Below are 56,505 nucleotides of genomic sequence, written 5' to 3'. Positions count from 1 at the left end.
TGCTTACTTTTGCGCTTTTCAAAAGTGAGCCGCCGTCAGGGCGGAACCCTAAGTGGCCGTTACCGCAGAAACGGATATGTACTCGATCTGATCCAACATCCTGGTCGGCCCGGATGCCGCCATCGGGGGCAAGCCCCCTCCCACATTGGACCGGGATCGACACTGACATCCTGGTCGGCCCGGATGCCGCCATCGGGGGCAAGCCCCCTCCCACATTGGACCGGGATCGACACTGACATCCTGGTCGGCCCGGATGCCGCCATCGGGGGCAAGCCCCCTCCCACATTGGACCGGGATCGACACTAACATCCTGGTCGGCCCGGAGGCCGCCATCGGGCACTAGCTCCCTCGCCACATGCCGGTGTCATATCAAAGCTGCGTAGATACCTACGCCCCATACGCCCGCATAAACAACCCCACCACCTCCCGAACATGCTCTTCGGCCGCTTCTTCGCTCAGTTGCCCCCCGCAGCCATACAGCAAACGGAAATTCGCCGTGCCTTTGAGCAGGCAAAAAAAGTGCTCCGCAGCCTTGAAGGGTTTGTCGATGCTCAGGGCGCCGCCCTGGTCAATCTTGCCGAGCAGGCGCTCCATGCCCTGCAGCATGCGCATGGGACCGGCTTCAAAAAAGATCTGTGAGAGTTTCACGTCCTGATTGCCAGTGGTCATCATCAAGCGATGCAGGTTCACCGACTCCTCACTGTTGATCAACCGATGGAAGCCCCGCGCAATGTTCAGCAACACGGTCTCCACCGGCATGCCTGCAGGCAGCTCGAAGTACATCACCGGCAATTGCTCTTCACACTTGGCCACCACCGCCGCGGTGAACAGGTTCTCCTTGTCGGTGAAGTGGCTATAGACGGTGAGTTTCGATACCCCGGCCGCAAGGGCGACGGCGTCCATGCTGGTGCTTGCGTAACCCTTGCCCAGGAACAGCGATTTGGCCGCATCGAGGATCGCCTGGCGTTTTGCCATGTCCTTGGGACGCCCGGGGCTATTGGTGTTTGCAGGATTGTCGGACATTTTCACCTTTAATACTGGACTGGCGAGTTTGGTATTAATAACATACCGGCCAGTATAATTATTCCAAGCCTCATTTGCGAAAGGTCCCACAGCATGCGCAGCACTTTCCTGCCCTTTGCGTTGCCTGTCAGTCTGATCTTCCTGTTGGCCGCGTGCGGCCATGAAGAAGCGGCCCCCACTGCTCCTCGCCCGGCCATGGTGGTGCAACCCCAGCCCCTGGCGCAGTCGGTGGACAGCTATCCCGGTGAAGTGCGCGCCCGCTATGAGCCGGATCTGGCTTTTCGCATCGCCGGCAAAGTCAGCAATCGCCTGGTGGAGGAGGGCGAGCGGGTCAAGGCCAACCAGCCCCTGGCCGAGCTCGACCCACAGGATGTACGCCTGCAACTGGAAGCCACCCGTGCCCAGGTGGCTGGCGCCGAGGCCAACCTGAGCCTGGTGCGCGCCGAGCGTGACCGCTACAAGACCCTGATGGACCGTCAGATGGTCAGCCGATCCCAGTACGACAATTCCGAAAATCTCTATCGAGCCGGTGTGGCACGCCTCAAGCAGATCAAGGCTGAGTTCGACGTGTCCAGCAACCAGGCCGGGTATGCCGTGCTGCGTGCGCCTCAGGACGGTGTCGTCGCCAAGCGTGCGGTGGAAGTGGGCCAGGTCGTCGCCGCCGGCCAAACCGTGTTCACCCTGGCCACCGATGGCGAGCGTGAAGTAGTGATCAGCCTGCCGGAGCAAGGCTTCGGCCGCTTCAAGATCGGCCAGCCGGTCTCGGTTGAGCTGTGGAGCCAACCGGATCAACGCTTTGCCGGACGCATTCGCGAGCTGTCGCCCGCCGCCGATCCGAGGTCGCGCACCTTCGCCGCACGGGTGGCATTCACTGGCGGCAAAGTCCCTGCAGAACTCGGGCAGAGCGCTCGGGTATTCATACCGGTTGACGGGGTAATGCCGTTGTCGGTGCCGCTGTCTGCCCTGAGTGCGGAGAACGGCGCGTCTTATGTCTGGCGTGTGGCGCCGGACAACACCCTCAAGCGCACCCCCGTGCGCATCGGCGCGTTTGGCGAAAAGAGCGTGCCGGTACTGGAAGGCCTGGCGCCCACCGACTGGGTGGTTGCGGCGGGCGTGCATGTGCTCCATGAGGGCCAGCAGGTGCGCCCGGTGGATCGCGCCAACCGCGTGGTGAATCTGGCGGCCAAGGAGTAGTCCCCGATGGGTTTCAATCTTTCCGAGTGGGCGTTGCGTAATCGCCAGATTGTACTGTTCCTGATGATCCTGCTGGCGGTCGTCGGCACCTTGTCCTACACCAAACTGGGACAAAGCGAAGACCCTCCCTTCACCTTCAAGGCCATGGTGATCAAGACCAACTGGCCAGGGGCAACCGCCCAGGAAGTGTCACGCCAGGTCACCGAGCGCATCGAGAAAAAGCTCATGGAGACCGGCGAGTACGAGCGCATCGTCTCGTTCTCGCGCCCCGGCGAGTCCCAGGTGACCTTCATCGCGCGCGACGCCATGCACTCGGCGCAGATTCCCGAGCTGTGGTACCAGGTGCGCAAGAAGATCAGCGATATCCGTCAGACCTTGCCACCGGATATCCAGGGGCCGTTTTTCAACGATGAGTTCGGCACCACGTTCGGCAATATCTACGCCTTGACCGGTGACGGTTTCGACTACCCCGTGCTCAAGGACTACGCCGACCGCATCCAGATTCAGCTGCAACGGGTGCCGGATGTGGGCAAGGTCGAGCTGCTCGGCCTGCAGGATGAGAAGATCTGGATCGAGCTGTCCAACCTCAAGCTCGCCACCCTCGGCCTGCCATTGGCCGCCGTGCAGCAAGCGTTGCAGGAGCAGAACGCGGTGTCGACCGCCGGCTTCTTTGAAACCCCGAGTGAACGGGTGCAACTGCGGGTGTCGGGCAACTTCAAGAGCGTGGAAGAGATCCGTAACTTCCCTATTCGGGTGGCGGACCGAACCTTCCGGATCGGCGATGTGGCCGATATCCACCGTGGTTTCAACGACCCACCGGCACCGCGCATGCGTTACATGGGCGCGGACGCCATCGGCCTGGCGGTGGCCATGCGTGAAGGCGGCGATATTCTGGTGCTGGGCAAGGCACTGGAGCGTGAATTCGCACGCTTGCAGAAGAACCTTCCGGCGGGCATGGAATTGCGCAAGGTTTCGGATCAGCCCGCAGCGGTGAAGACCAGTGTCGGCGAATTCGTCCAGGTGCTGGCCGAAGCCTTGGCCATCGTGTTGCTGGTGAGCTTCTTTTCCCTGGGGGTACGCACCGGCATGGTAGTGGCACTGGCGATTCCGCTGGTGCTGGCCATGACCTTTGCCACCATGTACTACCTGGGTATCGGCCTGCACAAAATTTCCCTGGGCGCCCTGGTGTTGGCCCTGGGCTTGCTGGTGGATGACGCGATCATCGCGGTGGAGATGATGGCGATCAAAATGGAGCAGGGCTACGACCGGATCAAAGCCGCAAGCTTCGCCTGGACCAGCACCGCCTTCCCCATGCTGACCGGCACGTTGATCACCGCCGCAGGCTTTTTGCCGATTGCCACCGCGCAATCGAGTACCGGCGAGTACACCCGGTCGATCTTCCAGGTGGTGACCATTGCTTTATTGGCCTCATGGGTCGCTGCGGTGGTGTTTGTACCGTACCTGGGGGAAAAGCTGCTGCCGGACCTGGCGAAAATACATGCGGCCAAGCACGGCACCGACGGTCCGGATCCGTATGGCACGCCCTTCTACCAGCGTGTAAGACGTTTGGTGCAGTGGTGTGTCCGTCGGCGCAAGACGGTCATCGTTTTGACCCTGTTGCTGTTTATCGGCTCGGTTGGGCTATTTCGTTTCGTGCCGCAACAGTTCTTCCCGGCCTCGGGTCGCCTGGAGCTGATGGTCGACCTGAAACTGGCCGAAGGCGCTTCCCTGAGCAACACCGCCGACCAGGTCAAACGCCTCGAGACCTTGCTCAAGGCACACGCAGGCATCGACAACTACGTCGCCTACGTGGGCACCGGTTCGCCGCGCTTCTACCTGCCGCTCGACCAGCAACTGCCGGCTGCCAGCTTCGCGCAATTTGTGGTGTTGGCACACACCATCGAAGAACGCGAAAGCCTGCGCACCTGGCTGATTGAAACCCTTGACGAACAGTTTCCTGACCTGCGTTCACGCGTTACCCGCCTGGAGAATGGCCCACCCGTGGGCTATCCGGTGCAGTTTCGCGTGACCGGCGAGCACATCGAAGAAGTTCGCGCGTTGGCGCGCAAAGTTGCGGCCAGGGTTCGCGAGAATGCCCACGTGGTCAATGTGCACCTGGACTGGGAAGAGCCGAGCAAGATCGTTTATCTGAATATCGACCAGGACCGCGCCCGGGCGCTTGGCGTAAGCACCGCCAACCTGTCGAAATTCCTGCAAAGCTCCCTGACCGGCTCCACCGTCAGCCAGTACCGGGAGGACAACGAGTTGATCGAGATTCTCCTGCGCGGCACCGTCCATGAACGCACCGAGTTGTCGCGGCTGCCAAGCCTGGCGGTACCGACCGACAACAGCAGAAGTGTGGCCCTGGCACAGATTGCAACCCTCGAGTATGGCTTTGAAGAGGGCATCATCTGGCACCGTAACCGCTTGCCGACAGTGACCGTGCGCGCCGATATCTACGGCAAGGAACAACCTGCGACCCTGGTCCAGCAGATCCTGCCGACCCTGGAGGGCGTGCGCGCCGAGTTGCCGGACGGCTATTTGCTGGAAGTCGGCGGCACGGTTGAAGACTCTGCGCGCGGACAGAACTCGGTGAAGGCCGGCGTGCCATTGTTCATCGTGGTCGTGCTGACCTTGCTGATGCTGCAACTGCGCAGTTTCTCACGCACGGCGATGGTGTTTCTGACCGCGCCCCTGGGCTTGATCGGCGTCACGTTGTTCCTGCTGGTGTTTCGTCAGCCGTTTGGTTTCGTGGCCATGCTCGGCACGATTGCCCTGTCGGGGATGATCATGCGCAACTCGGTGATATTGGTGGACCAGATCGAACAGGACATCAAGGCGGGGCTGACGCCATGGCAGGCGATCATTGAAGCGACTGTTCGGCGTTTCCGCCCGATCGTTCTGACGGCACTCGCGGCGGTGCTGGCGATGATTCCACTGTCACGCAGCGTATTCTTCGGGCCGATGGCGGTTGCAATCATGGGCGGGCTGATTGTGGCGACGGCGCTGACGCTGCTGTTTCTACCGGCGCTTTACGCGGCGTGGTTCAGGGTCAAACAGGAATGACGGTGCTTATGGCGAGGAACGTTTCTTAACGTTTCGCCACTCATGGACTACCTGATGACAGGTATTCGGTCCGACGGTCTTCACGCCGTCTGGCCGGATCTCAAATCTGATGATTCAAGGAGTAACCCATGGGACTATTCATCGGTAAGTCGTTGAGCGTTTCGGTCAACAGCAGCTTTGGTGCCGGCAACTGCGCCAAACCCAAGCCACCGGCAGATGACTGCAACGACAAATGCAAACCCAAGCCCGATTGCAATGGCGTAGGCGGCGCAATCAAGTTCGGCGTAAGCGTGATGCCACTGGGCGCGGTGATCTTTGGCGGGCTGGGCGCCAAGCTGTTTTAAAGGTGTGGTAAGCGCTCCCGGGCAGGTGATCCTTCCCCACCTGCTCGGGTGCACAGAGGCGTTTACAGGGCGCCGAACACTTTCTTGGCGAGGCTGGTGGCGGCCGCTGCCGGATTTTTGCGAATCGTTTCTTCCTGCTGCGCGATCATCTTGAACAAGCCGTCCAGCGCCTGTTCGGTCACGTAGTTTTCAACGTTGGCGCTTTTGGCGTCCACTGCACCAAACGCCGCCGCCTTGCCGGCCAGGGCGTTGTACTGCTGGGCCACGCCGACCTTGTCGGTTGCAGCCTTGACGATGGGCAGGAACTTGGCGCGGATCTGTTCGCGACTGCTGGTGTTCAGGTATTGGGTGGCGGAATCCTGACCACCGCTGAGGATGCCCTTGGCATCGGTCACGCTCATGTTTTTCACGGCATTGACCAGGATCGGCTGAGCCTGGGTCACTGCGGTTTCCGCCGCTTTGTTCATACTGGTTTCCAGCTGGGTGACTTGATCGCCCATGCCGAACATCTTCAGCTTGTCAGCGATCTTGCCCAGCTTGCCCGGCAGGCCGATTTTGACCTCGGGGTTATTGCTGAAACCGCCTGGCGTGCCCAGTTGTTTCACGGCGATCTGGGCGCCCTGGGTCAAGGCATCCTTCAGCCCGCCACTGGCGTCGCCCTGGGACAGGCTGCCAAGGTCCAGCGCCATCGCGTTGGCACCCAGCAGCAGTCCGGTGAACAGGGCAGTGAGGCGAAGAGGGTTACGGAGCATGGGCGCTTCCTTATGATTGAATTCAGTGGGCTACCGCGTCGACACGCAAGCGCAGTGGCTGTGGGTCCTGGCCATTGAGCTGTACCGCATGGTGCTGCGTGGTGATGAACAGTAGCTTGCCATCCACCTCGATGCGAGCGCTCACCGAGTAGCTGTGGCCAGGCTTGACCTGCGCCGGGTCATAGCTCAGGTGAAACGGCAGCGGCACCTGGCCCTTGATCGGGCCTTTCTGTTCGGCGAGGGTCACGGCCGGGGCGTCCATCAAGGACACGTCTTGCAGGCTGACGCTCAAGGTGGCGGCAGGCGGCAACGCGATGCGTTGCAGGTAAAACACTTCGCCGTCGAGGCTGGCCTTTGGGGCGGGTGTCATGGATTGGCAGGCTCCGAGCAGGGCCGTGAGGCCCAGGAGGATGATCTTTTTCATGGTGCAACTCCTTTTCAACGGCGCCGCAAACTTCCCGGCGCCTTGTTCAATCTAGCGGGTTTGCGCGGGGTCCACCGCTTGCTCGGCCGCGCCATCGACGCGATGCAGCGCCACCTGGCGAATCGACAGGCGAATGTCCGCCGGCAGTACGCGTTTGGCCGCACCTTCTGCCAGTTCGCCGAGCAGGTCGCGATAGCTCAGCTTGCCGGCTTCGTCGCGGCGCAGCACATCTTGCTCCAGCAAGGTCTGGATGAAATGTCGGAAAAGGCTCTTGTCGAAGAATTCCGGGGCATTGAGGCCATGCAGGATCGACAGGCGCTGGGCCATGATTGTGCACAGGTCTTCCAGCTCTTCGGCGCTGATGCTGTTCTGACCGCTGTTGAGCAACAGCGAAATCGCCATGTAGAAGCGTTGCAAGGTCTGGGCGATGCTCTTGGACAGCAGCGTCAGCAGTACAAAATGCCGCGAACTCGGCGCCGCGCGCAGATACACGCCGTTTTCAAAACGCAGCAGGCCCTGTTCGACAAAAGCCTCCAGCCACTGGTCGACCACGCCATCGAGCTCTTCCAGTGACCAGCGGATAAACAGCTCCGATTGCAGGTACGGATAGAGCGCCTGGGTGTAGAGCAGGATCTGCTCGCGGCTCATCCGCGAACTGCTCTGGAAAAAGCTCGCCAGCAGCGCCGGCAGGGCGAAGATGTGCAGCACGTTGTTGCGGTAATAGGTCATCAGGACGGCATTTTGCTCATCCAGATAGACAATCTTGCCCAGGGCATCGCTTTGCTCCGACAGCAGGTCCATGTCCTTGACGTGCTTGATCAGCGCCAGGCCATCGCCTTCCGGCAGGGTGGTGTGGGGCGAATAGGGCACGCGGCGCAGCAGCGCCAGGTACAAGTCCAACTGGCGGGCCATGGCTTGTTCGTCCAGGGCCAGGCGGGTGGTCGACAGCAGCGCCAACGCCACCAGGTTCACCGGGTTCACCGCGGCGGCTTCGTTGAGGTGGCGGGCCACCTTTTCGCTGAGGCGGTGGGTGGTTTCATTCAGCCATGCCGGCTTGAAGTTCGGGCCCAGTTCCTGGGCGCGCCAGTCCGGTTGCTCGTGGTCGAGAAACTCCGCCAGCTTGATCGGCTCGCCGAAGTTGACCGCCACCTGGCCGAAGCGCTGCTTGAGCGCACCCACCACTTTGAAAATATCGAAGATCGACTCTTTCTTCTTGCTCGCTCCGCGCAGTTCGCCCAGATAGGTGCGGCCTTCGAGCACGCGTTCGTAACCGATGTACACCGGCACGAACACGATGGGCATGCGCGAAGAGCGCAGGAAACTGCGCAGGGTGATGGCCAGCATCCCGGTTTTCGGCTGCAGCATGCGACCGGTGCGCGAGCGTCCGCCTTCGACGAAGTACTCCACCGGGAAGCCCTTGGTAAACAGGGTGTGCAGGTATTCGTTGAACACCGAGGTGTAAAGCGGGTTGCCCTTGAAGGTACGGCGCATGAAAAACGCACCGCCACGGCGCAGCAGGCTGCCGATCACCGGCATGTTCAGGTTGATGCCGGCGGCAATGTGCGGCGGGGTCAGGCCGTTCTTGAACAGCAGGTAGGACAGCAACAGGTAGTCGATATGACTGCGGTGGCACGGCACGTAGATCACTTCGTAGCCTTGGGCAACCTGTTGCACGCCCTCGATGTTGTTGACCTTGATGCCGTCGTAGATCTTGTTCCAGAACCAGCTCAGCACCACTTCCAGAAAACGGATCGCCGTGTAGGTGTAGTCCGAGGCGATTTCGTTGCCATAGCGCAGGGCCAGGGCCTTGGCTTTTTCCGGCGAAATCTTTTCGCGCTCGGCTTCATCGGCAATCGCCTGGCGCACCAGGGGCATATTGACCAGACCCTTCACCAGGTTGCGCCGGTGCGACAGGTCCGGGCCGATCACGGCGGTCTTGAGGTTACGAAAGTGCACACGCAGGATGCGCTGGGCCATTCTTACGGTACGTTCGTGCCCTTTATTGTGCTCGATCAATTCACGCAAGTTGATGGGCGCGGAGAATTGCACGCGGGTCTTGCGACCGAGGATCAGGATGCTCAACAACCGGCGCAGACGCCCGGTGACCGCCCAACTGTCGGCGAACAACAGCTTCCAGGGGCTGGACTCGCTTTCGGGGGATTGGCCCCAGAACACGCTGACCGGAATGATTTGTGCATTCTCTTCGGCATGTTCGCTCAGGGTGTTGACCAGGCGCGTCAGGGTGGGCGGTGCGCCGCGCTTGTCCTGGCGGCCGAGCCAGTCCGGGTCGGGCGTGAGGTAGAAGAACGCCGCAGGCTCCATCAAGGGGCCCACCGAGACCGGCAGCACCGGGCGCGGCAGGCCGGCCTTGGTGCACTCGGCATCGACCACGGCCAATTCGGTCATTGAGGGCGATTGCAGGACGTAGAACACCGGCCGGCTGCGGTCCAGGTTAAGGGTTAGGGACGACTGGTTGATCGTCTCCGAGCGAACCCAGAGATACAACAGTCGGCGCAAGGTGCCAAACACCAGACGGCGGAACGGGGAGCGGGTCATAGGCGAACTGCTTCAAGTGGAAAAAACCGAGCAGGCGCTCGGGCGGGTAGTGTGCCGTATTCACCGAAAATCGGCAAAAAAGCAGCGATGTAAAGTTGAGTTGATGGTTTTTGAACCTGTCTTATACTCGGCAGTTCAACGCCAGCGACTCAATAATAAAAACCAGTGGGAGTGAACAGATGACAACGCGCGAAACCGGCAACGTGAAGTGGTTCAACGATGCAAAGGGCTACGGCTTTATACAGCGTGAAGATGGCAAGGATGTGTTCGTGCACTACCGCGCCATTCGTGGTGACGGGCACCGCTCGTTGGCCGAGGGCCAGCAGGTGGAGTATGCCGTGGTGACGGGCGAGAAAGGCTTGCAGGCCGAGGATGTAGTGGGCCTGTAAGTTCACCACTGAACCCCTGTGGGAGGGGGCTTGCCCCCGATTGCAGTGTGTCAGTCACCAGCTATATTGACTGATCCACTGCTATCGGGAGCAAACCCCCTCCCACATTTGATTGGGTTCGCAGCTCAGGTCAGGCGGTTTTCCAAGTGATCTCTTCTTCACCGTCGGCACTGATGCGCATCCAGCGGTCAGCACTTTCCTCACCCTCTTCCTCGACCCAGGTCCCCGGTGCGCAGCGCACTTCAACGTTCAGCGCGGCAAACGCGGCGCGGGCGCAGGCGATGTCGTCGTCCCATGGGGTCTGGTCGCTTTCCAGGTACAGGCTGTTCCACTTGCCCACGGCTTTCGGCAGCCAGGTCACTGGCACGTTGCCGGCCTTGCACTTGTAGGTCTGGCCCTTCTGGACCCAGTCGGTGCATGGGCCCAGGGCGGCGCCCAGCCAGGCGGCGATGGCCTTGTGGTCGACGTCGGCGTCCTTCAGGTAAATCTCGATATCGGGTTGGCGCATGGATGTTCCTCGTTGCGGGATTCGAAAATCCATTCGCGGATGCTGAAAAAAGGTTATTGAAGCACGAAATAATCGTAGCGCATCGACACGGTGACCTGCAGCGGCTGGGCGGCTTCGATGACCTCGCTGCGTCGCTCTGCACTGGCGCGCCAGCCGTGCGGGGTCATGGCCAGCAGGTTGGCGCGGTCCCCGGGTTCGGCCAGGCTCAGGCTGAACTCAAGGGTTTCACTGTGTGCCAGGTGCATGCCATCCGGCACCAGGGCCAGGTGTTTGTCGTCGGTGTACTCGCGCACTTCATCGTACAAGCGCTCGCGCAGCTCCATCAGATGGCCACGTGTCGGACCGACCTTCATCAGGCCGCCGCCCGGGGTGAGCAGGCGCTTGGCTTCCTGCCAGTCCAACGGGCTGAACACGCTGGCGAGAAACTGGCAACTGGCGTCGGCCAGCGGTACACGGGCCATGCTGGCGATCAACCAGGTCAGCGCCGGGTTGCGCTTGCACGCACGCTTGACCGCTTCCCTGGAAATATCCAGGGCGTAGCCGTCGGCGTGGGGCAGGGCATCGGCGATCTGCGCGGTGTAGTAACCCTCGCCACAGCCAATGTCCACCCAGCGTTGCGGTGCGCGTTCAGCGGCCAGTTCAGCCAGGCGCCTGGCCACCGGGGCGTAGTGGCCGGCGTTGAGGAAATCACGGCGTGCCTCGACCATGGCGAGGTTATCGCCTGGGTCGCGGCTGTTCTTGTGCTGCACCGGCAGCAGGTTGAGGTAACCCTGGCGTGCGCGGTCGAAACGGTGCCCGGCGGGGCAGGCCACGCCATTGTCCACCGCAGTGAGCGGGGCAGTGCAGAGGGGGCAGGCAAGCATCAGGCGAGCAACTTGATCAGGGTCTGGTAGTAGATTTCGGTCAACACATCGAGGTCGCTGGCAAGGATGCGCTCGTTGACCTGATGGATAGTCGCATTCACCGGGCCCAGCTCGACCACCTGGGTGCCCAGGGTCGCGATGAAACGGCCGTCGGACGTACCGCCACTGGTGGATGCCTTGGTCTCGCGCCCGGTGATCGCCTTGATGCTGGCCGATACCGCGTCGAGCAGTGCGCCCGGCTCGGTGAGAAAGGGCAGGCCCGACAGCGCCCAGTCCACATGCCAGTCCAGGCCGTGTTTATCCAGAATCGCGGCGACCCGCTGCTGCAAGCCTTCCACGGTGGACTCGGTGGAGAATCGGAAGTTGAACACCGCCGTCAGGTCGCCGGGAATCACGTTGGTGGCGCCGGTGCCGGAATTGAGGTTGGAGATCTGGAAACTGGTCGGCGGGAAGAAGGTGTTGCCGTCATCCCAATGCTCGGCGGCCAGTTCAGCCAGGGCCGGCGCGGCGAGATGGATCGGGTTCTTCGCCAGGTGCGGGTAGGCCACGTGGCCCTGTACACCGCGTACCGTCAAGGTGGCGCCGAGGGAGCCGCGACGGCCGTTCTTGACCACGTCGCCCACCAGGGTGGTGCTCGACGGTTCGCCGACGATGCACCAGTCCAGGCGCTCCTTGCGCGCGGCCAGGCGCTCGATCACAGCCTTGGTGCCATGGTGCGCCGGGCCTTCTTCATCGCTGGTGATCAAAAAAGCCACCGAACCCTTGTGGTCCGGGTAATCCCTGACGAAGCGCTCCGACGCCACCAGCATTGCCGCCAGGCTGCCTTTCATGTCCGCCGCGCCACGCCCGCACAGCATGCCGTGCTCGTCGATCAGCGCGTCGAACGGGTCGTTCTGCCAGGCCTGCACCGGGCCGGTGGGGACCACGTCGGTGTGGCCGGCGAAGCACAGCACCGGGCCGTCATGTTGGCCATGGGTGGCCCAGAAGTTATCCACGTCCTCGATGCGCATCGGCTCGAGCGCGAAACCGGCGTCGCCCAGGCGCTGCATCATCAGCTTCTGGCAATCGGCATCGATCGGCGTGACCGATGGGCGACGGATCAGGTCGATGGCGAGTTGAAGGGTCGGCGAAAGGTCGGCATGGGCCGTCATGGGGAAACTCCGGAAATCGAGACAGCGACGTTCTAATGGTAGGAGCGAGCTTGCTCGCGAAAAACGCAAGGGCACCGCGTGCATTCAGGGTGTCCGCTTCATCGTTAACGATTTTCGCGAGCAAGCTCGCTCCTACAGTGATGTGTGCAAGGCGTGTAAAACGGCCGTTATCTTATAGCAAAACGGCGGCCAGAGGCCGCCGTTTAGTGCATGACGCAAGTTTTTACACCGCAGTGACAGGCTCGGCCTTCGGTGCCGGTTTGGGCAGCGACGACAGGAACGCCATGATCAACGCGGCCACATATGGCAGCGACTGCACCAGCAGCATCACCACCCAGAAGCGTATGTCATTGCTCGGCAGGCCTTGCACCAGGTAGATGCCCAGGGCTGCGCCCCACAACAGCAGCATGATGAACATTTCTTCGCGGGCCTCGGAAATCGCCACCCAGAAGCCATGGTTGTCGGCGTTTTTCGGTGTACGAAAGAACGGAATGCTGGTGGTGAAGAAACCGTAAAGCACCGCCTTGGCGATGGTGTGCGACAACGCCAGGCCGGCCAGGGCCGCGCAGAATGCATCCTTGAGGTTCACCCCGACCGCACGGCGGTACAGGAAGATGATCTTGCCCACCTTGAACACGAACAGCGCCAGCGGCGGGATCGCGAAGATCAGCAACGGCGGATCGACGCGGGTCGGCACGATGATCATCGCCGCCGACCACAGCAGCGCGCCGACGGTGAAGAAGATGTTCATGCCGTCGGCCACCCACGGCAGCCAGCCCGCGAGGAAGTGATAGCGCTGGCCACGGGTCAGCTCGGTGCCTTTGCCGCGCAGCAGGCTGGCGGTGTGGCGCTTGATGATCTGGATCGCGCCGTAGGCCCAGCGGAAACGCTGTTTCTTGAAGTCGATAAAGGTATCCGGCATCAGGCCCTTGCCATAGCTGTCGTGGTAATACGCCGCCGACAGGCCTTTCTCGAACACGCGCAGGCCAAGTTCGGCGTCTTCACAGATGCACCAGTCGGCCCAGCCCAGTTCTTCGAGCACCGAGCGACGGGTCATGGTCATGGTGCCGTGCTGGATGATCGCGTCACGGTCGTTGCGGGTGACCATGCCGATATGGAAAAAGCCTTTGTATTCCGCGTAGCAGAGCTTCTTGAAGGTGCTTTCGTTCTGGTCGCGATAATCCTGCGGCGACTGCACCACGGCGATTTTCGGGTCGGCGAAGTGCGGCACCATGTGCTTGAGCCAATTGGGCGACACGCAGTAATCGGAGTCGATCACCGCAATCACTTCGGCGTCCTTGGCGGTGTGCGGGATCAGGTAGTTCAGCGCGCCACCCTTGAAACCGGCCAGGGGCGCGACGTGGAAGAACTTGAAGCGCGGGCCGAGGGTCTGGCAATAGTCGCGCACCGGCTCCCACACCGCCGGGTCCTTGGTGTTGTTGTCGATGATCAGGACTTCGTAGTCCGGGTAATCGAGCGCCGCGAGGGCGTCGAGGGTCTGTTTGACCATCTCCGGCGGCTCGTTGTAGCACGGCACATGGATCGACACTTTGGGTCGGTAGTCCGATTCCCCCTCGACCGGCAGGAATTCACGCCGGCGCTTGTGGGTCCACACCGCTTCGGCCAGTTCGTGGGCTTCGGTCAGCAGCACGATAAACACGCCCAGGGCGCCGAGGGCCAGGAGGATGCCGACGGTGACGCTGAACCAGGTGCTGTATTGCTGGCTGTAGTCGTAGCCGATCCACACCAGTACCGATCCGCACAGGAATGCGATAAACGTGAGAAAGGTGCGGCCACGCTGGCGCAGGGCCGAACCGTCGATCATCAACAGCGTCAGGGACAGCAGGGCCAGCACCACCGAGCCGATGGCCAGTACGCGCCATTGCGGGATGGCGACCACCGGGCCTTCAAAGTTGAATTTCTGCTGGCGCGCGGCGTTGAACACGCCCCAATAGGCGCCGGCCGAGCCTTCGTCGCTGACCTTCCAGGGCTGGTCGAAGGCTTCGATGACGAAGTAGTTGAACCCTTGCCGGTTCAGTTTGTTAACCAATGTGCGCAGGTAAACCGCCTGGTCCGCTGGCGACGTTTCATTGCCACCGCGCATGCGCCCGTTGCTCGGCCAGCCAACCTCCGACAGCAGCAGCGGCTTTTTCGGGAACAGTTTCTTCAGATCCCTGGCGCGGTCGAGTACGTACTGGCCGGCCTTGTCCATCGGAATGAATTCCCAGAACGGCAGGATGTGCGCGGCAATCAGGTCGACGTGCTTGGCCAGTTGCGGGTTCTTTTCCCAGATGTGCCATTGCTCGGAGGTGGTCACCGGCACTTTCACGGCGGCACGCACGCGGTCGAGCAGCACGATCAGGGCTTCGGGAGTGATTTCCTCGCGGAATAACGCTTCGTTGCCGACCACCACGCGCACGACGCTGCGCGACGTGTTGGCGATCTCGATGGCGCGCTGGATCTCGCGTTCATTGCGTTCCAGGTCCGGGCTGATCCAGATACCGAGGGTCACGCGCAGGCCGAACTCTTCCGCCAGCTTGGGGATGTCCCCCAGAGTGCCATCGACCGAGTAGGTACGGATGTTGTCCGTCAGCTTGCTCATGATCGCAAGGTCCTGACGCATCTGCTCGTCAGTGGGGTACTGGTCTTTCTGCGGGTATTGGCCTTGTTGAAACGGCGAATAGGAAAACCCCGAGATCTGCTCGGGCCAGTTGGGAGCGGTGACCGGGCGGTTGATCAGCGCCCAGAAACCGGTGAACAGCGCGGCAATTGCCAGCACCACCACCAGGTTGAGTCCAAATTTACGCGATGCCATGGTTATGTCGGGTTCCAAAGGGTGTGGAACGAAAAGAGGTGTCGGCCTACGCCAACCGGCGCGCATCCTACACTGGCCTTTCCCTGAGCGTACAGCAAGCCGAGAAAAACCGGACATTGGGCAGCGAAAGTGCATCTAAGTTCTTAACTTGTAGCTGATGGCTTAAAACTTGTCGCTGCGTAGCCCATAATGCGCGCCGGTTTTTAGGGTAATGGTCATGAGCACAGAAGATCCGCGGTTTGCAGGCGTCGCCCGCTTGTATGGCATTGAAGGCCTGGAACGCTTGAAAGCGGCCCATGTGGCGATCGTCGGTGTCGGCGGCGTGGGCTCGTGGGCGGCGGAAGCCATGGCCCGTTGCGGGGTGGGCGAGATTTCGCTGTTTGACCTGGACGACGTCTGCGTCAGCAACAGCAACCGCCAGTTGCATGCATTGGACAGCACCGTAGGCAAACCCAAGGTTGAAGTAATGGCCGAACGCCTGCGCAGCATCAACCCGGCGTGCACGGTGCATGCGGTGGCGGACGTCGTCACACGTGACACCATGGCCGAATACATCACGCCAGACATCGATTGCGTGATCGACTGCATCGACGCGGTCAACGCCAAGGCGGCACTGATTGCCTGGTGCAAGCGCCGCAAGATCCAGATCATCACCACCGGTGGCGCCGGCGGGCAGATCGATCCGACGCTGATCCAGGTGTGCGACCTCAACCGCACCTTCAACGACCCGCTGGCCTCGAAAGTGCGCTCCACCCTGCGCCGTGACTACGGTTTCTCACGCACGGTGACCCGCCATTACAGCGTGCCGTGCGTGTTTTCCACCGAGCAACTGCGCTATCCCAAGCCGGACGGCAGCATCTGTTTGCAGAAGAGTTTTGTCGGCGATGGGGTCAAGCTTGACTGCGCGGGAGGGTTTGGCGCTGTGATGATGGTCACCGCGACCTTCGGCATGGTGGCGGCGACCAAGGCGGTGGACAAGATTGTGGCCGGGGTGCGCAGGCCGTCGGAGCGGGTCAAGCCCACCTAGACCTCACTACCTTGCACACATCAAAATGTGGGAGGGGGCTTGCCCCCGATAGCAGTGGGTCAGCCAACTTATCCAGTGACTGGCACTCAGCTATCGGGGGCAAGCCTCCTCCCACATTTAGTATTGCGTACGGCTTAATTCGCGCATGCGCTGCAAGACCGCATTCAAGCCATTGCTGCGCGACGGCGATAACTGGCGCGACAAGCCCAGTTGATTGAACCAGTCAGGCAGGTCAACCGCTTGCAATTGATCAGTCGCCAAGCCATTGACCCGGGCCAGCAGCAACGCCACCAACCCACGAATCATCCGCGCATCGCTGCTGGCGGCAAACTGCCAATGGCCGTCCTGCAAGTGGCCCACCAGCCACACCAGGCTTTCGCAGCCGTGTACCAGGTTGGCGTCGACCTTGTCTGCGTCCGCCAGCGCCGGCAGTTGCTCGCCCCATTGCATCAACAGGCGCGCACGTTGCTCCCAGCCGCCTACGGCCTGGAACGCCTCCAGTGCTGCCGTTGCGTCGGTTGGCAAGCTCATCGCAGCATGTCCAGCGCCTGGTCCAGCGCTTCAAAGAAGCGCTCCAGGTCATCGGAATCGTTGTACAGCGCCAGGGACACACGAATCGCGCCCGATAGCTGCAATGTCTTGAGCAACGGCATCGCACAATGATGACCGGCACGCACGGCAATTCCTTGCTCGGTCAGGAGGTGGGCGAGGTCGGCGTTGTGCACGCCCTCGACCACAAAGCTGGCCAGTGCCACTTGCGGCGATCCGAGTATGCGTAAGCCATTGCGTGCTTTGAGCCCACGTAGCAGGTAGTCGTGCAGCGCTGCTTCATGGGCGATGACGACGAGCTGATCCAGCGAACTGAGGTAGTCCAGGCTCGCCCCCAGGCCGATCACGCCGGCAATTGGCGGCGTGCCGGCTTCAAAACCCAGCGGGGCAGGGCGGAAGCTGGCGCTGTGGTAGTCCGCCTGTTGCACCATCTCGCCGCCGAACTGCCAGTGGCGCAGGTGATGCAGGGCTTCGTGGCGACCGTATAGCACGCCGACACCGTCCGGGCCGTAGAGTTTGTGACTGGAAAATACATAGAAGTCGCAGCCCAGGGCCTGCACGTCGTGGCGACCATGGACGATGCCTTGCGCGCCATCTACCACAGTAAGGGCGCCGTGCGTCTTAGCCATTTTTGATAAGGCTTCCAGCGGCTGCCACGCGCCGAGCACGTTGGACAATTGGCTCACTGCCAGCAACCGCGTGCGCGGGCCGATCAAGGTGGCGGCGGCTTCAAGGTCAATCACGCCGTCATCGTCCAGGGGCAATACCACCAGCGTGAGCGCGCGACGTTTTGCCAGTTGCTGCCAGGGCAGCAGGTTGGCGTGGTGCTCCAGGGCGCTGATGGCAATCTCATCGCCCGCGTTGAATAAATGCTCCAGGCCATAGGCCAGGAGGTTCAGCGCAGAGGTTGCGCCATGGGAAAACACCACCTGCCCGCTGTCGCCCGCATTCAACCACTGCGCCACCTTGCTGCGACTGTCTTCAAACGCCTGGGTCGCATGAGCCCCCGGCAAATGCTGGGCACGGTGCACATTGGCGGCGCCATTGGCGTAGTAATGGCTGATCGCGTCCAACAGGGCTTGAGGTTTCTGCGTGGTAGCGGCGCTGTCCAGGTAGGTCTGGTCTTGCCGTTGCAGGGTGGCGATGGCTGGAAAGTCAGCGCGCCAGGGGGAGGGCACAAGCATGATGTTCAAAACTCGTATAAGCGAGCCGCAACCAAAGGTGCGACCCGCCAGGGGCATCGAGTGGCTGCTTAGTTGTGAGCGTGCAGCGCTTCGTTCAGTTCGATGGCCGATTTGTGGGTTTTGCACTCCACGGCACCGGTCTCGGAGTTGCGGCGGAACAGCAGGTCCGGCTGGCCGGCCAGTTCACGCGCCTTGACCACTTTGACCAGTTGGTTGTTCTCGTCCAGCAACGCCACTTTGGTCCCGGCGGTCACATACAGGCCGGACTCCACGGTGTTGCGGTCGCCCAACGGGATACCGATACCGGCATTGGCGCCGATCAGGCAGCCTTCGCCGACCTTGATCACGATGTTGCCGCCACCCGACAGGGTGCCCATGGTGGAGCAGCCGCCGCCCAGGTCGGAACCCTTGCCGACGAACACGCCCGCCGATACACGGCCTTCGATCATGCCCGGGCCTTCGGTGCCGGCGTTGAAGTTGACGAAACCTTCGTGCATCACGGTGGTGCCTTCGCCGACGTAGGCGCCCAGGCGCAGGCGGGCTGCGTCAGCGATACGCACACCGCTCGGTACCACGTAGTCGGTCATTTTCGGGAACTTGTCCACCGAGAACACTTCCAGCAGCTCGCCTCGCAGGCGCGCTTCCAGCTGGCGTTCGGCCAGTTCAGCGATATCGATGGCGCCCTGGCTGGTCCACGCCACGTTCGGCAGCTGCGGGAACACACCGGCCAGGCTCAAGCCGTGAGGCTTGACCAGGCGATGGGACAGCAGGTGCAACTTGAGGTAAGCCTCAGGCGTGGAGGTCAGTGCGGCGTCTTCGGCCAGCAGCGTCGCGACCAGCGGGGTGTGGCTTTCGGCGAGCCGATTGAGCAGCGCGGCTTGGGTAGCATCGACATTTTTGAGCGCATCAGCCAGTTGCAGCGCCTGGCTGATGGTGAATGTGATCGCTTGATTACCTTCGGTGTAACCCAGGATCGGCGCGATGGCGGCGACGATTTCAGCCGACGGATTGAGCAGCGGTTGTGCGTAAAACACTTCCAGCCAAGCACCTTGGCGGTTCTGAGTGCCGACGCCGAAGCCCAGGCTGAACAGGGAATGGGACATGCTGTTACCTCTACAAAAATGGAAGGCTGGCCTACTTGAGGGCCGCCGAATAACTATCTGGCTTGAAGCCAATCAGGGTTCTGTCACCGAGATCGAGCACCGGGCGCTTGATCATCGAGGGTTGTGCGAGCATCAACTCAATGGCTTTCGACTGATCGAGATCGGCTTTGCGTTCGTCTTCGAGTTTGCGAAAGGTGGTGCCTGCACGGTTCAACACCACCTGCCAACCGTGCTCGTTGCACCATTGAGTCAAGTGTTCGCGGTCGATACCGGCCGTTTTGTAGTCATGGAACTCATAGGTCACCGCATGCTCATCGAGCCAGGTGCGCGCCTTTTTCATGGTGTCGCAGGCTTTGATGCCGAAAAGGTGCAAGGTTTTGCTTGAAGCAGTCAAGGAATTGCCCTCCTCTGGACGAATGAAAAATGGAAGATCGCGGATTATGCCACGCCCGGCGCGTTTCGGCTCCGCTCGTCAGCAGGATGCGACGTTTGTGTAAGCGCCAGTGCGCGGTACAGGCGGGTAACATAGCGGAGTAATAAGGCACTTCAACGGCCAGTTGTTGCCTGATGTGTGTCATTGCAAGTCGATTGTCCGGGAACCCCGCGTTATGCAAACCGCCTACACCGTTCTTATCCTGCTGATGCTGGTCAGCGTTTCGCGCCTGGTCGGGCGCATTATCCCACTGCCGTTGCCGTTGCTGCAGATTGCCGCCGGAGCCCTGCTGGCCTGGCCTACGCTGGGCCTGCACGTGGCGCTGGACCCGGAGCTGTTTCTGTTCCTGTTCTTGCCGCCGTTGCTGTTTTCCGATGGCTGGCGCATGCCCAAGCGTGAATTGTGGCGCTTGCGCGGGCCGATCCTCACATTGGCGGTGGGGTTGGTGCTGTTCACCGTGGTCGGTGCCGGCTACTTCATCCATTGGCTGCTGCCCTCGATTCCCTTGCCCGTGGCCTTCGCCCTGGCAGCGGTGCTGTCGCCTACGGACGCGGTGGCGGTGTCAGCCATTTCCCAGAATCGTTTGCCCAAGCCGTTGATGCACATGCTTCAGGGCGAAGCCTTGATGAATGACGCATCGGGCCTGGTGACCTTCAAATTTGCCCTGGCGGCGGCGTTGACCGGTGTGTTTTCGCTGGCTGATGCCAGTTTGACTTTTGTACTGGTGGCGGTGGGCGGGCTGGCGATCGGGGTGGCGTTGAGCTGGCTGGTCGGCCGCCTGCGCGCCTGGATGATTGCGCGGGGCTGGGATGACCCGGCGACCCATGTGGTGTTCATGTTGTTGCTGCCCTTTGCTGCCTACGTACTGGCTGAGCGCCTGGGCGCGTCCGGCATTCTCTCGGCGGTGGCGGCGGGCATGATGCAAAGCTGGCTCGACCTGTTGCCGCGCCAGACCAGCACGCGCCTGCTCAACCGCAGCGTGTGGTCGTTGCTGGAATTTGCCTTCAACGGCTTGATCTTTTTGCTGCTCGGCCTGCAGCTGCCGGACATCATCAAGGCGGTGGTCAGCCATGAAACCACGCTGTGGCCCACCTTGATGTATCGCTGCCTGGAGGTGATGGCGATCTTCCTGGTGCTGGTGGTATTGCGCTTTATCTGGGTGCAGAGCATCTGGCGGCTGTCGGGTCTGCTGCGCAGGCTGCGCGGCAAAAGTGCGCTGACCCTGGTACCGACGGCCCGTTCCTGCTGGTTGTTGACCGTCGGCGGTGTCCGCGGTGCGGTGACGTTGGCGGGTGTCATGTCGGTGCCCTTGCTGCTGGCACCGGGCCAGAATTTCCCCGAGCGTGACCTGCTGATCTTTATCGCTGCCGGGGTCATCCTGTTATCCCTGGTCGCTGCCTGTATCGCCCTGCCATTGCTGCTGCGGGGTGTCGAGAAAGGTCCGGATGAGAAGCGCCATAACGAAGTGCGCGAGGCCTGGAAAAAGACCGCCGTGGCGGCGATCCATGCGCTGGAGGTCGAAGAACCCGCCGAAGCCGAAACGCCGGACGCCGCTCAAGCGGCATTGGCCACCGAGCTCAAGGCTCGACTGATGGCGGAGTATCGTCATCAGTTGGACGTATTCAATGACTCGGCCGAGGCTCAGGCACTGGCGCTGCAAATGGATCAGTTGGAGCGCAGGCTGAGGCTCAAGGCACTACGCGCGCAGCGCCTGGAGCTCTACCGTTTGAGTCGCCAGCACCAGATTGGCGACGATGTACTGCGCGAAGTATTGGCGGACCTGGACATGAGCGAAGCGAACTTGGGAAGTGTCAAGTAGTGGTGGGGCTGATCATTGCCAGGATGCTTGAATTGAGCAGTTTGCCCACGAAGGTTTTATCTTCTGGATAAAGCGACTGGATGAACGTTTTATCGTCTTCAGACAATTTGAAGTTACGCGGGATGGGGGGGGCACTGTTGAGTCTTGAAGCAGAAAAGCCATAGTGCATGATGGATTTGTCATCATAGTTTGCAGAGGCCTGTACCTGGTGACGTGAAAAAGTCCTGACGATATCGTTATCGGCCTCATAGCTGAATCGCCCCCGTTTTTCGTATTCGTCGTAGATGTTCTCCCTGTTTAAGTCCAATGTCCGGTCAGGGTGCTGATGCTCATGTTTGAGGCCCAGGGCATGGCCGAATTCATGCTGGATTGTGGCGGCAATACTAGCGTCAGACCGTGTGAAGCTGATGCCCATGGTGGGCCTGGACAATGGAACCTTCTTGGCGTCGGTACCCACTTTTGACCATCCAGGGCCGGTGTCATTGTCTACCGTGATGCGTATATCGCCGTCGGGACTGTCAATGAACTTGAAGTAGAGATTGGTGTGCGGGGCCCATTTGTTGATGTTGTGCTTTACCAGATCCTTTTGTTCCTGCGTCATGTTCAGTCGCGAGATGGTCAGCACCGAATGTTGAGGCCATAGTTTGTCCGGCATGGCGACGCCGCGTTTACTTCTACTCAGAGGTGCGCTCATGACGTGCGCAGGGGCGGGGTTGGCTGGAATCGTGAGGGGCATGTCGTTCACCTGAGTGTGTGTACCAGATGAGCGTGGGTGGAACATTTAAGAAGCTTTGTTCCCATTTATGGGTTGCAAGATACATCAGCCATGACCGCCCCACGTTGTGGGAGCGGCGACCCATGCGCTTAGATCAAGACGCGGCTGATGGATGAGTGAGGCGAACCTTGGGCTCAAGAAATAGCAGGCGTCGTTTTTGGGTAGGCCTTTTTGGCCCAGGCTATGTCTTCGTCGCTCAGCGTCCAGCTTTCGGATTGGCCCCAGCCTCCATGGGTGAGGGCGGGATTGATTTCATAGTGCATGACCGAGTTGTCATCGTAGGGCATGAAGTCGTATTTGCTGGACCGAGGCAAGGGAAGCAAGTTGCGTTCTACCTCTTGCGGGCTGAGCCCGGATAGACGATTGACCTTCTCCATATCCCATGGAATGTTGGCGTCGGGGTGTTGATGAGCGTGATGAGCGCCGAGCATATGGCCGAACTCGTGCCTTACTATGTAAGCGAATCTAGGATGCCTATGGTCCCGTGGCAGCGCCATCGTGGGGTGCGCTGGAGATCTATCGAGTGCGTCCGTGCCTATGGCTGAGCTGCCTTCGGAGTTGTTGTTCACATTTTGTGTGATACGAACATTGCCCTCTTCTCCAGCTACGAACTCGAACTTCAGATTGATATGGGGCAGCCATTCGCTGGCGGCTTTTTTGACGGCCAACACATATTCATCGTCCATGTCGTAGTCGTACATCGCGATTTTTATCGTGCTGTTTTGAGGCCAGTATTTGGCTGGCTCACCAATATTTCGCCGGCTTCTGGAAAGGGAGTGTGCGCTGCCCGTATCATCTTCGATGGACGGGGTGGTTTGGTGGTGTAGAAAAACGGGCTGGGAAGCGGGATTTATCATGTGATCTTTCCTGCGATGAGAATGGACGAATGTATTGGCTTATTCATCCACGTCGCAGGAACGTTCCTAACGTACTGTTAGAGTATGTAAGCCCGCGTTTATCTGAGGTAAACACGGGCTGGGTGTTCAGGAACGACGTTGAATGAAGTCCCTGACCCGTTCAGCCGCTTCCACACACTCCGCCAGCGGTGCAACCAGCGCCAGGGTTGAAACCGTCCACGTCACGCGACAGGTATGAGCCCGGTACCACAGTCAGGTGTTCTTCCACGAACAAATCGCGGCAAAAGGCGTCGTCGTCGCCATTCACACTCGGCCACTGATAGAAATCACCGTCCGGGCTTTGCTTCAAAATGGCTGCGTACCAGTGTCGAGAAGAGCCAGGTACGGATGATGTCTTGTTCGCCGACAAAACTATTCGGTTGACCACGTTGCTCTGGTAGATACCCTGGTGGCGTATCCAGATCTGATTACTACGGAATAAGAACGACGCAAATGAATGTGGTGGGCGAAGGCATGTATTGATTTTTTTATCATAGGGAGTGTCAGTTTAATAATCCGGTCAGGAAAGCTTGAACAACGGCGGCAGTCTTATTCGATGCGCTCAATTTTAGTATGGAGTTTTTGATATGAAAGTTAACGGTGTTTTCTGAAATTGCCAATAGGCAGGAGATTTCAAAAGAGGTTTTTCCACTGCCTGTCCATTTGAGAACCTCCTTTTCACGAGACGTGAGCTTCACTTCGTGGGGATTGGCGAGTCGGGTACATATGCGCCTCGAAAGTGTGATGTGAGCCACATTAACCAACCAACGCATTTTTATTTCATTGGCCTCCAGTTCCAGGCGAGTGATGGGTTGTGAAGAGCGACTGAGCGTTAACATGCTGGCAACACCCGCCGCGTCAGTGATCGATTGTGCCCACCCGACCTTCAGCCCTCCCGCACGGGCCTCCTCCCAAAAAGCCTTGGTGTTGCGAAAGAGTTCATCGCTCCATATCAACGGTTCCTGGCTCTGTCTCCCTTTAGCAACGCTCGGGTCGATAGCCAAATAGTTTTCGGACTCGTAGCGCCTTTGCCACTGCTGAGGATAGTTGTTGAACATGACGACTTTTTCCTCGGGAAAAATAAGCTGCAGCCCGTAAGCGCAATACTCGAACTCAAGCTTCACTGCAGTATCTTGAATGTGTTTGATTATCTGTGATTCGGACAACTTTGCGTCCGTTATCATCAGTAAATCTTCTTGCCAGTTGTTCATCAATGCACTCATCGTAGTTTTACCTTGCCACGCATCGGGGGACGCCAAGCAGCGCCGTAAATCTGATCAGTTTTACGATAGAAATCAAATGAATACACAAGCTGCTAAAGAGGCATAATCCTGGCGCCATAAAATTATTTTGAGTGGAAATGCTCTCTATTTGAACTCGACGGTCAACTTGGCTGACAGCGCTTTATTGGGTGAAGAATAATGATTTCGGATCATTAGTGTACCTACCAATAGTGGTAGTTACAGAAGGGATCCACTTTCTATAGATTGCCGATGAGTCGATGCACCGCGACGCCTGGAAGAGTCGAAAGTCCGGATGTGCGGCCAATGGAATATGAACGATTCAATGGAGGGACCTGCCCGTGCTTAAGAAAGTACTTGTCAATGTTGAGGCGACTCCATCGTGCCCTGCTGCCTGCAGTATGTGTCCCCGTTCGGTGATCAAGGACTATGGTTTTATCTCGCTGGAGACCATGGATAAGATCGTTTCTCAAGTAGATCCATCCTATGTATGGGAACTGGACCTGGCCGGCCGAGGTGAGCCGACCATACACCCCGAGTTTCATGAACTTCTGAGAATGATGCGGCGCTCGGGGGTATTAACTGATGTGACGACCACCGCCGTTACTTTCAATCAGCGCAATCTGGACGCGTGCGTACAGAATGTTGATGTCATACGATTGTCTGTCAGCTCCATTCAAAAAGAAGTGTTCGACAAGGTCCATATCGGCCTGAACCATGAAAAAATCTGGAGAAATATCGCAGCGTTGGCTGAGGCCGCTGCCGATAAAGTCATCGTCCACTTAACGGGCGGACCGTTGATCTACAGCACCTTGCCGCAAACCGTGGCACACCTGCGCGCCCTTGGTTTCAAGCGGATCTATTTGTTTCCTCTGTGGAATAGAGGAGGGGACATCAATGCAAAACTGGAAAGTGAATATCGGCAAAAGCTGGTGCATGAACTGGATTTGAATTTGTCTGAAAGCGAATACAAAACTGGTATGGGCAAGGTCAAGTTCATGCTGAATGCCGTATTGGGAACCTTGGAAAACAGGAACTTCTGTGCCATTGGCGACGGCAGTGTCAGCGTGAGCTATAAAGGCGACATCCTCGGCTGCTTCCAGGATTTTGGACACGTGTCCAATATCGGCCATATCGACAACGACAACCTGAAAAAAATAGTTAAAAGCAGAGTCAAACAGCTCGGCAATATGGCTATTTGCCAAGGATGTAATTCACGCAAGGCCGTGTTCAAGTTACCGATGTTTTTGACCAATTAGTCAGTGCATAGGCACCGGTAGACAAGGCGATACGCTGTGAAAAACCAGGAAATTGATTTTCTATTGTTAAACTGTTGCAACTTGCCTTGGCGGCCAATATATCCGTACGCCTTTGTACAGATCAGTGAAATCGCCAGACGATTTGACCTCAGTGTCAGACGCATTGATCTGTTATACGTTGAGCATTGGTATGAATACCTGAAAAACGTGATAAAGACCCAGCGCCCAAAAATGATTGGGATACACCTGCGACAAGGAGATTCGCTTGACCTCTCCAATTATGATGTGGTTGACGGAGCACCGGGCAGCTTCTTTAGAACCTACTTCCCGGTTGAAGACAGTAAAAGGCTGATTCGCTTGGTCAGGGAACTGACGGATGCACCTATTATCATGGGCGGTTTTGGTTTTACTACCCATGCCAGGAAGTTGGCTAATTACCTTGAGATTGATCTTGGGTTGCAGGGATGTCCGGACGGTTTTTTCCGTGCCTTTAATGACACGCTATCCGGTCGCAATCTTGGGACAATACCTGGGCTGATTCACAAGAACGGCGCCGAGTATATCTATAACGATGTGGGCTTCTATAAACCCGCTGAAACCACAGAGTATCGGCCTGAAATCGTCAGTGAGATCAAGGCGTTTTATGGCCCCGCTTTGCTGTCTAAAACGCCGCCGACAATCGCCGTGGAGGTATCACGTGGGTGTCCTTTTCAGTGCTATTTTTGTGTCGAGCCCGACGTCAAGGGCAAGCGAATTGATAAGCGCAATCTTGATGTCGTTGAGGCCGACTTAGAGTTTTTGTTAAAAAATGATCTGTATGATTTTTGGTTCATTTGCTCGGAGCTAAATATCGGCGGTGCCGGTTTTGCTTTGGAACTGGCTGAGCGCGTCATTAGACTCAATGAACGTTATAAAAAACGTCAGATCAAGTGGTCGGGGTATTCCCTACCCTCCTTGGGTTACGACGAACTGAAGACGATGATGCGTGCCGGTTACACCGGTGCAATGAACGATATTCTTTCTTTGGACGAGGCCAATCTAAGGCGCGCGACGGTGCCTTACAAAAGAGAACAGGCAGTAACGTTTCTTAAAAGCCTGTCTTCGATTCGTGCAGAAATTCATGAAGAAAAGAATCGTAAGGTAAACCAAGATACGAAATTCACCGCCAGCGCGCCGATAGAATATTCAAACCTCATATCCTTTTTTCTCGGGAATGCTCATGCTGATAAATATACGATAGCGCGCACGCTGTCATTCCTGGAGGAAAGTGGCTTAACCAATAAATACGAAGCCGGCTACGTCATTCCGAGCACGCGGGTATTTGGTATCGGCAGAACAACGGAATTTGTTCAAAGGGACACCACCTATTCATTTGACCGTGAAGGGGTTATTGCAACGGACTCGAAGTGGCCCACGTTCCATTTTCCAAGTTTTTTGGTGGACGCCTTGGGAAGCCGAGAAGAGATTTACAGCTTCTTTAGCTATGTCTCGAACACGTTGATGTGCCAGGCACACCGAAAAAACAAATCCTTCAGCGAGTTTTTGGTGTTGTACCTGGATCAGTATATCGATGACTGTTCAATGCATTGGAAAGCCCTGGGTCGATTGCTGGAGGAGGACACGCAAGTGGAGCTTACAGCCAGTGAGGTTAAGGCCAGACTGGTCGCGGTGGCTAAAGATGATAGAGCATCACAGGAGGGTATCTACCATGCCTGGCTGCTTGAATTGTTCTCTGAGCACCTTGATAGCCTGCAACCGATCATTTCGTTGTTTGGGCAGCAGCACTTCACCGGGGCCGGGCTTAAGTCCAGTGACTATAGGTTTACCCAACTGTTTTATGAAAAGTTTTCCAGTTCGGGGGATTGGCTGAGTGTCGCTGTGAAGACAGATCCACTAAAGCTTGGTTACGCACCTCTCTTTATGCGTTACATCGAATATGCAATAGGTCTTGTGTTTAGAAAAGAATACAGGAATTTATTATTTGAGCTTTGATATGGCTTGGCATGGAGCTTATGTGATGTTAGTGAATACTGTCTCGTCTCTGCGACTGATTGAGCAACTGAGCGAAAGAGTTCCAGCGTGGGCGTTGAACGGTCTGCAGGGGCGGTATCATTGGCAACTGGAAACGGGGCTCAGGCTGAGCACTGTTGATGTGACTGACACGCTTTGCTGGACGGCGCAGGGCGCGGATAGCCCCTCACGAGCTAGGATTATAGTGAGCGAAGATGCCTTTCATGCGTTGGCGAATAAGGTGGATGATCCCTTAACCCTGTTCAATACCGGTAAATTGAACATCGTGGGTAACATCGACGATCAGGATGTTGAAGTCGATGTGATGAAACTGTTGAATCTGATATTCAATAGCGGGGTTGTTGATCGTCAGCGTATTGCACAGTTAGAAACTCACAGCGTTCAAGGCAAAGATTTTTCAATGTGTCGTTCGATTACAGGCGAAGATGAGATTGAACCCTATCTGGCGCGTGGCGAACCCGTTATTGTAAAAAAGGCAGGCGTTACCTGGCCCATCTTCAATATGTCTGTCGCGCAACTGGTGGACACGGTGGGGATGCTGGATGTGAGTGTTCTTGTTGAAGAATATGATTTGGAAAAAGGCAATCCACCGAAGTACCTGAAAGCCACGTTTGCCGAATATATTAATAGCTTGTATACCTCCGCATGCGCGGCTGACGGCTACATGGCGGCCAATACCGTGCCGTCGGTACTCGAAGATACTTATTGTTTTCCAAGCGTTTTTGAACGCGAAGTATTTAATAGCCCACGGTGGTGGATTGGTCCAGCCAATACGGGGCTGAAGTTGCACAGGGATATGGTGGACAATTTTCTCGTACAACTTAAGGGCCGAAAAAGAATACGCTTATATTCACCCAGTGAAACGCGCTTTCTCTACCCTACGACCGTTGGCGGAAACCTGATGTATGAGCCTAGTCGAGTGGATCCTGATCATTATTCGACAGAGAAGTTTCCAGATTTCAAACAGGCTGTTTATACAGTATGCGAATTGGAACCAGGCGATATGCTGTATTTACCGGCGGGTTGGTGGCATCACGTATTGAATCTTGAAGTGTCCTGGTCACTTAACTTCTTCGCCGTGAATGGCGAGCCCAGAGTGCTGTCGGTTAATCGTGGTAACTATGAGAGTGTGCAGCTATGAAGAGCGTGAATAACGGCGACTTGATGGATTCGAAGGAGGTGGCACTGTCGACCCAGGCTGGATTTGATGTCGTGCCTGGCAGCCTGGACCGTTCTCCCGAGCTAAACGATCCGTCTTATATGCTGAAGGACCCCTTGGGGGTGACCACACTCGCCTTGGAAAAATATGGAAATATCGTTTACTTGCCGGGTATAGAGGGTTACCTCATTGCGGATGCCCCGTTTATCGAGGATATGTTGATCACCCATGAGCGCTTTTTTTCCAAAAGCGCTGAAACCATGGAAAAGATTAGCCCCGCCATTGGTAATGGTCTTTCAACGTTGATCGGTGACGAGTGGAAGCGCCAACGAAAAATTGCCAACCCCTCATTCAGCAAACGCAGTGTCGACGCATTCGGCGACGTCTTTCATGAGTGCATCGATGAAATGTTTGATGAATGGGACGCTCAAGGTGCCGCCGTACTCGATGCAACTCAAGAGATGAAAAAACTCACTCTGAGGATTGTCATCAAATGCCTTTTTTCCACCGATATCTCGCGTTTTACAAATGATGTAACAAACGCCCTTGAGGTTTTGCAGGAGTACTCTCTGTTAAAACTGTGGTCGCCAGCCAGCATTACCGCCTCTAATGAAGAGGCTTATGAAAGTGCCAAGGAAAAAATAGACTCGATTATTTACAAAATTATTCGCGATCGTCATCAACATAAAGATGTTCAGCACACCGACTTGTTGTCGATGTATATGTCTGCTGTCTATGAGGATACCGGGCAGGGGATGACGGATATCCAACTCAGGCACGAGGTCATGAACCTGTTTTTGGCCGGCCATGAAACAACAGCCAATGGCGTCGCATTTGCGCTATATCTGCTCTCAAAACATCCGCAAGAGCAACAGCGACTTTGGTCCGAGATCGAGGCGGCCCTGGGCAACGGTATTTGTACATTGGAAGATTTAAAGCGCCTGGACTACACGGACTGCGTGTTCAAGGAATCGCTAAGGCTTTATCCCTCTTCATGGGGCATGAGTCGGGTGGTGCTGGAAGATTATCAATACAAGAATTACCTTTTTCCTAAAGGCTCTGACTTTATCGTCGCTCAATGGGGCTTACATCGCAGTGCCGAATATTGGCATGAACCCTTGAAATTCGACCCGGAGCGTTTCACGCCGGAACGAATCAAGCGAGTGCATAAATATGCGTATTTACCCTTTGGCGCCGGGGCGCGAAAGTGTATTGGCGTTCATTTGGCAGAGGCAGAGGGTAAGACGATTCTGGTGCGGATTGCACAACGTTACGAGCTTCGTGCAGTGGCAGGGTCAGAGCCGGTCTTGAAAGCTCGGTTATTTATGACGTCCGAGCCGGGCGTGTCCCTTGAGTTTATAAAACGTACCTGAGGTAACTGTATGCAAACAATCGCTTTTGCCGTTCCCTTGTCCAGCGATAAAAAGGAGAGATTCCTGAATTTCGCCAAGTTGATCAGAGATGAACGCAATGCTGAATTTCGCGCTTTTCTGGGGCGCATGGAGACCACCGAGGAACACTGGTTTTTGCAACAGTTTGGCGAGATGCAGCTTTTTATTTGTTATTTGGCTTCACCCGACTTGAAGGCTGCTTTTGAAAAGTTGGCCGTCTCCCAGCATCCCTTCGATAAATGGATAAAGCAGGAGAATAAAGAAATCTTCGGTATGGACTTTGAGTCACCCAGCGAGGATCCGATGCCTGAAGTTTTACTTCAGTGTCGACTTAACCCCGTTCATTCATTCAGTTGGTAATAAACATGAGCCTGACAGTCATTCGAGAACGTTACCTGGCCGCTGTGCGCGCTAAAGATTATAAGTCTCTGGCGTCTTTATACGCTGCCGATGCGATTCGCAAATCGCCTGGGCAGCCGGATCGTATTGGTGTCTCACAGATTCTTGAACACTACGAGGACTGGCAGAATACCTTTGTGGATATGCAATTGGCTGATCAGATGCTGTTTCTGAAGGACAATGTGCTCATCGCGGTTTGGGGTTGGAAGGGTAAACACGTCCAAGCTTACATGGGGGTGGAGCCTGAGCAAAAAAAAGTTGGACTGATCGCGGCAAGTCTGTTCTGGTTTGATAGCGACCTCAGGATTACCAAAGAACACACTTATGAAGACCCTTACACCTTGCTTATTCAGCTGGGTGCTATTGACGACCAAGGGCGTGAGGTGCCTTCGTTAACCGAGCCGTGCCAGATATACGACTGCAAAACGCTGAAACCGCAGTTTGAGAACCTGGCAAAAATGCGTCATTACAACGAATTGTTACTGAGCAAGCAATTGGAGCCCTGGCTCGATTGCATGAGTGAAGACATTGAGTGGGATGACCAGATGGTTCCAGGTCTGGCTGTAGGCAGGGAGCATTCGCGCGATGATTTCGTGATGCTTGCCGAAGCTTTTCCCGATGCGTCCATTAACATGACCAATATGTGGTCGGTGGGGAGCTTCGTCATTCACCAAGGCATTTTCACCGCTACTCACAAGGGCCCGCTCAAAGGCATTCCCGCCTCACATCGTGTCGTCAACGTGGACAACATGGATATCGCTTATTTCGATGGCGAGGTGATCCGCAAGGGATGGACGTTCGGCAATACATTGGATATGGGTTCGCAAATGGGGTTGGGTAAATGATAAACACCACTATGAAGTTGATCGGTAACGAAAATAGCGCCTGTACGCGCAGTGTTCTTATGGTGCTGAAGGAAAAGAACATCCCGATTGAATTTATCAGCATCGACTTGAGCACGGGGGCGCATAAGTCGGATGAACATTTGGGCTTGAACCCGTTCGGTAAAGTCCCGGTACTGGTGCACGGTGACCTGACGCTTTACGAGTCGCAGGCCATTAATCGTTATCTGGCTGCCATATTGCCCGGCACTCCATTGGTACCTGAAGCGCAGGAAGATATTGCCAGGATGGATCAGTGGTTAAGTGTAGATTCCAGCTATTTCACACCGCAGGCTTTCGCGGTGGTATGGCAGAAAATCTTTTTACCCATGTATGGTGGAGAGACTGATTTAGCGGTGGTGAAAGAGGCGGAGGAAAAGCTCGACGCTATTTACGCCGCCATCGATCGTGCCATTGGTGAGGAGGGCACGTTTCTTGTGGGGCATTCGCTTTCGCTGGCAGACTTGGCGTTTGTTCAATACACGGATTACATCCTCAAGGCGCAAAGCGAAAGCATTGTATTTAAATATGAAAATGTTCGTCGCTGGTGGTACAACCTCACTCAGCGTGATTCGTACAAGGACCCCTTGTCGGTCATTCTCTGAACTGCCCTTGGTGCGCTTTCAGCGCACCATACTCATGATGAATCATTAAATATAAGCGCGGAGATTCTGCGATGAATACTTCAGTCAGCACTCGTCGTTCGGTCATCCTGTGGATGTATGAAAATGATAACGGCCATGTTCCCAAGCGAGTGCTGTGTCAGTTGCTTGAGGACAAAGGGTTTGTCGTTTTTTCCGAGTTTGATATGCGCGAGTGTTATGTGATCTCAGGCAAGGTTTATTCAGCCTGTGGGCGTTGCCTTAGTGATTTTGATGCACTGTTTCATATGAATGCCGATGAACAATCTGCCTACCAGGCGGATATTCTTCGGGCACTCCAAGATAGTGGGGTGGCAGTGGTGAATGAATGCGTTTCGTTTTTCAATTGCCGTGATAAATTCAAAGCCAATCAGTTGTTGCGCAAGCAGGGTGTTACCGTTCCGGATGCTGCGTTGCTGGGAACGTCGGTTGCGGATTCTGTTATTCATGAGTTGTTTGCGCGCTGGGGGAGTCTCGTTTACAAACCGCGCTCAGGGCACGGTGCGGTGGGGATCATGCGCTTCGTGGATGCCGAGCAGTTCATTGATTTTATTCAGGCCACCGGCCATTTTCTGTCCGATTATTATGTTGAGCAATACATAGAGTTCGGTGATTACGATCGCCGTGTCGAAATTTTCAACGGCGAGTTGATGGGCGGCTACAGTCGCAAGAAGAAACACAGTTTTAAAACAAATATATCTGCTGGCGGCGAAATGACGCCTCGAATTCTGGGAGGCGAAGTGGAAGTGGCGCTTGAGGCCGCCAAGGTCTTGGGGATAAATGGAACTATCGTCGATATGGTGCAATCCGCTGTGGATGGGAAATTCTATGTGCTTGAGGTGAATCCTCTACTAGGGATTTTTGTAGAGTCGGCAATGCGTGCAGGCACCAAGATGCCTGATACCGAGCCGGATCAACGCTATTCATATGACAGGTTAAAGTTGGACTCCATCGCCGATTACATTGATACATTGCCGGTCCGCGCTGATCGATAAATTCCATACTGCGCGCCTTTCGCAACGTGCTTACTATTAAACAGTCCACTTATCCAGGGAGGTGAATGATGCAGCCCGTCATTCTCATCAGCGCCGCGCGCCAGCGATTAGCAATAAATCACTCGGCTGCCTTGTCAGTGAACGTGGTCAATAGCAGCTTTATCGATCTTCTGATTTCGTTGAAGTGCCTGCCTCTTATTCTTTCGCCTGGCATGTCCACCGAGTGTGTCGAGCGCTTGTTTGAACTGGCAAGCGGCTTGCTGTTACCGTCCGGTCAGGATCTGTGTCCCAGTAGTTATGGAGAGGCGCTCGAAGTCACTTATACCTCCCAGGTTACGGGCGTAGGAGAGGCCTACAAGCGCCCCATGATGTTGAGTCCCGACAAAGACCGTGACGCACTGGAGCTGCTGTTGTATCGGGAAGCCAAGGCCCGCAAGCTTCCCATTCTAGGGGTGTGCAGGGGCATGCAACTGATTAACGTTGCAGAAGGGGGAACGCTCTTTCAGGAGATTCCTTATCGGGGCGTCGACCACAGTATAGATAATGACGGTTGGATCAACTATCACCCTGTTGACGTGGACCCCACCAGCCAGCTTTACGCGATCACGCAGAGAAGCACGCTCACTATTTCATCTGTGCACCATCAAGCAGTCAAGCGTTTGGCACCTTCGTTGAAGGCCAATGCGATATCGGACGACGGGTTGATAGAGGGCTTGGAACTTAACGGTGATGATCATTTCGTTCTGGGATTGCAGGGGCATATTGAAAAGACATTAGTTAATCACCCGGAAAACATGCAGATATGGAAACGTTTCGTCAGTGAAGCTGCTAAAAGGAGCCTAAGGGATGTCGATTAACCATTTTCAAGTCCCCCTCTATCAGCGCGTGGTCGGGAACCTTGGTCGCTTTTTTGAAAAGGGCGAGCCCGGTGATATTCCGTTATTGAGTAAACAGGAAATCATTTCCGGATTTCCGCAAAACTTTATGACGGATGCGATGCGCATGGGCATTGAGGGAGGAGATGTTGAGTTCGCCAGTACATCGGGTAGCAGCCATCAAATTCTTCAGATCATTCGATATAAAGGCTGGTGGAGCCGTGAGTTCACGTATGCCTATCAATGCGTGAGTGATATGGCCGGCTACTCAATACAGCATGATAAAAAAGCAGTGTTGACCACCGCGGCATGTTCTGCGGTCTCGTGTTTTTTGGATAATCCTAACTATAACGAAAGAATACACAACGGCGTACTGAGCCTTAACACTCACCCGGACCCTACCCGCTGGACCATGACCGACATCAAGCGGATCGGCGCGGAACTGTGGATGTTTGCTCCAAGGTTGCTGGAGATAGATCCAACTTACCTGGCAATTTTCCTGGTCAAACGGGCTGAGTATAAAATCGATGAGCCCTTGTATATCCCTGATTACATCGCCGCTTCTTATGAGTACCTGACCGCTACTGTGCGCAGGCTGATTGAACGCGCTTACGGTAGGCCAGTATTGAGCATGTATGGCTCTACGGAATTAGGTGTTATGTTTATGCAAAATCGGGCGGGCACCTTTGTGCGCTGTGGCCATGAAACCATTATAGAACTCAAACCGTATTTACCTGAGCGCAATATATTCGAGCTGATTGTCACATCCTGGAAAAACCCGCTTATGCCTTTTTTGCGTTACGCCACCGGAGACTTGGTTGAGCTAGCCGATGGAGACTGGGCAGGGCATGCATTCAAGCCGTCAGAGACTATTCCTCTATTAAAGTTACACGGCAGGGTCAAGGATGCGATCGTGACCGAGGAGGGCGATATCAAGACGCTTGCTGACCTCGATGAAGTGCTTACGGTTTGCGCACCCTGGGTACGGCAGTATCAACTGCAGGTAACCGACGCCTGCGTCACGTTGCTCTATGTGATGAATGCCTCGAATGACGCGGTGGATATGTCAGTCGTTCACGCCTCACTACGCCATTGGTTTGGCCGTCAGCGTGTGGTTGAACTGCTTGCTGTTCCAAGTATAGCGCCTGAATCATCGGGTAAATTTGCGATCGTCAAATAATCCTGTTCGGGATTAAAAATGACGTGCTTATAAAGAGAATATGTTATGCAAACGTCAAATATGAGAAGCCTGGTGTTGCCCGATCCGCGTAATGACTTTCCGTTTCTTCAAGATAATCAGCGCATTTATTTCGACAGCTCATCAACATCGTTAAAACCGACGCCGGTCATTGAGGCCATCACTGATTATTATCGGAATGCTGCCAGCAACGTCGGACGGTCGAATCATCAATATGCCCAGTTGTCCTCTCAGCTCTATGAGGCTTCTCGAAATAAAGTTGCTGGTTTTCTAGGCGGCAGTGCTGATGAAGTGATATTCACCGCTAATTGTACGGACTCGATTAATCTGGTGGCCAATGCGCTGTCGCTGGGGAAGGACGACCATGTTGTGGTTTCGCCCCTGGAGCATCATTCCAATCTGTTGCCTTGGCTGTTTAGATGCCGAGTGACCGTGGCCAGGCTGGATCAAAGCGGTTGCATAGACCTTGATCATCTGGATTCGCTGCTCGCCGCTGACCCTGCGAAGTTGGTTGCCGTTTGTCACGCCTCGAATGTCACCGGTAATGTGCAGCCGGTGCGCCAACTGTGTGCTATCGCCAGGGCACGAGGAGCGTTGAGCTTGGTTGATGCTGCGCAGACCGTTGGTCATATCCCGGTCAACGTAGGGCATATGGCCTGTGATTTTCTCGCTCTGTCCGGGCACAAGATGTTTGGGCCATCAGGAATAGGGGTGCTTTACGTTCGACGGGACTTGCAGGCATCCATGAAGTGTCATCGCTACGGCGGTGGCATGGTCAATAAAGTGGGCAGTGACGATATCAGCTTTCAATCCGGGCCCGGCCGTTTCGAGGCTGGAACGCCGAACATTGAGGGCGCCATAGGTCTGGGGGCCGCAGTCGACTATATAAACAGCTTGGGTGTCCAGTTGGTTCATGACCACGATAAGGACTTGGAGCGTTATTTTTCGTCGCAGATTCGTACGGTGCGCAATATTGAGATGGCTTTCCCTTTAGCGCCTCAACACCTGCCGATTTTCCCTATCGTTCCCGCAGGCAACGTGGAGCTCGGGTTTGTTTCAAGGATTCTTTCCGATCGTTACGACATCGCAGTGAGTTCCGGATTTCAGTGCAATCAGCCGCTGTATAGAAGTAGCGGTATTAACGGTGCTTTGCGTGTCTCGATGCATCTTTACAATACCCGGCAAGATATCGACAGGCTGATGACAGCATTGCGTGATCTTGAAGACCTGTTGGCGTAGTGCGAGTGGACAATCAATATGGCCGGTGAGCTGCTTGAAGTGCAGGATGAGAGAACCATAATAAAGGACGATTGTGTTGCCTATTTTCATCGGCACATCAAGTCCAGGACGTCGTCGTTGATTGGGCTTGAATATGAGTTGATCCTGATTGATCGAACGACCTCGTTGAGCGTGCCTTTTTTTGGCGTGCGCAGCTTGTCGAGTATCTTCAAAGGCTTGTTAAGCTACGGATATGCGCCTGTTCATGACGACGGCCTGATTGTTGGGTTGAAGCGCAGGGCCACGGTTGTAAGCCTCGAACCCGGCGGGCAGATGGAGTTTTCTTCTTCTCCGCTTCGTCTTGTTTCTGACATCCTTGTTGAACTCGAGATTTTCTTGCGCGAACTTGATGAGGTCTGTAACAGGCTGGCCATTTCTTTATTACCCATTGGGTTTAGACCGTTCGGCGATGTGTCGTCGGTTGCGACGGTGCCGCGTAAACGCTACCTGCATATGATGCCCATTTTGGAGAAAGTCACGGGCGCATCGGCGGGTCAAAAGATGACAGCGTCAATGCAGGTATCTGTCGATTACTTCTCTGAACGACATGCCGGAAAACTCTTGAAATTGGGGGTTGCGTGCCAACCCTATATTGTCGCGCTATTTGCCAACTCACCTTATTCTGCTGCCGTGTCCAGTCGCTATAAAAGTCACCGTATGCATGCGTGGACATTATTTGATCAACAACGCGCAGGTATCCCGGATTTCATGTTGAGCGCCGAGTTCGTTCCAAACGCCTTTGAACACTATGTCGAATGGGCACTGGATAAGCCGGTTCTGTTCATTCAACGTGAGGGCGAGCTGATCCATATGAATGACTTGAGTTTTCGGGATTACATGCGTCTAGGCGCTCGCTCAGGTGGCGCAACACTCCAGGACTGGGTCATGCACCTAGGCACGCTGTATCCAGAGGCACGGCTGAAAAATGTCGTCGAGTTTCGTTCTGCCGATACCTGTGCGTCGCCATTTGCCGCTTCACTTGCAGCGTTCTGGAAGGGGTTGGCCTATAGCGAGGAAGCCCTGGATGGCGCATTGGATTTTCTAGGGGGGCAAGCGCTGAATGAGTTGAATATAAAATATGCTCAGGCTGCGGAGTTTGGCATGAAGGGCGCCGACTCTTCCGGAATCTCACTCGCCTCGGGTATACAGCGACTTGTCGAGCTTGCCTCTGAAGGGTTGGATTGCCAGGGGGCGGCGGATACGGAGAGGGAGTATCTACGATCATTGCAGCGGATGATTTCGGCGGGCTATTCCCCGGCTGACCTAATGCTCAAAGAGGGGGCGCCATTACGCTTTTCTACAGCCCGAAAACGGGGTGACCCAAACGATATATGCCTTCCTTAAATTAACCGCAGCGCGTTGCGAATAGCGCTCGATTGTAATATATTTCCCCTCTCGGAAAATTGGGTGTCTGCGGGTTTTTAGGAGTTGTTCATGCAAATAGATAGTATAAGGAAGATTGAAGAAAAATGGCTCGCGCGCTGGGAAAATGAAAAACATTACTCCGTTAAACTAGACACTTCGCTGCCTAAATACTATTGCCTTGATATGTTTCCTTACCCATCGGGTGCAGGCCTGCACGTTGGCCATCCCCGGGGTTATATTGCCACCGACGTGTACAGTCGCTTCAAGCGGATGTTAGGGTTCAATGTATTGCATCCGATGGGCTTCGACTCGTTTGGATTGCCCGCAGAACAATATGCGATCGAGACCGGACAGCACCCCAGGATTACCACCGACAAAAATATAGCGACTTTTAAGGCGCAGCTCAGGAAGTTGGGTTTTTGTTACGATACGGATCGTGAAATAAAAACCTCCGACGCTCAATATTATCATTGGACACAATGGATATTTTGCCAGTTGTTCGACAGTTGGTACTGCCTTGATTCCCAGAAGGCTCTTCCTATTAGTGTACTGATTGAAAAGTTCGAGCACGCCGGCAACACAGCAGTCAATGCCTGGTCGGATGTTCGGACTTCAGTCATTACTGCGGCGCAATGGGCCAGCTTCTCGGCACTGGAACAATCGGCGTTTCTGATGAACTACCGATTGGCTTATCGTGCCGACTCTTACGTCAATTGGTGCCCGGCCTTGGGCACTGTTTTGGCCAATGATGAAATCAAGGAAGGTTTTTCCGAGCGCGGCGGTCACCCCGTTCAGAAAAAGATGATGAAACAATGGATGTTGCGCATTTCAGCTTATGCCGACCGGCTGCTTGAAGGGCTCGACGGGCTGGAGTGGCCTGAAGCGCTCAAGGATATGCAACGCAACTGGATTGGCAAGTCACAGGGCGCTGAAATAGATTTTCAGGTTCGCGACTCTAAGTGTTCCATCAAGGTCTTCACGACGCGCCCTGATACGCTTTTCGGCGCTACTTTTCTGGTGGTGGCGCCCGAGCACGAAGTCGTTGAGGCGATCACCCCTCAATCATTCAAGAGCGAGGTGACGGGCTATCGCAATGAGGCAGCCTTGCGTTCCGAGCGTGATCGCATGGCCAAGACAGATCGTGTGACGGGCCAATTTACCGGTGCCTATGCGATCCACCCGTTGACCGGCGAGAACCTCCCGATCTGGATTGCTGACTATGTCCTGGCCGATTACGGGACTGGCGCCATCATGGCGGTACCGTCCGGCGATCAGCGCGATCTCAACTTTGCTCAAACATTCGATCTGCCCATCACGTATATCTACGAGGGGGCAGAGCAGGCGAGCAAGCCGTTTTTGGTAACCGAGGGCAAGCTGATCAACTCTGGTGAGGTCACAGGCCTGTCTCGTACAGAGGCTACCGAGTGGATCTTGAACCGCTTGGTGTCGAGCGGGGTAGGTAAGCGCGCCTTCAGCTATCGCATCAGAGATGCGATTTTTGGACGCCAGCGTTATTGGGGTGAGCCGATTCCGATTTATTACGACGAGCAGGGTGTTCCTCGCGCAGTGCCTGAGGAGGACCTGCCCGTAACGTTGCCCGATGTCGAGGCCTTCTTGCCGACCAGTGAGGGTGAGCCGCCGTTGGAGCGCGCCAGTAGCTGGCGTTATGGCGGTCATAAGTATGAAACGACCACGATGCCGGGTTGGGCCGGATCCAGTTGGTACTTTCTCAGGTATATGGATCCGTCCAATACCAACGAACCCGTTTCGAAGGCTGCGTTGGCTTATTGGCAGTCCGTGGATCTCTATGTGGGCGGTGCCGAGCATGCTAATGGCCATCTGCTTTACTCGCGTTTCTGGACTCACTTTCTTAAGGACCGCGGTCTCATCACATTTGATGAGCCGTTCAAGAGAGTCCTGTGCCAAGGCATGATTCTTGGGGTTTCGGCGATCATTTACCGAGACAAATCGACCCATGAGTTCGTGTCCGCCGATCTCAAGGGAGCGCGCGATCTCCAGCCGCTGTATGTGGATATCAGCTTTGTAAATGACAAGAACCAGGTTGATGTCGAGGCGCTTCGTTCATGGCGTCAGACATATACCCAGGGCGAGTTTATCTATTCGAACGGTACCTTTCTGTGTGATCGTTTATCGGAAAAGATGTCCAAGTCCAAATACAACGTAGTCAACCCGGATGACTTGATCGATGTGTATGGGGCCGACACCTTCCGCCTCCACGAGATGTTTCTCGGTCCGATTGATCAGACCGCCATCTGGTCGACGCAATCCATTGATGGGCCGCACAAGTTCTTGCAGAAGATATGGCGGCTTTTTCAGGATGAGCACGGTGCTGCCATCGTGCAGGACCTCGCTGCCACTGGCGAAGAGCTCAAGGTGCTGCACACGGCCATCGCCAAGGTGCGCCGAGCGACCCATGAGATATCCTACAACACCGCTATTGCAGCGTTGATGATCTGCGTGAATCAGCTCAGCGCATTGCACTGCCATAAGCGGGAAGTGTTGGAGCTGTTGCTCAAGTTGCTGCATCCCTATGCTCCATTCATTACCGAGGAGTTGTGGTCTGAGGCCCTTGGTCACAAGGTATCCATTCTGGACGCCGGTTATCCAACCGCCGATGAAAGCTTGCTGTATGAGGCTGAATTCGAGTGCCCGGTGTCCATCAACGGAAAGCTGCGGACCCGCATCATGCTTCGGCGCGGTATGAGCGAAGACGCGGTAAAGTCACTGGTATTGCTGGATGCAACAGTACAGCGCTGGCTGTCGGGGGGGCGCGTGGATAAGTTCATCTTCGTCCCGGATCGTATCGTCAACATCGTGTGCTCTTCGGGCGCCGAATAAGGCGAAGCGCCTGTTAAAAACAACGTCTGGCCCAGTAATCGCGGCGGGTCCGGCGTTGTTTTCGGCTGCGTGGATCAGGCGTCAAAGCCACTGTCGGCGGGAAGGCTGGCGCCGCTGATATAGCCGGCATCCGGCCCTGGCAAGTACCCGCTTAATGGCGGCGCGTCGCAGCCAGGTCGATTTCCAGGGCCATGATGCTAACGCCTTCGCTGATGCTGGAAGGGCCGAGTCGACGAATGCTGAAGTTCTTTTTAAGCAGTAGTCTTGCTATAGCGCTCGGCGAAACGGTCAGCAGTTGGCGAGCTCCCAGAGACTTGGCGTATTCAATGGCTGCAAGCAGCAGAGACATTGAATGGGAGGAGGAGTAGGTGCTAAGCGCGTCAGTGTCCTTTTCGAGCGCCACTGCCGCAAATCTGGAAAGCTCCCACACATGTTTTTGTGACGGCGGTTGGGTTGCGCCTAACAAGTACGGGAAAATCTCTGATAAAAGATAGGGACTGGTCGTCGGCAGGAGGCGCGCGGTGCCAACGATTTTGCCTGCCTCATCTTTGGCCGTGATATAGAACGTGTCATCCCGGTCAAACTCGTCCAACTCCAGTTGATTAGGGCAATCCAATGGCCAGCCGAGTTTTTCCACGAATACTTTATAGCGGTAAGAAGCAATATCTTGTTTGAGCGCGGTGCCTAATGCTCCGCCATTTCCAGAAATAATACGCATCATCCATCCTTGGCATTTAGAGTATCGCGCGATTTTATAGTGGATAAGCGGTCCGGGTGGCTACCATTATCGGTAGGTGGGCGAACGTTTCCTGCGTTGGACACAACCCAATGTCTTCTGTTTGAGGAGAAGTCTCCTATGCCGAGCCTCTCCCGTACGAGCGAAAATTGCCCCCTCAGCAATTGCGGTTATACAGCCTGATTCGTCATCACCGGATGAGAGAAAACGTTTCAGCACACGTGTGGGTGGATCTGAATGTGAGTGAAGCGAATTCGGGTCACTTGAAGTGCCCCCCCCTGGCCATTATCGGCGACGCTGAATAAAGGCACGAATCCGTTCAGCCGCTTCCACACACTCCGCCAGCGGCGCAACCAGCGCCAGGCGCACGCGCCCCGCGCCCGGGTTGAAACCGTCCACTTCACGCGACAGATACGAGCCCGGTACCACCGTCACGTGTTCTTCCACGAACAAATCGCGGCAAAACGCTGCATCGTCGCCATTCACATTCGGCCACAGATAAAAGCCACCGTCCGGGCTTTGCACATCCAGCACCGGCTTGAGGATCGCCAGCACGGCGTCGAATTTTTCGCGATACAGGTCACGGTTGGCCAGCACGTGGGCCTCGTCCTGCCAGGCGGCGATGCTGGCCAGTTGGGTTTGCACCGGCATCGCGCAGCCGTGGTAGGTGCGGTACAGCAGGAAGGCCTTGAGGATATCCGCGTCGCCAGCCACAAACCCGGAGCGCAGGCCCGGCAGGTTGGAACGCTTGGACAGGCTGTGGAACACCACGCAACGCTTGAAGTCCTGGCGACCCAGTTCAACGCAGGCGCTGAGCAGGCCCGGCGGCGGGGTTTGTTCGTCAAAGTACAGCTCGCTGTAGCATTCGTCGGCGGCAATCACGAAGTCGTGCTCGTCGGCCAGGGCGATCAGCTTTTTCAGGGTGTCCAGCGGAATCAGCGCACCGGTCGGGTTGCCTGGGGAGCACAGGAACAGGATCTGGCAACGTTTCCAGATGTCCGGTGACACGGCATCGAAGTCCGGGTTGAAACCATTGGTGTCCACGCACGCCAGGTAATGCGGCTTGGCCCCGGCGAGGAACGCGGCGCCTTCGTAGATCTGGTAGAACGGGTTCGGGCTCACCACCAGCGCGTCGTCACCGCGATTGACCACGGTCTGGGTGAAGGCAAACAACGCCTCTCGCGTACCGTTGACCGGCAGGATGTTGCGCGCCGGGTCCAGCCAGCCGTGCGGGACGTTGAAGCGGCGCTCGCACCAGGCCCCAATCGCTTCGCGCAGTGCGGGGATACCCAGCGTGGTCGGGTACACGGCCATCTGATCGAGGTTGTTACTCAGCGCCTCAGCGACAAACGTCGGAGATTTGTGCTTGGGTTCGCCGATGGACAGCGCAATCGGGCGTTTGTCCGGGTTTGGTTTGACGCTGCCGAGCAGTGCGCGCAGTTTCTCGAACGGGTAGGGCTGCAGCTGGTTCAGGGCGTTGTTCATCGAAAGTCTCGTCAAATTCAGTTGCCGGCGAAAATTAAATGTGGGAGGGGGCTTGCTCCCGATTGCGGTGTGTCAGTCAGCTGATTGTTATCTGATCCACTGCTATCGGGAGCAAGCCCCCTCCCACAGAGCCGATGTTCATAGGGTCAAGCGTGTCAGCTCGACGCCGGGTTCCTGGGTCACGCTCAATTGCTCCACGATCGCTTCCTGCAAGCGGCGGCACAGCTCAGGGTCGGACAGCGGCTGGTTATCGGCGTCGGTGATGAAGAACACGTCTTCCACGCGCTCGCCGAGGGTCGCGATCTTGGCGTTTTGCAGCGACAGGTCGAACTCCAGGAAAATCCCGCCAATCCGTGCCAGCAGGCCCGGGCGATCCGGCGCGCTGAGCTCCAGCAAGGTGACCGGGCGCTGGGCGTCGTTGGAAATAGTCACCTGGGGTGCAAAGGCAAAGTGCTTGAGCTGGCGCGGTACGCGGCGCTGGATGATGGTTGGATAATCATCCGGGTTGCGCAGGGCTTCGGTCAGGCCTTCGCGGATCTTCTTCACGCGCAGCGGATTATCGCCAATCGAGTCGCCATCGGTGTCGAGCACGATATAGGTGTCGAGGGTGAACTGGCTGCTGGAGGTGATCACCCGGGCGTCGTGAATGTTCAGGTTGAGCTGGTCCATGGCCGCCACGGTTACGGCGAAGAAGTCGTGCTGGTCCGGCGCGTAGATGAAGATCTGCGTGCCGCCTTCGAATTCGCGCTGGGTGGTTTCCTTGATCAGTACCAGCGGACCACCATCGGCCGGCTGTTGAAGGATGGCGTCGGTGTGCCAGGCGACGTCGCCGGCGGTGTGGCGCAGGAAGTAATCGTCACCCAGTTGCGACCACAGTTGTTCCACATCGTCCGGGTCGTTGCCGCCGCGCACCAGGATATCCAGGGCCGCGCTTTGGGTGCGGCGGATCTGCTCTTCGCGGTCCACCGGGTTTTCCAGGCCGCGGCGCAGGGCGCGCTTGGTCTCGGTATACAGCTGGCGCAACAGGCTGGCGCGCCAGGAATTCCAGAGCGTGGGGTTGGTGGCGTTGATGTCGGAAACGGTCAGCACGTAAAGGTAGTCGAGGTGGGTCTCATCGCCCACGATCTGCGCGAAGTCGTGGATGACTTGCGGGTCGGACAAGTCCTTGCGCTGGGCAGTGGTCGACATGACCAGGTGGTTCTGCACCAGCCAGACGATCAGCCGGCTGTCCCAGACCGGCAACTGGTGGCGCTGGCAGAACGCTTCGGCATCGACCGCGCCGATCTCCGAGTGATCGCCATGTCGACCTTTGCCGATGTCGTGGTAGAGGCCGGCCAGGTAAATCAGTTCCGGCTTGGGCAGCTTGGCCATGAGCTTGCTGGCCAGCGGGAATTTCTCTGACACTTGGGTGTACTGCAACTTACGCAAATGCTTGATCAGGTTCAGCGTGTGCGCGTCCACGGTGTAGATGTGGAACAGGTCATGCTGCATCTGCCCGACGATAAAGCCGAACTCCGGCAGGTAGCGCCCGAGGATGCCGTAGCGGTTCATCCGCCGCAGGTTGCGGTGGATGCCGATCTTGCACTTGAACAGTTCGATAAACAGGCTGGTGTTGCGGATGTCGTGACGAAACGCGTCGTCGATCAGATGACGGTTTTCCCGCAGCAGGCGGATGGTGTCGGCGCGCACGCCTTTGATTTCCGGCTGCTGAGCCATCAGCACGAAGATTTCCAGCATGGCGAACGGCGTGCGGCGGAACACGTTGTCGTTGCGCGCCTCGATATAGCCATCATGCAGCTGGAAGCGTGCGTTGATCGGCTGCGGCGGCGCCTCGTCTTCGGGCGCCAGGATCACTTCTTCGAAGTGCTGGATGATCAGGTCGCTGAGCTGGGCGATGCTCATCACCACTCGGTAATACTGCTGCATGAAGCTTTCGATGCTGGTCTTCGCATCTTCGCCTTCAAACCCCAGCAGGGTGGCGATGGAGCGCTGATGGTCGAACAGCAGGCGGTCTTCGGAGCGCCCGGCAAGCATGTGCAGGGCGTAGCGCACCTTCCACAGGAACTCCTGGGACGAGGCCAGCAGGGTGTTTTCGCTCTCCACCAGAAAACCCTCGCCGGCCAGGGCGCGCAGGTTCAGGGTGCCGTACTGACGACGGGCCACCCACAAAATCGTCTGGATATCGCGCAGCCCGCCCGGCGAACCCTTGACGTTGGGTTCCAGGTTGTATTCGGTGTCGTTGTATTTGTGGTGCCGTGCCTTTTGCTCGGCGCGCTTGGCCAGGAAAAACTCCTTGCTTGGCCACATGTGCGCGGTGCTGGTGACTTCGAGCATGCGCTGGCGCAGGCGCTCGGGGCCACAGATGGTGCGGCTTTCCATCAGGTTGGTGACAACCGTCAAGTCGGCGCGGGCCTCTTCGGCGCACTCTTCGACCGAGCGCACGCTCTGGCCGACTTCCAGGCCGATGTCCCACAACAGGGTCAGAAAACGCTCGATGGAATCGCGAAACAACTCATGGTCGGCGCTGTCCAGCAGGATCAGCAGGTCGATGTCGGAGTAGGGGTGCAACTCCCCGCGCCCGTAGCCGCCGACCGCCACCAGGGCGATATCCGCCTCGGTGCTCCAGTCGAACTGTTCCCAGGCTTTTTGCAGGATATTATCGACGAACCAGGCACGGTCCTCGATCAGCCGGCGAATGTCGCGGCCACTGCGAAAGCGCGCATCGAGCACGTCGCGCGCCTGGCGGATCGCCTTCTTGAACGCAGCGATGGGGCTTGCCTTCAACGCCAGTTCGGCCTGGAACTGGCCACGGTCGAAGAGTTCTGGATCCACCTGGGGCATCGATCGGCTTTCCTTTCTATCTGTCAGTCAGTCATTACACCGTTGGGAAAACCTGCCCGGCCTTTACGCCGATACGCGTGGAATCGTGTCGTCGGCGCGCAGGGTAAAGATCTCGTAGCCGGTCTCGGTGACCAGCAGGGTGTGTTCCCACTGCGCCGAGAGCTTGCGGTCCTTGGTGATGGCGGTCCAGCCGTCGCCCAGCACCTTGGTATCGGCCTTGCCCTGGTTGATCATCGGCTCGATGGTGAAGGTCATGCCCGCCTTGAGTTCCATGCCTGTGCCGGCGCGGCCGTAGTGCAGGATCTGCGGTTCTTCGTGGAACACAGTGCCGATGCCGTGGCCGCAGAATTCGCGTACCACCGAGAAACCGTTCTTTTCGGCGTGCTTCTGGATCACTTCGCCGATATCGCCCAGGCGGCAGCCAGGCTTGACGATCTCGATGGCCTTGTACATGCATTCCTGGGTCACCTGGGACAGGCGCTCGGCCCACGGCGCCACGGTGCCGACATGGAACATGCGGCTGGTGTCGCCGAAGTAACGGTCCTTGATCACGGTGACGTCGATGTTCAGGGTGTCGCCATCCTTCAGCGGCTTGTCACCCGGAATCCCGTGGCAGACCACGTGGTTGACCGAGGTGCAGATCGACTTGGGGAAGCCCTTGTAGTTCAGCGGCGCAGGGATGGCGCCTTGCACGTTGACTATATAGTCGTGGCAGATCTGGTTCAGTGTCTCGGTGGTGACGCCTGGCTTGACGTGCTCGGCGATCATTTCCAGCACGTCGGCAGCCAGTTTTCCGGCAATGCGCATGCCGGCGATGTCTTCGGCGGTTTTCAAACTCACGGTCATACAGGCTCTCTCTAGCGCAATACGCTGAAATCAATTCGGTTGACGGGCGTGCGACAAAAGGTTGCGGAATTCGCACAAGCCACAAAAAACGCGATTCTAGCAGACGATGGCGTCAAATCATGAGCCTCTGATGATCGCTTCTCTCTATAAGGTAGGGGTAGGTCGGCTCTATTCAAGGGGTTACGTGAGCGCGTCGCGCGGCAAACGTGAATGCGTGTTCCGTTTTTGTCGATGCTGTGGTATAAAATGCGCCGCTTTCCGGGGATACCCCGCAGAGCTTAAATCCACACACGTGTCGACACGATGACCTGGGTGCCGGAGGCCTTGAAGCCGCTGGTTGGTCATTGGGATACGTGGAGGCCAAACCCGACTTATTAAGGAACTATCATGTCCCAAGTCAACATGCGCGATATGCTGAAGGCCGGTGTGCACTTCGGTCACCAGACCCGTTACTGGAACCCGAAAATGGGTAAGTACATTTTCGGCGCACGTAACAAGATCCACATTATCAACCTTGAAAAAACCCTGCCAATGTTCAACGAAGCGCTGACCTTCGTAGAGCGCCTGGCTCAGGGCAAAAACAAGATTCTGTTCGTCGGCACCAAGCGTTCCGCTGGCAAGATCGTTGCTGAAGAAGCAGCACGTTGCGGTTCGCCGTACGTCGATCACCGCTGGTTGGGCGGCATGCTGACCAACTTCAAAACCATCCGTGCTTCCATCAAGCGTCTGCGTGACCTTGAAGTGCAAGCCGAAGACGGTACTTTCGCCAAGCTGACCAAGAAAGAGGCGCTGATGCGCACTCGCGACCTGGAAAAGCTCGATCGTTCCCTGGGTGGTATCAAGGACATGGGCGGTCTGCCTGACGCACTGTTCGTTATCGACGTTGATCACGAGCGCATCGCGATCACCGAAGCCAACAAGCTGGGCATCCCGGTTATCGGCGTAGTCGATACCAACAGCAGCCCGGAAGGCGTTGACTACATCATCCCAGGCAACGATGACGCAATCCGCGCTATCCAGCTGTACATGGGTTCGATGGCTGACGCTGTAATCCGTGGTCGCAACCACGTTGCTGGTGGTACCGAGCAGTTCGTTGAAGAAGCTCCGGTAGCTGCCGCTGAGTAACTGACGCCCTGGCGTTGACTCAGTAAGCAAAAAGGGGGCTTGGCCCCCTTTTTGCCACCTCGAAAACCGTTTGTCGGCGCCCACTTGTGGCAGCGCAACATGGCAACTGTAACGTGCAGCGGCCTACAACGGTGGTTCGGGAAGAATTGATCCCCCGTTCGATCGGGTGGAATGGTTGAAAACCTATCCAAGAGGAATTTGAAAATGGCAGCAATTACTGCAGCGTTGGTTAAAGAACTGCGTGAGCGTACCGGCGAAGGCATGATGGATTGCAAGAAAGCCCTGGAAAAGGCTGACGGCGACATTGAAAAAGCCATTGATGACATGCGTGCTTCCGGCGCGATCAAGGCTGCCAAGAAAGCAGGCAACGTAGCTGCTGAAGGCGCTATCGCTCTGAAAGAAGACGGCAAATCCGCCGTTCTGCTGGAAGTGAACTCGCAGACCGACTTCCTGGCTCTGCAGGACGACTTCAAGGCATTTGTTGCTGCCAGCGTTGATAAAGCGTTCGCCGACAAGCTGACTGACGTCGCTCCGCTGATCGAAGCTCAGGAAGCTGCACGCCTGGTACTGGTCGGCAAGGTTGGCGAAAACGTCAACATCCGTCGCCTGACCCGTGTGGAAGGTGATGTTGTTGGTGGTTACCTGCACGGCAACAAAATCGGTGTAGCGGTTGTTCTGAAAGGCGGCGACGTTGAGCTGGCTAAAGACATCGCCATGCACGTTGCTGCTAGCAACCCTGAGTTCCTGCTGCCTTCGGAAGTGTCTGCCGAAGCGATCGAGCGTGAAAAAGCTGTGTTCCTGCAGCTGAACGAAGAAAAAATCAAAGGCAAGCCGGAAAACATTGTTGAAAATATGGTCAAGGGCCGTATCAGCAAGTTCCTGGCTGAAGCAAGCCTGGTTGAGCAGGCGTTCGTCAAGAACCCTGAAATCAAGGTGGGCGAACTGGCCAAGAAAGCCGGTGCTGAAATCGTTTCCTTCACCTACTTCAAAGTAGGCGACGGCATCGAGAAGCCGGTCGACAACTTCGCTGAAGAAGTTGCTGCCCAGCTGGCTGCCGCCAAGCAATAAGACAGTTTTCAACTGTCGCCCGAAAGAGGCTGCCCGCTCACGCGCGCAGCCTCTTTTCAAATGGGAACGCTAATTTTATTTGGCTTCCCCTCGGAACTGGCTTACAAAGCCGTGTTCCGATGGCGCTGTGATAGCGTCCAGCTAGAGTGAACGCAAGCCGTAAACGGCTCGCCAAGAATTTTTTAGAACATACGCCGCAGGAGAGATTCGCAATGGCTCAGCAGGGCAGTGGTTATCAGGCTCGCTATAAACGCATTCTACTCAAGCTCAGCGGCGAGGCCCTGATGGGCTCGGAAGAGTTCGGGATCGACCCCAAGGTGCTTGACCGCATGGCGCTCGAAGTCGGCCAATTGGTCGGTATCGGTGTTCAGGTGGGCCTGGTGATCGGCGGTGGCAACCTGTTCCGCGGTGCGGCGCTGAGTGCTGCCGGCATGGATCGGGTCACCGGCGACCACATGGGCATGCTGGCCACTGTGATGAACGCCCTGGCCATGCGCGACGCCCTGGAGCGCGCCAACATCTCGGCCATCGTGATGTCGGCGATTTCCATGGTCGGCGTGACCGATCACTACGATCGCCGCAAAGCCATGCGCCACCTGAACGCCAAGGAAGTGGTGATTTTTGCCGCAGGCACCGGCAACCCGTTCTTTACCACCGATTCGGCCGCGTGCCTGCGCGCTATCGAAATCGACGCCGACGTGGTGCTGAAGGCGACCAAGGTCGATGGCGTATACACTGCAGATCCATTCAAAGACCCGCATGCCGAGAAGTTCGATCATCTGACCTACGATGAAGTGCTGGATCGCAAGCTGGGTGTGATGGACCTGACGGCTATCTGCCTGTGCCGCGACCACAAGATGCCGCTGCGCGTATTTAACATGAACAAGCCCGGCGCCCTGCTGAATATCGTACACGGCGGCGCGGAAGGGACTCTGATCGAGGAAGGCCAACAATGATCAACGAAATCAAGAAAGACGCTCAAGAGCGTATGCACAAATCCCTGGAGTCTCTGAACCATGCGTTCGGCCAGATTCGTACCGGCAAGGCGCACCCGAGCATCCTGGGCAGCGTGATGGTGCCGTACTACGGCACGGACACGTCCATCACCCAGGTGGCCAACATCACCGTAAAAGACTCGCGCACCCTGCAAGTCGTGGCCTTCGAGCGCAACATGCTCGGTGCTGTCGACAAAGCCATCCAGAGCGCCGGCCTGAACCTCAACCCGACCAACCTGGGCGAGTTGCTGCTGATTTCCATGCCTGCCCTCACCGAAGAAACCCGCAAGGGCTTCACCAAGCAGGCGCGCAGCGCGGCTGAAGATGCGCGCGTGGCCGTGCGCAATATCCGTCGCGATGCCTTGGGTGATCTGAAGAAGCTGGTCAAGGACAAGGAAATCAGCGAAGACGAAGAGCGTCGCGCCGTCGCCGATATCGATAAGCTGACCAAGGATGCGGAGGCCCAGATCACCAAGGCCACCGAGGAAAAAGAAAAGGACCTGATGGCCGTATAAGGGGTCAGGACGCCTTCATGGAAAAGACCAAGCAGACTGTGCCCTCTGTGGTGCCGCGCCATGTCGCGATCATCATGGATGGGAATAATCGCTGGGCGAAAAAACGCTTTATGCCGGGTGTTGCCGGGCATAAAGCGGGTGTCGATGCGGTGCGCGCTGTCATCGAAGTGTGTGCCGAAGCCAAGGTTGAAGTGCTGACGCTGTTTGCCTTTTCCAGTGAGAACTGGCAACGGCCCGCCGAAGAGGTCAGCGCCTTGATGGACCTGTTCTTCAAGGCGCTGCGTCGCGAGGCCAAGCGCCTCAATGACAACAACATCAGCCTGCGTATCATTGGTGACCGCTCCCGCTTCCACCCGGAGTTGCAGGCGGCCATGCGTGAAGCCGAGGCCATTACTGCCGGCAGCAACCGTTTTGTGCTGCAGATTGCAGCCAATTACGGCGGCCAGTGGGACATTGCCCAGGCTGCGCAGCGACTGGCCCGCGAAGTGCAGGCCGGTCATCTGCGGCCCGACGACATTACGCCCGAACTGTTGCAAACCTGCCTGGTGACCGGCGACCTGCCGTTGCCGGACTTGTGCATTCGTACCGGTGGTGAGCACCGCATCAGCAATTTCCTGCTGTGGCAACTGGCCTATACCGAGCTGTACTTCTCCGACCTGTTCTGGCCGGACTTCAAACACGATGCCATGCGCAATGCGCTGGCCGATTTCGCTTCCCGTCAGCGTCGCTTCGGTAAAACGAGCGAGCAGATCGAAGCTGGAGCCCGGGTTTAAATGCTTAAACAACGAATCATCACGGCACTGATCCTGCTGCCGATTGCCTTGTGCGGTTTTTTCCTGCTTGAAGGTTCCGGTTTTGCGCTGTTCATCGGCCTGGTCGTTACCCTCGGTGCATGGGAGTGGGCGCGTCTGGCGGGGTTCAGTGACCAATTGCCACGTATCGCGTACGCCGCCATCGTCGCGCTGTTGCTGTTCCTGATGTACATCCTGCCCGATATAGCGCCCTGGGTGCTGGGGGCGGCGGTACTGTGGTGGGCCACGGCGACGTTCCTGGTGCTCACCTACCCGCGTACCAGCGGCCAGTGGTCCAGTGTGGCGTGCAAGCTGGTAATTGGTTTGCTGATCCTGCTGCCGGCCTGGCAAGGACTGGTGGAAATCAAGCGTTTCCCCAACGGCAACGAATTGATCCTGGCCGTCATGGTGCTGGTCTGGGGGGCTGACATCGGCGCCTACTTTTCCGGCCGTGCCTTTGGCAAGCGCAAGCTGGCGCCGGCCGTCAGCCCGGGCAAGAGCTGGGAAGGCGTATACGGCGGCCTGGCCTTTACGCTGCTGATTGCGTTGGTGGTCGGTGTGCTGCGTGACTGGTCGGTGAAGCAGATCTTCCTTGCCTTGCTGGGGACCGCCGTGGTCGTATTCATTTCGGTGGTGGGCGACCTCACCGAAAGCATGTTCAAGCGTCAGGCCGGGATCAAGGACAGCAGTAACCTGCTGCCGGGTCACGGTGGTGTGCTGGACCGTATCGATAGCCTCACCGCTGCATTGCCGATCTTTGCCGTGTTGCTGTGGATGATCGCTTCGTGAGCCGCCTGCAACAGGTCACGGTGCTGGGCGCGACGGGCTCGGTCGGGCTGAGCAGCCTGGATGTCATCGCCCGTCATCCCGATCGCTATCAAGTGTTTGCCCTGACTGGCTTCACGCGTATCAGCGAGCTGCTGGCGCTGTGCGTGCGCCACTCGCCGCGTTTTGCGGTGGTGCCGCAGGCAGCGGCCGCGCGTGGCCTGCAGGATGATCTGCGCGCTGCCGGCCTTGCCACCCAGGTGTTGGTGGGTGAGGAAGGGCTGTGCCAGGTGTCGGCGGATGCCGAGGTGGATACCGTGGTGGCGGCGATCGTCGGGGCAGCGGGTTTGCGTCCCACGCTGGCCGCAGTCGATGCGGGCAAAAAGATCCTGCTGGCCAATAAAGAAGCCCTGGTCATGTCCGGTGCGCTCTTCATGCAGGCCGTGCGCAAGAGCGGGGCGGTCCTGTTGCCCCTCGACAGCGAGCACAATGCGATCTTCCAGTGCATGCCCGCCGATTTTGCCCGTGGCTTGAGCCAGGTGGGTGTGCGCCGGATTTTGCTTACCGCTTCCGGTGGCCCCTTCCGGCAAACGCCGCTGGATGAGCTGGAGTATGTATCGCCGGACCAGGCGTGTGCGCATCCGAATTGGTCCATGGGGCGCAAAATCTCCGTGGATTCGGCAAGCATGATGAACAAGGGGCTGGAGCTGATCGAGGCGTGCTGGTTGTTCGATGCGCGGCCTGACCAGGTGGAAGTGGTGATTCACCCACAAAGTGTGATTCATTCCCTGGTCGATTACGTGGACGGCTCGGTGCTGGCGCAATTGGGTAACCCCGATATGCGCACGCCGATCGCCAATGCCCTGGCGTGGCCGGAACGGATTGACTCCGGTGTGGCGCCGTTGGACCTGTTTGCGATTGCGCGCCTGGATTTTCAAGCACCGGACGAGCAGCGCTTTCCATGCCTGCGTCTGGCCCGGCAGGCGGCCGAGGCGGGTAACAGCGCGCCAGCCATGCTTAATGCAGCCAATGAAGTCGCCGTGGCGGCGTTTCTCGAACGGCGCATCCGCTTTCCGCAGATCGCGAGTATCATCGAGGACGTCCTGAATCTTGAGCCGGTAGTGGCTGTGAATGATCTGGGAGCCGTGTTCGAGGCGGATACCAAGGCCCGGGCCCTGGCCGAGCAATGGCTGGACCGCAACGCGCGTCAGGCTGTGGGCGGGTGAGCGCCTTCAGGCATCGGATTGAAATGCGGAGAAATTAGATGAGTGCGCTCTACATGATTGTCGGCACCCTGGTTGCTCTGGGTGTGCTGGTTACCTTCCACGAATTCGGCCACTTCTGGGTGGCGCGTCGTTGCGGCGTCAAGGTACTGCGCTTTTCCGTCGGTTTCGGCATGCCGCTGGTTCGCTGGCATGATCGTCGAGGCACCGAGTTCGTGATCGCAGCCATCCCGTTGGGTGGCTACGTGAAGATGCTCGACGAGCGAGAAGGCGAAGTGCCTGCGGATCAGTTGGACCAATCCTTCAACCGCAAGACCGTTCGTCAGCGTATCGCCATCGTGGCCGCCGGGCCGATTGCCAACTTCCTGTTGGCGATGGTGTTTTTCTGGGTGCTCGCCATGATGGGCAGCCAGCAGGTGCGCCCGGTCATCGGCGCGGTCGAGTCAGGCAGTATTGCGGCCAAGGCCGGGCTGGTGGCAGGGCAGGAAATTGTTTCCATTGATGGCGAGCCCACCACCGGTTGGGGCGCGGTCAATTTGCAGCTGGTGCGTCGACTGGGTGAAAGCGGTACCGTCAATGTGGTGGTGCGCGAGCAGGACTCCAGCGCCGAAAGCCCGCGTGAGCTGGCGTTGGACCGTTGGCTGCAAGGTGCTGACGAGCCGGATCCGATCAAATCCCTGGGCATTCGTCCCTGGCGTCCGGCGCTGCCGCCGGTACTGGCCGAACTGGACCCGAAAGGTCCGGCCCAGGCCGCAGGCCTTAAAACCGGCGATCGGCTGTTGGCCCTTGATGGCCAGGCACTGGGTGACTGGCAGCAAGTGGTCGACCTGGTGCGTGTACGTCCTGATACCAAAATTGTGCTGAAAGTTGAGCGTGAAGGTGCTCAAATCGACGTCCCTGTGACCTTGTCGGTTCGTGGGGAGGCCAAGGCCGCCGGGGGTTACCTGGGTGCCGGGGTCAAAGGTGTCGATTGGCCGCCATCGATGGTGAGAGAGGTCAGCTTCGGGCCGTTGGCCGCGATTGGCGAGGGTGCCAGGCGCACTTGGACCATGAGCGTGCTGACCCTCGAATCCCTCAAGAAAATGTTGTTCGGCGAGCTCTCGGTAAAAAACTTGAGTGGACCGATAACCATTGCTAAAGTGGCGGGCGCTTCTGCCCAGTCGGGTGTCGCGGATTTCCTGAATTTCCTGGCTTATCTGAGTATCAGCCTTGGAGTTCTGAATTTGCTGCCCATTCCTGTATTGGATGGGGGGCATCTGCTGTTTTATCTGGTCGAGTGGGTGCGTGGTCGCCCCTTGTCGGATCGGGTGCAGGGTTGGGGGATACAGATCGGTATCAGTTTGGTGGTCGGAGTGATGTTGTTAGCTCTGGTCAACGATCTGGGACGACTGTAACGCTTCGCTGAATTGCGAATCTGCCGCATTTTGCGGCAGTTTGTTTATTGCCAGTTGGAATAAGAAAGGACTTCATGAAACGTCTGCTGCTAACTGCGGTTCTCACCGTATTGATGATCGCCGAAGTTCACGCCGAGTCCTTCACCATCTCCGATATTCGCGTCAACGGCCTCCAGCGGGTTTCCGCGGGTAGCGTCTTTGGTGCCTTGCCGTTGAACGTCGGGGAACAGGCTGATGATCGTCGCCTGGTGGAATCCACTCGTGCGCTGTTCAAAACCGGGTTCTTTCAAGATATCCAACTGGGTCGCGAAGGCAATGTCCTGGTCATCACCGTCGTCGAGCGGCCTTCGGTTGCGAGTATCACGATCGAGGGCAACAAGGCCATTTCCACTGAAGACCTGATGAAAGGGTTGAAGCAGTCGGGCCTGGCCGAGGGCGAGATCTTCCAGCGCGCCACCCTTGAAGGTGTGCGTAACGAACTGCAACGCCAGTACGTTGCCCAGGGCCGCTACTCGGCGAGCGTGGACACGGAAGTGATTCCGCAGCCGCGTAACCGGGTAGGCCTGAAGGTCAACATCAACGAAGGCACCGTGGCGGCCATCCAGCACATCAACGTGGTGGGCAACACCAAGTTCGCTGATGAAGATCTGATCGGCCTGTTCGAACTGAAGACCACCAACTGGTTGTCATTCTTCAAGAATGATGACAAGTACGCCCGTGAGAAATTGTCCGGCGACCTGGAGCGCCTGCGCTCCTACTACCTGGACCGTGGCTACATCAATATGGACATCGCATCGACCCAGGTGTCCATCACCCCGGACAAGAAGCACGTCTACATCACTGTCAACGTCAACGAAGGCGAGAAGTACAAGGTTCGTGACGTCAAGCTCAGCGGTGACTTGAAAGTACCTGAAGACCAGGTCAAGTCCCTGTTGCTCGTCCAGAAGGACCAGGTGTTCTCGCGCAAGCTGATGACCACCACGTCCGAGCTGATCACCCGTCGCCTCGGTAACGAAGGCTACACCTTCGCCAACGTCAACGGCGTGCCGACCCCGAACGATGAAGACCACACCGTGGACATCACGTTCGTCGTGGATCCGGGCAAGCGTGCCTACGTCAATCGCATCAACTTCCGTGGCAATACCAAGTCCTCGGACGAAGTGCTGCGTCGTGAAATGCGTCAGATGGAAGGTGGCTGGGCGTCGACTTACCTGATCGACCAATCCAAGACCCGACTCGAGCGCCTGGGCTTCTTCAAGGAAGTCAACGTTGAAACCCCGGCCGTACCGGGTGTGGATGACCAGGTCGACGTGAACTACGCCGTTGAAGAACAAGCCTCGGGCTCGATTACCGCCAGCGTCGGTTTCGCACAGAGCGCCGGTTTGATCCTGGGCGGTTCCATCACCCAGAACAACTTCCTCGGTACCGGTAACCGTGTCTCCATCGGCCTGACCCGAAGCGAATACCAGAGCCGATACAACTTCGGCTATACCGACCCCTACTGGACTGCAGACGGTGTGAGCCTGGGCTACAACGCCTTCTATCGCACCACCGACTACAAAGACCTCGACGTTGACGTTGCAAGCTACGCGATCGACAGCCTCGGCGCCGGTGTGAACGTGGGTTACCCGATCAGCGAGACCTCGCGTCTCACCTTCGGCCTGACCGCGCAGCAGGATGAGATCAAGACCGGTGTGTACACCGTGGACGAGATCTTCGACTTCACCCGCCGTGAAGGCGACAAGTTCCTGAACTTCAAGGCGTCTGCCGGCTGGTCCGAGTCGACCCTGAACAAGGGCGTACTGGCAACCCGTGGCCATTCCCAGAGCCTGACCGCGGAAGTCACCACGCCGGGCAGCGACCTGTCGTTCTTCAAACTCGATTATCGCGGCCAGTTGTTCCAGCCGTTGAGCGACAACTACACCATGCGCCTGCACACCGAGCTGGGCTATGGCGACGGTTATGGTTCGACCGATGGCTTGCCGTTCTATGAAAACTATTACGCGGGTGGTTTCAACTCGGTACGTGGCTTCAAGGACAGCACCCTGGGTCCGCGTGGTACGCCGAGCCGTGGCCAGGACTTTACGGGTAACCAGGGCACGCGAGTGGACTCCGACAACAAGCCGCTGCCATTTGGCGGTAACGTTCTGATCCAGGGCGGTGCGGAAATTCTGTTCCCGCTGCCATTCGTGAAAGATCAACGTTCCCTGCGTACTTCGGTCTTCTGGGATGTGGGTAACGTGTTCGACTCCAAATGTGAGCAGATCACCAACCCGAA

At 57.0% G+C, this 56,505-nt stretch carries 47 protein-coding genes and 1 pseudogene (1 of these 48 cut by a window edge); 28 read left to right on the top strand and 20 right to left on the bottom strand.

Features of this window, described 5'->3' with window-relative positions:
- Positions 1-387: 387 nt before the first annotated feature.
- Complete coding sequence (locus J1G34_RS15030) at positions 388-1,023, bottom strand: TetR/AcrR family transcriptional regulator (RefSeq protein WP_065893340.1); 636 nt, start codon at positions 1,021-1,023, stop codon at positions 388-390.
- A gap of 93 nt (positions 1,024-1,116) precedes the next feature.
- On the opposite strand from J1G34_RS15030, the gene J1G34_RS15025 reads away from it, so the two are divergent.
- The 3 genes from J1G34_RS15025 (at position 1,117) to J1G34_RS15015 (ending at position 5,627) form a co-directional block, all read left to right on the top strand.
- On the top strand, positions 1,117-2,217 hold the full coding sequence (locus J1G34_RS15025; RefSeq protein WP_122560746.1) for an efflux RND transporter periplasmic adaptor subunit: 1,101 nt from the start codon (positions 1,117-1,119) through the stop codon (positions 2,215-2,217).
- Between the two features lie 6 nt (positions 2,218-2,223).
- Complete coding sequence (locus J1G34_RS15020; RefSeq protein WP_222994278.1) at positions 2,224-5,283, top strand: efflux RND transporter permease subunit; 3,060 nt, start codon at positions 2,224-2,226, stop codon at positions 5,281-5,283.
- 128 nt (positions 5,284-5,411) lie between these two features.
- Positions 5,412-5,627 carry a hypothetical protein gene (locus tag J1G34_RS15015; RefSeq protein WP_122560744.1) on the top strand — a complete coding sequence of 72 codons (216 nt, stop codon included), beginning with the start codon at positions 5,412-5,414 and terminating at the stop codon, positions 5,625-5,627.
- Positions 5,628-5,689: 62 nt separating this feature from the next.
- On the opposite strand, the gene J1G34_RS15010 is transcribed toward J1G34_RS15015, so the two are convergent.
- The 3 genes from J1G34_RS15010 to plsB are packed head-to-tail and all read right to left on the bottom strand — an operon-like array spanning position 5,690 to position 9,359.
- On the bottom strand, positions 5,690-6,379 hold the full coding sequence (locus tag J1G34_RS15010; protein WP_065886071.1) for a DUF4197 domain-containing protein: 690 nt from the start codon (positions 6,377-6,379) through the stop codon (positions 5,690-5,692).
- 22 nt (positions 6,380-6,401) lie between these two features.
- The gene (locus J1G34_RS15005; RefSeq protein ID WP_130138512.1) at positions 6,402-6,803 is read right to left on the bottom strand and encodes a YbaY family lipoprotein; all 402 of its coding nucleotides are present in this window, start codon (positions 6,801-6,803) and stop codon (positions 6,402-6,404) included.
- A gap of 51 nt (positions 6,804-6,854) precedes the next feature.
- Positions 6,855-9,359 (bottom strand): glycerol-3-phosphate 1-O-acyltransferase PlsB, encoded by a 2,505-nt coding sequence (gene plsB, locus J1G34_RS15000; protein WP_065896945.1) that lies wholly within the window; start codon positions 9,357-9,359, stop codon positions 6,855-6,857.
- 179 nt (positions 9,360-9,538) lie between these two features.
- On the opposite strand from plsB, the gene J1G34_RS14995 reads away from it, so the two are divergent.
- A complete protein-coding gene (locus tag J1G34_RS14995; RefSeq protein ID WP_065886074.1) occupies positions 9,539-9,748 on the top strand; it encodes a cold-shock protein in 210 nt (69 codons plus the stop codon).
- Between the two features lie 130 nt (positions 9,749-9,878).
- On the opposite strand, the gene J1G34_RS14990 is transcribed toward J1G34_RS14995, so the two are convergent.
- From J1G34_RS14990 to J1G34_RS14975, 4 genes are all read right to left on the bottom strand, one after another.
- The gene (locus J1G34_RS14990) at positions 9,879-10,256 is read right to left on the bottom strand and encodes a hypothetical protein (protein ID WP_065893346.1); all 378 of its coding nucleotides are present in this window, start codon (positions 10,254-10,256) and stop codon (positions 9,879-9,881) included.
- A gap of 53 nt (positions 10,257-10,309) precedes the next feature.
- Complete coding sequence (locus tag J1G34_RS14985; RefSeq protein WP_222994277.1) at positions 10,310-11,119, bottom strand: putative RNA methyltransferase; 810 nt, start codon at positions 11,117-11,119, stop codon at positions 10,310-10,312.
- Entirely contained in the window at positions 11,119-12,270 is a 1,152-nt protein-coding gene (gene dapE, locus J1G34_RS14980) for a succinyl-diaminopimelate desuccinylase (RefSeq protein WP_065886077.1), read from the bottom strand. Before dapE ends, J1G34_RS14985 begins: the two co-directional genes overlap by 1 nt.
- 223 nt (positions 12,271-12,493) lie before the next feature.
- A complete protein-coding gene (locus tag J1G34_RS14975) occupies positions 12,494-15,085 on the bottom strand; it encodes a glycosyltransferase (protein WP_065893347.1) in 2,592 nt (863 codons plus the stop codon).
- 217 nt (positions 15,086-15,302) lie between these two features.
- Between J1G34_RS14975 and tcdA the strand changes: the two genes are divergently transcribed.
- A complete protein-coding gene (tcdA, locus tag J1G34_RS14970; protein WP_222994276.1) occupies positions 15,303-16,112 on the top strand; it encodes a tRNA cyclic N6-threonylcarbamoyladenosine(37) synthase TcdA in 810 nt (269 codons plus the stop codon).
- 117 nt (positions 16,113-16,229) lie between these two features.
- Here the strand turns inward: tcdA and J1G34_RS14965 are convergent, their stop codons facing one another.
- From J1G34_RS14965 to J1G34_RS14950, 4 genes are all read right to left on the bottom strand, one after another.
- On the bottom strand, positions 16,230-16,643 hold the full coding sequence (locus J1G34_RS14965; protein WP_122461529.1) for a SufE family protein: 414 nt from the start codon (positions 16,641-16,643) through the stop codon (positions 16,230-16,232).
- Positions 16,640-17,845 carry an aminotransferase class V-fold PLP-dependent enzyme gene (locus J1G34_RS14960; RefSeq protein ID WP_222994275.1) on the bottom strand — a complete coding sequence of 402 codons (1,206 nt, stop codon included), beginning with the start codon at positions 17,843-17,845 and terminating at the stop codon, positions 16,640-16,642. The genes J1G34_RS14965 and J1G34_RS14960 overlap by 4 nt, the downstream gene beginning before the upstream one ends.
- A gap of 68 nt (positions 17,846-17,913) precedes the next feature.
- Positions 17,914-18,948, bottom strand: a complete 1,035-nt coding sequence (dapD, locus tag J1G34_RS14955) for a 2,3,4,5-tetrahydropyridine-2,6-dicarboxylate N-succinyltransferase (protein WP_065886081.1) — start codon at positions 18,946-18,948, stop codon at positions 17,914-17,916.
- Positions 18,949-18,979: 31 nt separating this feature from the next.
- Positions 18,980-19,288 carry an arsenate reductase gene (locus tag J1G34_RS14950; RefSeq protein WP_232790536.1) on the bottom strand — a complete coding sequence of 103 codons (309 nt, stop codon included), beginning with the start codon at positions 19,286-19,288 and terminating at the stop codon, positions 18,980-18,982.
- A 268-nt stretch (positions 19,289-19,556) separates the two neighbouring features.
- On the opposite strand from J1G34_RS14950, the gene J1G34_RS14945 reads away from it, so the two are divergent.
- The gene (locus tag J1G34_RS14945; RefSeq protein WP_122683486.1) at positions 19,557-21,200 is read left to right on the top strand and encodes a Na+/H+ antiporter; all 1,644 of its coding nucleotides are present in this window, start codon (positions 19,557-19,559) and stop codon (positions 21,198-21,200) included.
- On the opposite strand, the gene J1G34_RS14940 is transcribed toward J1G34_RS14945, so the two are convergent.
- From J1G34_RS14940 to J1G34_RS14925, 4 genes and pseudogenes are all read right to left on the bottom strand, one after another.
- A complete protein-coding gene (locus J1G34_RS14940) occupies positions 21,193-21,936 on the bottom strand; it encodes a M12 family metallopeptidase (protein WP_065893352.1) in 744 nt (247 codons plus the stop codon). The two genes, J1G34_RS14945 and J1G34_RS14940, sit on opposite strands and share 8 nt — an antisense overlap.
- 173 nt (positions 21,937-22,109) lie before the next feature.
- Positions 22,110-22,832: a M12 family metallopeptidase gene (locus tag J1G34_RS14935; RefSeq protein WP_222994274.1), complete on the bottom strand. Its 723-nt coding sequence runs from the start codon at positions 22,830-22,832 to the stop codon at positions 22,110-22,112.
- Positions 22,833-22,958: 126 nt separating this feature from the next.
- Positions 22,959-23,175: pseudogene (locus J1G34_RS14930) on the bottom strand (succinyldiaminopimelate transaminase); the annotation flags it as partial.
- Positions 23,176-23,374: 199 nt separating this feature from the next.
- Positions 23,375-24,082: an autoinducer binding domain-containing protein gene (locus J1G34_RS14925; RefSeq protein ID WP_222994273.1), complete on the bottom strand. Its 708-nt coding sequence runs from the start codon at positions 24,080-24,082 to the stop codon at positions 23,375-23,377.
- 371 nt (positions 24,083-24,453) lie between these two features.
- On the opposite strand from J1G34_RS14925, the gene J1G34_RS14920 reads away from it, so the two are divergent.
- The 13 genes from J1G34_RS14920 to leuS all read left to right on the top strand — a co-directional run bounded on the left by J1G34_RS14920 (position 24,454) and on the right by leuS (position 40,443).
- Complete coding sequence (locus J1G34_RS14920) at positions 24,454-25,371, top strand: radical SAM protein (RefSeq protein WP_205928375.1); 918 nt, start codon at positions 24,454-24,456, stop codon at positions 25,369-25,371.
- A 36-nt stretch (positions 25,372-25,407) separates the two neighbouring features.
- A complete protein-coding gene (locus tag J1G34_RS14915; RefSeq protein ID WP_083203240.1) occupies positions 25,408-27,363 on the top strand; it encodes a radical SAM protein in 1,956 nt (651 codons plus the stop codon).
- Positions 27,353-28,543, top strand: a complete 1,191-nt coding sequence (locus tag J1G34_RS14910) for a cupin-like domain-containing protein (RefSeq protein ID WP_222994272.1) — start codon at positions 27,353-27,355, stop codon at positions 28,541-28,543. Before J1G34_RS14915 ends, J1G34_RS14910 begins: the two co-directional genes overlap by 11 nt.
- The gene (locus J1G34_RS14905) at positions 28,540-29,934 is read left to right on the top strand and encodes a cytochrome P450 (protein WP_205928376.1); all 1,395 of its coding nucleotides are present in this window, start codon (positions 28,540-28,542) and stop codon (positions 29,932-29,934) included. The genes J1G34_RS14910 and J1G34_RS14905 overlap by 4 nt, the downstream gene beginning before the upstream one ends.
- A gap of 9 nt (positions 29,935-29,943) precedes the next feature.
- Positions 29,944-30,312 carry a hypothetical protein gene (locus J1G34_RS14900; RefSeq protein WP_065893358.1) on the top strand — a complete coding sequence of 123 codons (369 nt, stop codon included), beginning with the start codon at positions 29,944-29,946 and terminating at the stop codon, positions 30,310-30,312.
- A gap of 5 nt (positions 30,313-30,317) precedes the next feature.
- Positions 30,318-31,196, top strand: coding sequence for a nuclear transport factor 2 family protein (locus tag J1G34_RS14895; RefSeq protein WP_065893359.1), 879 nt, complete (start codon positions 30,318-30,320; stop codon positions 31,194-31,196).
- 11 nt (positions 31,197-31,207) lie between these two features.
- Positions 31,208-31,837 (top strand): glutathione S-transferase family protein, encoded by a 630-nt coding sequence (locus J1G34_RS14890; RefSeq protein WP_065893610.1) that lies wholly within the window; start codon positions 31,208-31,210, stop codon positions 31,835-31,837.
- 71 nt (positions 31,838-31,908) lie between these two features.
- Entirely contained in the window at positions 31,909-32,868 is a 960-nt protein-coding gene (locus J1G34_RS14885; RefSeq protein WP_083203243.1) for an ATP-grasp domain-containing protein, read from the top strand.
- A 68-nt stretch (positions 32,869-32,936) separates the two neighbouring features.
- A complete protein-coding gene (locus J1G34_RS14880) occupies positions 32,937-33,725 on the top strand; it encodes a gamma-glutamyl-gamma-aminobutyrate hydrolase family protein (RefSeq protein ID WP_163003342.1) in 789 nt (262 codons plus the stop codon).
- Positions 33,715-34,923, top strand: a complete 1,209-nt coding sequence (locus tag J1G34_RS14875) for a phenylacetate--CoA ligase family protein (protein ID WP_222994271.1) — start codon at positions 33,715-33,717, stop codon at positions 34,921-34,923. The genes J1G34_RS14880 and J1G34_RS14875 overlap by 11 nt, the downstream gene beginning before the upstream one ends.
- A gap of 45 nt (positions 34,924-34,968) precedes the next feature.
- Positions 34,969-36,180 (top strand): aminotransferase class V-fold PLP-dependent enzyme, encoded by a 1,212-nt coding sequence (locus J1G34_RS14870; RefSeq protein ID WP_128875707.1) that lies wholly within the window; start codon positions 34,969-34,971, stop codon positions 36,178-36,180.
- Between the two features lie 18 nt (positions 36,181-36,198).
- Positions 36,199-37,563: a glutamate-cysteine ligase family protein gene (locus tag J1G34_RS14865; protein ID WP_222994270.1), complete on the top strand. Its 1,365-nt coding sequence runs from the start codon at positions 36,199-36,201 to the stop codon at positions 37,561-37,563.
- A gap of 90 nt (positions 37,564-37,653) precedes the next feature.
- Positions 37,654-40,443 carry a leucine--tRNA ligase gene (gene leuS / locus J1G34_RS14860; RefSeq protein WP_065893363.1) on the top strand — a complete coding sequence of 930 codons (2,790 nt, stop codon included), beginning with the start codon at positions 37,654-37,656 and terminating at the stop codon, positions 40,441-40,443.
- A 151-nt stretch (positions 40,444-40,594) separates the two neighbouring features.
- Here the strand turns inward: leuS and J1G34_RS14855 are convergent, their stop codons facing one another.
- The 4 genes from J1G34_RS14855 to map form a co-directional block, all read right to left on the bottom strand.
- The gene (locus J1G34_RS14855; RefSeq protein WP_065896965.1) at positions 40,595-41,161 is read right to left on the bottom strand and encodes an acyl-homoserine-lactone synthase; all 567 of its coding nucleotides are present in this window, start codon (positions 41,159-41,161) and stop codon (positions 40,595-40,597) included.
- Between the two features lie 303 nt (positions 41,162-41,464).
- Entirely contained in the window at positions 41,465-42,664 is a 1,200-nt protein-coding gene (gene dapC / locus J1G34_RS14850; RefSeq protein WP_222994269.1) for a succinyldiaminopimelate transaminase, read from the bottom strand.
- Positions 42,665-42,802: 138 nt separating this feature from the next.
- On the bottom strand, positions 42,803-45,505 hold the full coding sequence (locus tag J1G34_RS14845; RefSeq protein WP_065893366.1) for a [protein-PII] uridylyltransferase: 2,703 nt from the start codon (positions 45,503-45,505) through the stop codon (positions 42,803-42,805).
- Positions 45,506-45,568: 63 nt separating this feature from the next.
- A complete protein-coding gene (gene map, locus J1G34_RS14840) occupies positions 45,569-46,351 on the bottom strand; it encodes a type I methionyl aminopeptidase (protein ID WP_065893367.1) in 783 nt (260 codons plus the stop codon).
- Between the two features lie 387 nt (positions 46,352-46,738).
- Between map and rpsB the strand changes: the two genes are divergently transcribed.
- From rpsB to bamA, 9 genes are all read left to right on the top strand, one after another.
- Positions 46,739-47,476 (top strand): 30S ribosomal protein S2, encoded by a 738-nt coding sequence (gene rpsB, locus J1G34_RS14835; protein ID WP_003219330.1) that lies wholly within the window; start codon positions 46,739-46,741, stop codon positions 47,474-47,476.
- A gap of 204 nt (positions 47,477-47,680) precedes the next feature.
- Positions 47,681-48,544 carry a translation elongation factor Ts gene (gene tsf / locus J1G34_RS14830; protein ID WP_065886087.1) on the top strand — a complete coding sequence of 288 codons (864 nt, stop codon included), beginning with the start codon at positions 47,681-47,683 and terminating at the stop codon, positions 48,542-48,544.
- A 212-nt stretch (positions 48,545-48,756) separates the two neighbouring features.
- Positions 48,757-49,500, top strand: a complete 744-nt coding sequence (gene pyrH, locus J1G34_RS14825) for a UMP kinase (RefSeq protein WP_003172271.1) — start codon at positions 48,757-48,759, stop codon at positions 49,498-49,500.
- Positions 49,497-50,054, top strand: coding sequence for a ribosome recycling factor (gene frr, locus J1G34_RS14820; protein WP_065886088.1), 558 nt, complete (start codon positions 49,497-49,499; stop codon positions 50,052-50,054). Before pyrH ends, frr begins: the two co-directional genes overlap by 4 nt.
- Positions 50,055-50,071: 17 nt before the next feature.
- On the top strand, positions 50,072-50,827 hold the full coding sequence (uppS, locus tag J1G34_RS14815) for a polyprenyl diphosphate synthase (RefSeq protein WP_017137143.1): 756 nt from the start codon (positions 50,072-50,074) through the stop codon (positions 50,825-50,827).
- On the top strand, positions 50,828-51,634 hold the full coding sequence (locus J1G34_RS14810) for a phosphatidate cytidylyltransferase (protein WP_065886089.1): 807 nt from the start codon (positions 50,828-50,830) through the stop codon (positions 51,632-51,634).
- A complete protein-coding gene (ispC, locus tag J1G34_RS14805; RefSeq protein ID WP_222994268.1) occupies positions 51,631-52,836 on the top strand; it encodes a 1-deoxy-D-xylulose-5-phosphate reductoisomerase in 1,206 nt (401 codons plus the stop codon). Before J1G34_RS14810 ends, ispC begins: the two co-directional genes overlap by 4 nt.
- 38 nt (positions 52,837-52,874) lie before the next feature.
- Complete coding sequence (rseP, locus tag J1G34_RS14800) at positions 52,875-54,227, top strand: sigma E protease regulator RseP (RefSeq protein WP_065896973.1); 1,353 nt, start codon at positions 52,875-52,877, stop codon at positions 54,225-54,227.
- 74 nt (positions 54,228-54,301) lie between these two features.
- Positions 54,302-56,505, top strand: the 5' portion of a protein-coding gene (gene bamA, locus J1G34_RS14795) for an outer membrane protein assembly factor BamA (RefSeq protein ID WP_065893371.1). The gene runs 184 nt beyond the window's last position; 2,204 of the gene's 2,388 nt are visible here — the first part of the coding sequence; the start codon lies at positions 54,302-54,304; its stop codon lies beyond the right edge, outside the window.

It is taken from the genome of Pseudomonas sp. Wu6 (assembly GCF_019891515.1).
Lineage (GTDB): Bacteria > Pseudomonadota > Gammaproteobacteria > Pseudomonadales > Pseudomonadaceae > Aquipseudomonas > Aquipseudomonas orientalis_A.
This window is presented reverse-complemented; position numbering and strand designations above follow the sequence as displayed.

Coding starts and splice junctions, on each gene's coding strand:
- J1G34_RS15030 (WP_065893340.1), bottom strand. CDS start 1,023: ATGTCCGACAATCCTGCAAACACCAATAGCCCCGGGCGTCCCAAGGAC.
- J1G34_RS15025 (WP_122560746.1), top strand. CDS start 1,117: ATGCGCAGCACTTTCCTGCCCTTTGCGTTGCCTGTCAGTCTGATCTTC.
- J1G34_RS15020 (WP_222994278.1), top strand. CDS start 2,224: ATGGGTTTCAATCTTTCCGAGTGGGCGTTGCGTAATCGCCAGATTGTA.
- J1G34_RS15015 (WP_122560744.1), top strand. CDS start 5,412: ATGGGACTATTCATCGGTAAGTCGTTGAGCGTTTCGGTCAACAGCAGC.
- J1G34_RS15010 (WP_065886071.1), bottom strand. CDS start 6,379: ATGCTCCGTAACCCTCTTCGCCTCACTGCCCTGTTCACCGGACTGCTG.
- J1G34_RS15005 (WP_130138512.1), bottom strand. CDS start 6,803: ATGAAAAAGATCATCCTCCTGGGCCTCACGGCCCTGCTCGGAGCCTGC.
- plsB (WP_065896945.1), bottom strand. CDS start 9,359: ATGACCCGCTCCCCGTTCCGCCGTCTGGTGTTTGGCACCTTGCGCCGA.
- J1G34_RS14995 (WP_065886074.1), top strand. CDS start 9,539: ATGACAACGCGCGAAACCGGCAACGTGAAGTGGTTCAACGATGCAAAG.
- J1G34_RS14990 (WP_065893346.1), bottom strand. CDS start 10,256: ATGCGCCAACCCGATATCGAGATTTACCTGAAGGACGCCGACGTCGAC.
- J1G34_RS14985 (WP_222994277.1), bottom strand. CDS start 11,119: ATGCTTGCCTGCCCCCTCTGCACTGCCCCGCTCACTGCGGTGGACAAT.
- dapE (WP_065886077.1), bottom strand. CDS start 12,270: ATGACGGCCCATGCCGACCTTTCGCCGACCCTTCAACTCGCCATCGAC.
- J1G34_RS14975 (WP_065893347.1), bottom strand. CDS start 15,085: ATGGCATCGCGTAAATTTGGACTCAACCTGGTGGTGGTGCTGGCAATT.
- tcdA (WP_222994276.1), top strand. CDS start 15,303: ATGAGCACAGAAGATCCGCGGTTTGCAGGCGTCGCCCGCTTGTATGGC.
- J1G34_RS14965 (WP_122461529.1), bottom strand. CDS start 16,643: ATGAGCTTGCCAACCGACGCAACGGCAGCACTGGAGGCGTTCCAGGCC.
- J1G34_RS14960 (WP_222994275.1), bottom strand. CDS start 17,845: ATGCTTGTGCCCTCCCCCTGGCGCGCTGACTTTCCAGCCATCGCCACC.
- dapD (WP_065886081.1), bottom strand. CDS start 18,948: ATGTCCCATTCCCTGTTCAGCCTGGGCTTCGGCGTCGGCACTCAGAAC.
- J1G34_RS14950 (WP_232790536.1), bottom strand. CDS start 19,288: ATGAAAAAGGCGCGCACCTGGCTCGATGAGCATGCGGTGACCTATGAG.
- J1G34_RS14945 (WP_122683486.1), top strand. CDS start 19,557: ATGCAAACCGCCTACACCGTTCTTATCCTGCTGATGCTGGTCAGCGTT.
- J1G34_RS14940 (WP_065893352.1), bottom strand. CDS start 21,936: ATGCCCCTCACGATTCCAGCCAACCCCGCCCCTGCGCACGTCATGAGC.
- J1G34_RS14935 (WP_222994274.1), bottom strand. CDS start 22,832: ATGATAAATCCCGCTTCCCAGCCCGTTTTTCTACACCACCAAACCACC.
- J1G34_RS14925 (WP_222994273.1), bottom strand. CDS start 24,082: ATGAACAACTGGCAAGAAGATTTACTGATGATAACGGACGCAAAGTTG.
- J1G34_RS14905 (WP_205928376.1), top strand. CDS start 28,540: ATGAAGAGCGTGAATAACGGCGACTTGATGGATTCGAAGGAGGTGGCA.
- J1G34_RS14900 (WP_065893358.1), top strand. CDS start 29,944: ATGCAAACAATCGCTTTTGCCGTTCCCTTGTCCAGCGATAAAAAGGAG.
- J1G34_RS14895 (WP_065893359.1), top strand. CDS start 30,318: ATGAGCCTGACAGTCATTCGAGAACGTTACCTGGCCGCTGTGCGCGCT.
- J1G34_RS14890 (WP_065893610.1), top strand. CDS start 31,208: ATGAAGTTGATCGGTAACGAAAATAGCGCCTGTACGCGCAGTGTTCTT.
- J1G34_RS14885 (WP_083203243.1), top strand. CDS start 31,909: ATGAATACTTCAGTCAGCACTCGTCGTTCGGTCATCCTGTGGATGTAT.
- J1G34_RS14880 (WP_163003342.1), top strand. CDS start 32,937: ATGCAGCCCGTCATTCTCATCAGCGCCGCGCGCCAGCGATTAGCAATA.
- J1G34_RS14875 (WP_222994271.1), top strand. CDS start 33,715: ATGTCGATTAACCATTTTCAAGTCCCCCTCTATCAGCGCGTGGTCGGG.
- J1G34_RS14870 (WP_128875707.1), top strand. CDS start 34,969: ATGCAAACGTCAAATATGAGAAGCCTGGTGTTGCCCGATCCGCGTAAT.
- J1G34_RS14865 (WP_222994270.1), top strand. CDS start 36,199: ATGGCCGGTGAGCTGCTTGAAGTGCAGGATGAGAGAACCATAATAAAG.
- leuS (WP_065893363.1), top strand. CDS start 37,654: ATGCAAATAGATAGTATAAGGAAGATTGAAGAAAAATGGCTCGCGCGC.
- J1G34_RS14855 (WP_065896965.1), bottom strand. CDS start 41,161: ATGCGTATTATTTCTGGAAATGGCGGAGCATTAGGCACCGCGCTCAAA.
- dapC (WP_222994269.1), bottom strand. CDS start 42,664: ATGAACAACGCCCTGAACCAGCTGCAGCCCTACCCGTTCGAGAAACTG.
- J1G34_RS14845 (WP_065893366.1), bottom strand. CDS start 45,505: ATGCCCCAGGTGGATCCAGAACTCTTCGACCGTGGCCAGTTCCAGGCC.
- map (WP_065893367.1), bottom strand. CDS start 46,351: ATGACCGTGAGTTTGAAAACCGCCGAAGACATCGCCGGCATGCGCATT.
- rpsB (WP_003219330.1), top strand. CDS start 46,739: ATGTCCCAAGTCAACATGCGCGATATGCTGAAGGCCGGTGTGCACTTC.
- tsf (WP_065886087.1), top strand. CDS start 47,681: ATGGCAGCAATTACTGCAGCGTTGGTTAAAGAACTGCGTGAGCGTACC.
- pyrH (WP_003172271.1), top strand. CDS start 48,757: ATGGCTCAGCAGGGCAGTGGTTATCAGGCTCGCTATAAACGCATTCTA.
- frr (WP_065886088.1), top strand. CDS start 49,497: ATGATCAACGAAATCAAGAAAGACGCTCAAGAGCGTATGCACAAATCC.
- uppS (WP_017137143.1), top strand. CDS start 50,072: ATGGAAAAGACCAAGCAGACTGTGCCCTCTGTGGTGCCGCGCCATGTC.
- J1G34_RS14810 (WP_065886089.1), top strand. CDS start 50,828: ATGCTTAAACAACGAATCATCACGGCACTGATCCTGCTGCCGATTGCC.
- rseP (WP_065896973.1), top strand. CDS start 52,875: ATGAGTGCGCTCTACATGATTGTCGGCACCCTGGTTGCTCTGGGTGTG.